The 55,423-nt window shown below is 59.9% G+C and carries 58 protein-coding genes and 6 pseudogenes (1 of these 64 cut by a window edge); 30 read left to right on the top strand and 34 right to left on the bottom strand.

All coding sequences use genetic code 11. The annotated features are described in order from the left end of the window. The 3 genes in view from J6497_RS27670 to J6497_RS41295 are tightly spaced (each overlapping or abutting the next) and all read left to right on the top strand, a layout consistent with a single transcriptional unit that may run on beyond the window. On the top strand, nt 1-514 hold the end of the coding sequence (locus J6497_RS27670; protein ID WP_225707429.1) for an ABC transporter transmembrane domain-containing protein. 1,097 nt of this gene lie to the left of the window's left edge; 514 of the gene's 1,611 nt are visible here — the last part of the coding sequence; its start codon lies beyond the left edge, outside the window; its stop codon occupies nt 512-514. Further along, entirely contained in the window at nt 511-2,748 is a 2,238-nt protein-coding gene (locus J6497_RS27665) for an ATP-binding cassette domain-containing protein (protein WP_225707428.1), read from the top strand. Before J6497_RS27670 ends, J6497_RS27665 begins: the two co-directional genes overlap by 4 nt. Further along, nucleotides 2,745-2,870, top strand: coding sequence for a hypothetical protein (locus J6497_RS41295; RefSeq protein WP_283845148.1), 126 nt, complete (start codon nt 2,745-2,747; stop codon nt 2,868-2,870). The genes J6497_RS27665 and J6497_RS41295 overlap by 4 nt, the downstream gene beginning before the upstream one ends. Here the strand turns inward: J6497_RS41295 and J6497_RS27660 are convergent. Then, nucleotides 2,816-2,950 (bottom strand): helix-turn-helix domain-containing protein, encoded by a 135-nt coding sequence (locus J6497_RS27660; protein WP_312010371.1) that lies wholly within the window; start codon nt 2,948-2,950, stop codon nt 2,816-2,818. The genes J6497_RS41295 and J6497_RS27660 overlap by 55 nt on opposite strands. Nucleotides 2,951-3,375: 425 nt before the next feature. Between J6497_RS27660 and J6497_RS27655 the strand changes: the two genes are divergently transcribed. The 3 genes from J6497_RS27655 to metB all read left to right on the top strand — a co-directional run bounded on the left by J6497_RS27655 (nt 3,376) and on the right by metB (nt 6,988). Then, a complete protein-coding gene (locus J6497_RS27655; RefSeq protein WP_225707427.1) occupies nt 3,376-5,244 on the top strand; it encodes a dihydroxy-acid dehydratase domain-containing protein in 1,869 nt (622 codons plus the stop codon). An 87-nt stretch (nt 5,245-5,331) separates the two neighbouring features. Next, the gene (locus J6497_RS27650; protein WP_225707426.1) at nt 5,332-5,736 is read left to right on the top strand and encodes a PAS domain S-box protein; all 405 of its coding nucleotides are present in this window, start codon (nt 5,332-5,334) and stop codon (nt 5,734-5,736) included. A 73-nt stretch (nt 5,737-5,809) separates the two neighbouring features. After that, nucleotides 5,810-6,988 (top strand): cystathionine gamma-synthase, encoded by a 1,179-nt coding sequence (metB, locus tag J6497_RS27645; RefSeq protein ID WP_225707425.1) that lies wholly within the window; start codon nt 5,810-5,812, stop codon nt 6,986-6,988. Between the two features lie 265 nt (nt 6,989-7,253). Here the strand turns inward: metB and J6497_RS27640 are convergent, their stop codons facing one another. The 4 genes from J6497_RS27640 to J6497_RS27625 form a co-directional block, all read right to left on the bottom strand. After that, nucleotides 7,254-7,622: a DUF488 domain-containing protein gene (locus J6497_RS27640; RefSeq protein ID WP_225707424.1), complete on the bottom strand. Its 369-nt coding sequence runs from the start codon at nt 7,620-7,622 to the stop codon at nt 7,254-7,256. Nucleotides 7,623-8,169: 547 nt separating this feature from the next. Continuing rightward, complete coding sequence (locus J6497_RS27635; protein WP_225707423.1) at nt 8,170-9,354, bottom strand: Shedu immune nuclease family protein; 1,185 nt, start codon at nt 9,352-9,354, stop codon at nt 8,170-8,172. A gap of 85 nt (nt 9,355-9,439) precedes the next feature. Further along, nucleotides 9,440-11,134 (bottom strand): retron Ec67 family RNA-directed DNA polymerase/endonuclease, encoded by a 1,695-nt coding sequence (locus J6497_RS27630; protein ID WP_225707422.1) that lies wholly within the window; start codon nt 11,132-11,134, stop codon nt 9,440-9,442. 310 nt (nt 11,135-11,444) lie between these two features. Continuing rightward, the gene (locus J6497_RS27625) at nt 11,445-11,678 is read right to left on the bottom strand and encodes a helix-turn-helix domain-containing protein (protein WP_225707421.1); all 234 of its coding nucleotides are present in this window, start codon (nt 11,676-11,678) and stop codon (nt 11,445-11,447) included. A gap of 164 nt (nt 11,679-11,842) precedes the next feature. On the opposite strand from J6497_RS27625, the gene J6497_RS42535 reads away from it, so the two are divergent. The 6 genes from J6497_RS42535 to J6497_RS27595 all read left to right on the top strand — a co-directional run bounded on the left by J6497_RS42535 (nt 11,843) and on the right by J6497_RS27595 (nt 14,498). Beyond that, a complete protein-coding gene (locus J6497_RS42535) occupies nt 11,843-12,307 on the top strand; it encodes a hypothetical protein (RefSeq protein WP_249793764.1) in 465 nt (154 codons plus the stop codon). 141 nt (nt 12,308-12,448) lie between these two features. Next, entirely contained in the window at nt 12,449-12,787 is a 339-nt protein-coding gene (locus J6497_RS27615) for a hypothetical protein (RefSeq protein ID WP_225707419.1), read from the top strand. A 160-nt stretch (nt 12,788-12,947) separates the two neighbouring features. Continuing rightward, the gene (locus tag J6497_RS27610; RefSeq protein WP_225707418.1) at nt 12,948-13,121 is read left to right on the top strand and encodes a hypothetical protein; all 174 of its coding nucleotides are present in this window, start codon (nt 12,948-12,950) and stop codon (nt 13,119-13,121) included. A gap of 578 nt (nt 13,122-13,699) precedes the next feature. Next, nucleotides 13,700-13,882 carry a hypothetical protein gene (locus tag J6497_RS27605; RefSeq protein WP_225707417.1) on the top strand — a complete coding sequence of 61 codons (183 nt, stop codon included), beginning with the start codon at nt 13,700-13,702 and terminating at the stop codon, nt 13,880-13,882. A 162-nt stretch (nt 13,883-14,044) separates the two neighbouring features. After that, nucleotides 14,045-14,242, top strand: a complete 198-nt coding sequence (locus J6497_RS27600; protein ID WP_225707416.1) for a hypothetical protein — start codon at nt 14,045-14,047, stop codon at nt 14,240-14,242. Nucleotides 14,243-14,327: 85 nt separating this feature from the next. Continuing rightward, nucleotides 14,328-14,498, top strand: a complete 171-nt coding sequence (locus J6497_RS27595) for a hypothetical protein (RefSeq protein WP_225707415.1) — start codon at nt 14,328-14,330, stop codon at nt 14,496-14,498. Here the strand turns inward: J6497_RS27595 and J6497_RS27590 are convergent. Further along, nucleotides 14,495-14,974 carry an RES family NAD+ phosphorylase gene (locus J6497_RS27590; RefSeq protein ID WP_225707414.1) on the bottom strand — a complete coding sequence of 160 codons (480 nt, stop codon included), beginning with the start codon at nt 14,972-14,974 and terminating at the stop codon, nt 14,495-14,497. The two genes, J6497_RS27595 and J6497_RS27590, sit on opposite strands and share 4 nt — an antisense overlap. Further along, the gene (locus J6497_RS27585; protein ID WP_225707413.1) at nt 14,956-15,630 is read right to left on the bottom strand and encodes an Xre family toxin-antitoxin system antitoxin; all 675 of its coding nucleotides are present in this window, start codon (nt 15,628-15,630) and stop codon (nt 14,956-14,958) included. Before J6497_RS27585 ends, J6497_RS27590 begins: the two co-directional genes overlap by 19 nt. Between J6497_RS27585 and J6497_RS27580 the strand changes: the two genes are divergently transcribed. Continuing rightward, nucleotides 15,624-16,013 carry a transposase gene (locus J6497_RS27580; RefSeq protein WP_312010370.1) on the top strand — a complete coding sequence of 130 codons (390 nt, stop codon included), beginning with the start codon at nt 15,624-15,626 and terminating at the stop codon, nt 16,011-16,013. The two genes, J6497_RS27585 and J6497_RS27580, sit on opposite strands and share 7 nt — an antisense overlap. A 1,094-nt stretch (nt 16,014-17,107) precedes the next feature. Here J6497_RS27580 and J6497_RS27575 read toward each other — a convergent pair. The 4 genes and pseudogenes from J6497_RS27575 to gorA all read right to left on the bottom strand — a co-directional run bounded on the left by J6497_RS27575 (nt 17,108) and on the right by gorA (nt 20,807). Then, the gene (locus J6497_RS27575) at nt 17,108-17,524 is read right to left on the bottom strand and encodes a hypothetical protein (RefSeq protein ID WP_225707412.1); all 417 of its coding nucleotides are present in this window, start codon (nt 17,522-17,524) and stop codon (nt 17,108-17,110) included. 93 nt (nt 17,525-17,617) lie between these two features. Beyond that, the gene (locus tag J6497_RS27570; protein ID WP_225707411.1) at nt 17,618-18,190 is read right to left on the bottom strand and encodes a hypothetical protein; all 573 of its coding nucleotides are present in this window, start codon (nt 18,188-18,190) and stop codon (nt 17,618-17,620) included. 209 nt (nt 18,191-18,399) lie between these two features. Then, nucleotides 18,400-19,105 (bottom strand): annotated as a pseudogene (locus J6497_RS27565) (glutathione S-transferase family protein). Nucleotides 19,106-19,331: 226 nt separating this feature from the next. Then, entirely contained in the window at nt 19,332-20,807 is a 1,476-nt protein-coding gene (gene gorA / locus J6497_RS27560) for a glutathione-disulfide reductase (protein ID WP_225707440.1), read from the bottom strand. A 374-nt stretch (nt 20,808-21,181) separates the two neighbouring features. Between gorA and J6497_RS27555 the strand changes: the two are divergent. Further along, a pseudogene (locus J6497_RS27555) lies at nt 21,182-21,580 on the top strand (integrase core domain-containing protein); the annotation flags it as partial. Here the strand turns inward: J6497_RS27555 and ccoS are convergent. The 9 genes from ccoS to J6497_RS27510 are packed head-to-tail and all read right to left on the bottom strand — an operon-like array spanning nt 21,577 to nt 28,866. Further along, the gene (gene ccoS / locus J6497_RS27550) at nt 21,577-21,771 is read right to left on the bottom strand and encodes a cbb3-type cytochrome oxidase assembly protein CcoS (protein WP_225707410.1); all 195 of its coding nucleotides are present in this window, start codon (nt 21,769-21,771) and stop codon (nt 21,577-21,579) included. The pseudogene J6497_RS27555 and the gene ccoS sit on opposite strands and share 4 nt — an antisense overlap. Next, nucleotides 21,768-24,047 carry a heavy metal translocating P-type ATPase gene (locus J6497_RS27545; RefSeq protein ID WP_225707409.1) on the bottom strand — a complete coding sequence of 760 codons (2,280 nt, stop codon included), beginning with the start codon at nt 24,045-24,047 and terminating at the stop codon, nt 21,768-21,770. The genes ccoS and J6497_RS27545 overlap by 4 nt, the downstream gene beginning before the upstream one ends. A gap of 48 nt (nt 24,048-24,095) precedes the next feature. Further along, on the bottom strand, nt 24,096-24,893 hold the full coding sequence (locus J6497_RS27540; protein ID WP_225707408.1) for a DUF2189 domain-containing protein: 798 nt from the start codon (nt 24,891-24,893) through the stop codon (nt 24,096-24,098). A 5-nt stretch (nt 24,894-24,898) separates the two neighbouring features. Continuing rightward, on the bottom strand, nt 24,899-25,141 hold the full coding sequence (locus tag J6497_RS27535; protein WP_225707407.1) for a hypothetical protein: 243 nt from the start codon (nt 25,139-25,141) through the stop codon (nt 24,899-24,901). Further along, nucleotides 25,138-26,019 (bottom strand): cytochrome-c oxidase, cbb3-type subunit III, encoded by an 882-nt coding sequence (gene ccoP, locus J6497_RS27530; protein ID WP_225707406.1) that lies wholly within the window; start codon nt 26,017-26,019, stop codon nt 25,138-25,140. The genes J6497_RS27535 and ccoP overlap by 4 nt, the downstream gene beginning before the upstream one ends. Next, entirely contained in the window at nt 26,010-26,180 is a 171-nt protein-coding gene (locus J6497_RS27525) for a cbb3-type cytochrome oxidase subunit 3 (RefSeq protein WP_225707405.1), read from the bottom strand. The genes ccoP and J6497_RS27525 overlap by 10 nt, the downstream gene beginning before the upstream one ends. A 2-nt stretch (nt 26,181-26,182) precedes the next feature. After that, entirely contained in the window at nt 26,183-26,914 is a 732-nt protein-coding gene (ccoO, locus tag J6497_RS27520; RefSeq protein WP_225707404.1) for a cytochrome-c oxidase, cbb3-type subunit II, read from the bottom strand. A gap of 3 nt (nt 26,915-26,917) precedes the next feature. Next, on the bottom strand, nt 26,918-28,576 hold the full coding sequence (ccoN, locus tag J6497_RS27515; RefSeq protein WP_225707403.1) for a cytochrome-c oxidase, cbb3-type subunit I: 1,659 nt from the start codon (nt 28,574-28,576) through the stop codon (nt 26,918-26,920). Further along, nucleotides 28,573-28,866: a thiamine pyrophosphate-binding protein gene (locus J6497_RS27510; RefSeq protein WP_225707402.1), complete on the bottom strand. Its 294-nt coding sequence runs from the start codon at nt 28,864-28,866 to the stop codon at nt 28,573-28,575. Before J6497_RS27510 ends, ccoN begins: the two co-directional genes overlap by 4 nt. A gap of 303 nt (nt 28,867-29,169) precedes the next feature. Between J6497_RS27510 and J6497_RS27505 the strand changes: the two are divergent. Further along, a pseudogene (locus tag J6497_RS27505) lies at nt 29,170-29,512 on the top strand (NADPH-dependent FMN reductase); the annotation flags it as partial. A 238-nt stretch (nt 29,513-29,750) separates the two neighbouring features. On the opposite strand, the gene J6497_RS27500 reads toward J6497_RS27505, so the two are convergent. Further along, nucleotides 29,751-30,266: a Dps family protein gene (locus J6497_RS27500; RefSeq protein WP_225707401.1), complete on the bottom strand. Its 516-nt coding sequence runs from the start codon at nt 30,264-30,266 to the stop codon at nt 29,751-29,753. Nucleotides 30,267-30,450: 184 nt separating this feature from the next. Then, on the bottom strand, nt 30,451-32,046 hold the full coding sequence (locus tag J6497_RS27495) for a GMC family oxidoreductase (protein WP_225707400.1): 1,596 nt from the start codon (nt 32,044-32,046) through the stop codon (nt 30,451-30,453). A 791-nt stretch (nt 32,047-32,837) separates the two neighbouring features. Here J6497_RS27495 and J6497_RS27490 point away from each other — a divergent pair. From J6497_RS27490 to J6497_RS42530, 8 genes are all read left to right on the top strand, one after another. After that, entirely contained in the window at nt 32,838-33,719 is an 882-nt protein-coding gene (locus J6497_RS27490) for a LysR family transcriptional regulator (protein WP_225707399.1), read from the top strand. 236 nt (nt 33,720-33,955) lie between these two features. Beyond that, nucleotides 33,956-34,561: a sulfite oxidase-like oxidoreductase gene (locus tag J6497_RS27485; RefSeq protein ID WP_225707398.1), complete on the top strand. Its 606-nt coding sequence runs from the start codon at nt 33,956-33,958 to the stop codon at nt 34,559-34,561. Next, the gene (locus tag J6497_RS27480) at nt 34,521-35,300 is read left to right on the top strand and encodes a ferredoxin reductase (protein ID WP_446479932.1); all 780 of its coding nucleotides are present in this window, start codon (nt 34,521-34,523) and stop codon (nt 35,298-35,300) included. Before J6497_RS27485 ends, J6497_RS27480 begins: the two co-directional genes overlap by 41 nt. 46 nt (nt 35,301-35,346) lie before the next feature. Continuing rightward, the gene (locus J6497_RS27475) at nt 35,347-35,856 is read left to right on the top strand and encodes an OsmC family protein (protein WP_225707397.1); all 510 of its coding nucleotides are present in this window, start codon (nt 35,347-35,349) and stop codon (nt 35,854-35,856) included. Between the two features lie 759 nt (nt 35,857-36,615). Then, on the top strand, nt 36,616-37,278 hold the full coding sequence (locus tag J6497_RS27470; protein ID WP_225707396.1) for a peroxiredoxin-like family protein: 663 nt from the start codon (nt 36,616-36,618) through the stop codon (nt 37,276-37,278). Between the two features lie 152 nt (nt 37,279-37,430). Then, nucleotides 37,431-37,622 (top strand): LysR family transcriptional regulator, encoded by a 192-nt coding sequence (locus tag J6497_RS27465; RefSeq protein WP_312010369.1) that lies wholly within the window; start codon nt 37,431-37,433, stop codon nt 37,620-37,622. A 502-nt stretch (nt 37,623-38,124) separates the two neighbouring features. Then, nucleotides 38,125-38,646 carry a GNAT family N-acetyltransferase gene (locus tag J6497_RS27460; protein WP_225707394.1) on the top strand — a complete coding sequence of 174 codons (522 nt, stop codon included), beginning with the start codon at nt 38,125-38,127 and terminating at the stop codon, nt 38,644-38,646. Then, a complete protein-coding gene (locus tag J6497_RS42530) occupies nt 38,643-38,984 on the top strand; it encodes an SUMF1/EgtB/PvdO family nonheme iron enzyme (protein WP_512699962.1) in 342 nt (113 codons plus the stop codon). Before J6497_RS27460 ends, J6497_RS42530 begins: the two co-directional genes overlap by 4 nt. Before the next feature lie 106 nt (nt 38,985-39,090). Here the strand turns inward: J6497_RS42530 and J6497_RS27455 are convergent, their stop codons facing one another. Then, nucleotides 39,091-40,527 carry an MFS transporter gene (locus tag J6497_RS27455; RefSeq protein WP_225707393.1) on the bottom strand — a complete coding sequence of 479 codons (1,437 nt, stop codon included), beginning with the start codon at nt 40,525-40,527 and terminating at the stop codon, nt 39,091-39,093. Nucleotides 40,528-41,137: 610 nt separating this feature from the next. Here J6497_RS27455 and J6497_RS27450 point away from each other — a divergent pair. After that, nucleotides 41,138-41,542 (top strand): YybH family protein, encoded by a 405-nt coding sequence (locus J6497_RS27450; protein ID WP_225707392.1) that lies wholly within the window; start codon nt 41,138-41,140, stop codon nt 41,540-41,542. On the opposite strand, the gene J6497_RS42070 is transcribed toward J6497_RS27450, so the two are convergent. The 6 genes and pseudogenes from J6497_RS42070 to J6497_RS27420 form a co-directional block, all read right to left on the bottom strand. Next, nucleotides 41,499-41,795: a class II fructose-bisphosphate aldolase gene (locus J6497_RS42070; protein ID WP_225707438.1), complete on the bottom strand. Its 297-nt coding sequence runs from the start codon at nt 41,793-41,795 to the stop codon at nt 41,499-41,501. The genes J6497_RS27450 and J6497_RS42070 overlap by 44 nt on opposite strands. 120 nt (nt 41,796-41,915) lie before the next feature. Next, the gene (locus J6497_RS27440) at nt 41,916-43,091 is read right to left on the bottom strand and encodes an HlyD family secretion protein (protein WP_225707391.1); all 1,176 of its coding nucleotides are present in this window, start codon (nt 43,089-43,091) and stop codon (nt 41,916-41,918) included. 11 nt (nt 43,092-43,102) lie between these two features. Next, a complete protein-coding gene (locus tag J6497_RS27435) occupies nt 43,103-43,309 on the bottom strand; it encodes a DUF1656 domain-containing protein (protein WP_312010368.1) in 207 nt (68 codons plus the stop codon). Next, nucleotides 43,306-45,210 (bottom strand): FUSC family protein, encoded by a 1,905-nt coding sequence (locus J6497_RS27430; protein ID WP_225707390.1) that lies wholly within the window; start codon nt 45,208-45,210, stop codon nt 43,306-43,308. Before J6497_RS27430 ends, J6497_RS27435 begins: the two co-directional genes overlap by 4 nt. A gap of 246 nt (nt 45,211-45,456) precedes the next feature. Further along, on the bottom strand, nt 45,457-45,810 hold the full coding sequence (locus tag J6497_RS27425) for a c-type cytochrome (protein WP_225707389.1): 354 nt from the start codon (nt 45,808-45,810) through the stop codon (nt 45,457-45,459). Between the two features lie 245 nt (nt 45,811-46,055). Then, a pseudogene (locus tag J6497_RS27420) lies at nt 46,056-46,223 on the bottom strand (peptide-methionine (R)-S-oxide reductase); the annotation flags it as partial. A 325-nt stretch (nt 46,224-46,548) separates the two neighbouring features. On the opposite strand from J6497_RS27420, the gene J6497_RS27415 reads away from it, so the two are divergent. Together J6497_RS27415 and J6497_RS27410 are read left to right on the top strand one after the other, a co-directional pair. Next, entirely contained in the window at nt 46,549-47,049 is a 501-nt protein-coding gene (locus J6497_RS27415) for a sensor histidine kinase (protein WP_225707388.1), read from the top strand. 114 nt (nt 47,050-47,163) lie between these two features. Beyond that, the gene (locus tag J6497_RS27410; protein ID WP_225707387.1) at nt 47,164-48,648 is read left to right on the top strand and encodes a class I adenylate-forming enzyme family protein; all 1,485 of its coding nucleotides are present in this window, start codon (nt 47,164-47,166) and stop codon (nt 48,646-48,648) included. Between the two features lie 46 nt (nt 48,649-48,694). Here the strand turns inward: J6497_RS27410 and J6497_RS27405 are convergent, their stop codons facing one another. The 3 genes and pseudogenes from J6497_RS27405 to J6497_RS27395 form a co-directional block, all read right to left on the bottom strand. Beyond that, a complete protein-coding gene (locus J6497_RS27405; RefSeq protein WP_225707386.1) occupies nt 48,695-48,961 on the bottom strand; it encodes a hypothetical protein in 267 nt (88 codons plus the stop codon). A gap of 548 nt (nt 48,962-49,509) precedes the next feature. Then, a complete protein-coding gene (locus J6497_RS27400) occupies nt 49,510-50,271 on the bottom strand; it encodes a response regulator (RefSeq protein WP_225707436.1) in 762 nt (253 codons plus the stop codon). 303 nt (nt 50,272-50,574) lie between these two features. Then, nucleotides 50,575-50,892, bottom strand: a pseudogene (locus J6497_RS27395) (TraB/TrbI/VirB10 family type IV secretion system protein); the annotation flags it as partial. 83 nt (nt 50,893-50,975) lie between these two features. Between J6497_RS27395 and J6497_RS41290 the strand changes: the two are divergent. The 3 genes and pseudogenes from J6497_RS41290 (at nt 50,976) to J6497_RS27385 (ending at nt 53,231) form a co-directional block, all read left to right on the top strand. Then, a complete protein-coding gene (locus J6497_RS41290; protein WP_283845134.1) occupies nt 50,976-51,110 on the top strand; it encodes a hypothetical protein in 135 nt (44 codons plus the stop codon). A 129-nt stretch (nt 51,111-51,239) separates the two neighbouring features. Then, entirely contained in the window at nt 51,240-52,280 is a 1,041-nt protein-coding gene (locus J6497_RS27390; RefSeq protein ID WP_225707385.1) for a hypothetical protein, read from the top strand. A gap of 196 nt (nt 52,281-52,476) precedes the next feature. Further along, nucleotides 52,477-53,231: pseudogene (locus J6497_RS27385) on the top strand (SDR family oxidoreductase). 72 nt (nt 53,232-53,303) lie between these two features. Here the strand turns inward: J6497_RS27385 and J6497_RS27380 are convergent. Next, the gene (locus tag J6497_RS27380) at nt 53,304-53,678 is read right to left on the bottom strand and encodes a DUF488 domain-containing protein (RefSeq protein WP_225707384.1); all 375 of its coding nucleotides are present in this window, start codon (nt 53,676-53,678) and stop codon (nt 53,304-53,306) included. Between the two features lie 595 nt (nt 53,679-54,273). On the opposite strand from J6497_RS27380, the gene J6497_RS27370 reads away from it, so the two are divergent. Next, on the top strand, nt 54,274-54,693 hold the full coding sequence (locus tag J6497_RS27370) for a cupin domain-containing protein (RefSeq protein ID WP_225707383.1): 420 nt from the start codon (nt 54,274-54,276) through the stop codon (nt 54,691-54,693). Between the two features lie 480 nt (nt 54,694-55,173). On the opposite strand, the gene J6497_RS27365 is transcribed toward J6497_RS27370, so the two are convergent. Beyond that, the gene (locus J6497_RS27365; RefSeq protein ID WP_225703238.1) at nt 55,174-55,422 is read right to left on the bottom strand and encodes a LexA family protein; all 249 of its coding nucleotides are present in this window, start codon (nt 55,420-55,422) and stop codon (nt 55,174-55,176) included. Nucleotide 55,423 lies beyond the last annotated feature (1 nt).

Here is a 55,423-nt window from a genome sequence, read left to right as displayed (position 1 = left end):
AACGGTGGTGCGGCTGGAGGATTCGCTCGATCTTTCCATCACCTTTGACGGAGTGCCGAACAGCGCCTATGACCCGCAGAGTTTTCGGCAAGGCGTGACGGAGGCAAGTTCGCGCGGCGAGCTGATCCGCGGCACTCTTCTTGAAAATCTTACCCTGTTCAGCCCGAACTACGAAGCGGCGGCCATCCAGCTTTCGGAGCTGCTCGGCCTGAGTACGTTCGTCGATAGCTTGCGCCAGGGCTTCATGACACCGGTGGGCCCCGGCGAGGCGGAGATCATAAGTCCCGGCATCGCTGCGCGCATCGGCCTGATCCGGGCGCTGGTGCGACAGCCCCTCGTCCTGTGTCTCGACAACGCCGACGGGTCGCTTGATCTGGACGGCGTGGCGAGACTCCGTGAACTTTTGAAGGGACTGAAGGGCCATACGACGGTGTTCCTCGTATCGAGCAGACCCACCCTTACGGAACTCGCTGATATGAAAATACGCGTCGATCGCAGAAGGGCACCGACATGACGAACCCGTCAGTTCCCTCCACCTTGCCGGGTGCGCCGAGCGTACCAAGTACAACGGCCGTGGCGCCGAAGAGGCCGCCGACGTGGACCGAGACGGTGTGGCTGGAGCGTTTGGAAGCAGCGGTCGGAGCCGATCGACGCGCTGCATCACCTGTTGCCGATGCCCTGCCCACGATGCTCGTGGCGCTCGGCTGGCTCGGTACGGCGCGGAGCCTTGCCGCCCTGCTGCCTGCTGCAGAGGTGCCGCTGACACTGGATCATCTCGAGCAGATCCTTCCCACCATGGGATTTCGCACCCATCGCTTGCAGGCGACGGGTACGACATCAGACACGAACAGGCTTCGCGCCGGCAGCCTCGTCCAGACGCGCGCAAGAGATGTGGGAGTCTATCTCGGCCGGCCCGACGGCGAGGATCTCTGGCTCGCCAGGGACAGCTACTGCCGCCTTGCGCTTGGCAAAGGTGACACGATCCTCGCAGTCGAGAGCGACATCGACTTCCACCCGGTCAATGAAGCCCGGCCAAACTGGTTTCGTGGTCTCTTCGAACAGATACGCGATGAGCTTTTCAAGCTCTTCGCGATGAGTTTCGTCATCAACCTGCTGGCACTATCCGTGTCGCTGTACACCATGCTGGTCTACAGCGTCGTGATCCCCTCGGGCGCGACGTCTTCGATTTGGGGCGTGATGCTGGTGGCGATCGTCGCAGTGGTAGGCGGCTGGGCGCTCAGCATCGGCCGTCAGATCGTGAGTTCATGGATGGGAGCATGGGCGGGCACGCGCATCGGTGCCGCGACCATGCGCAAGATGCTGGCGCTTCCGCTCGAGATGACGACGCGGCTCGGCGTCCAGAACAACATGGTTCGCATGCGTGGCTTCGAGAACGCGCGCTCTTTCCTGAGCGGCGCCGGCGGCCTCAATCTGATCGATTACCCGTTCCTCGTGATCTTTCTGTTGGCGATCGGGCTAATGGGCGGTTGGCTGGTCTTTGTACCGATCGTTGCTCTTTTCGCTTACGCCACACTCGCCTTGCCGATGTCCGACTATGTGGCGAGCAAATCGACTGCCGCAGGCGTTGCTTCGGGCCGTCTCGAGGAGCATGCGGTGTCCGCCTTTCACGGCATGAACGCTTTCCATCAGGCTGGCGCGGACAGCCAGTGGCTCAGCCGGTTTGCCCAATTCGCGCGTGAATCGGCGATACGCAACCGTGACTACGCGATCGCTGTCGCCCGCGCTCAGGCGATCGGACAGATGCTGAGCTCGCTGACGGTGCTGGCGACGTTGTGCGTCGGCATTGTCCTGGTCCTCGGCGGCGGGATGCATGCCGGCGGATTGGTGGCGACCATGATGCTGATCTGGCGGATCACGACCCCCGCGCAGCAGGCATTCAGCTCCGTGGTCCGTCTGCGCCAGGTGCAGAGCTCCGTCCAGCAAATCGACCGCCTGATGGCGACAGCGGCGGAAAGCTCGGGCTCCGAATTCACCAGTCCGGTGGGACTCGCTAATGTCATGCTCACCGCCGACCGCATCTACTATCGACCTGACGCCGACTACGATGCCGCGCTGAACGGCGTATCCTTCAACGTACCGGCCGGAGAGCGCACCGCCATTGTCGGCCCCAGCGCTGGCGGGAAGACGGTGCTGCTGGAGTGCCTGGCCGGTCTCCGACGTCCTCACTCCGGCCGCGTCCTGATAGGTGGACGAGACATCCGGCAGTTCGACACCACGGAGTATCGCGCCTGGATAGGTTACGTGCCGCAATTTGTCCCGGCGCTACCCCTGACCGTCCGCGACTATTTTCGCCTGCGCGTGCCGACACTGACCGATCAGGAGGCCTTTGCCGCGTTCGATCGGGTGATCGGCACCGACTGGCGAGAACTTACGCTGTTCGGTCGCAGCGCCGACAAGGTCTTGGACCGGGAGATCAACCCTTTCTCCGACGACGTGGCCGAACTGCAGTTTCGCCACCTGATGGCCTTTGTCGCGGCGACGCTGAACCAGCCGGCAGTTCTGCTGCTCGACGGCGATGGCATCGCCGGCACCCCGGAGTGGGACGCTCGCATCCTGCGTTATCTCGATTCCATTCGCGGCAAGACGACGGTCATTTGGGCTCCTCACATCGCTGCGCATATCCAGGCCTGTCAACAGATCGTCGTTCTGGAGCGAGGCGGTGTGGTGCGTGCCGGCCCGACGGCGCAGCCTCCCGCGCTGGCGGACCGGACACCGGTGGGTGCATGATCAAGCGGCCGCTGAAGGCCGATGGTGGGCGAGCCGCGCTCCTGCGCGAACGCGGCCCAAACGTATCTCAGACCACGATCGCAGCGATCCAGAGGCTCAGCGTGCGGCTGATCGTGAAATAGGTGAGGCCCGCCATCTCGGCGAGATCATCCCGGGTGATGGGAAATTCGATTTGGACACCATCGTTCGCGGTCCGTGACAGGCACCAGGCGGGGAAGGCCCTACGAACCCGAGCCTACCCAACCCAACCAAGACGTAAAGGATGACGCCTGGCCCCTATGAGGATCCCTTTGGCCGAACGGCCGGGACGGAAGGTCGCACTTCCAAGAGCCTGTACGCCTTTTCCAACGCGCCTGACATCACCAACCATTCAAGTCAACCCTAATTCCGCCGTTCGGAGGCTCGATTTCCCCGCGCCCCAGCCAGCCGCTGCCCAAAGGCAGGATGGTTTGACAATCCGATTGTGTCAGCGATCTTCGTGGCTTATGCCCTGAACGAGCCGACCGCGATCAATCCCGTATTCGGCCCGCCATGTTGCCAGAGGGAATTTGGTCGCATCCTCTCGCACGGGGTGCGCCCTGCACTTTGTCGATCAAAACCAGCCGTTCGCTTGGAAGGAATCTCGCCGTGACAGAATCAAAAGCCGTTATCATCGACCGGCATCCAGGCCGCTCCACCCAGACCATCGGAATCGCGCGAGAGCTTGGCACCGATCCGGATCTGATCCACGAGCCGTCGGTTGGCGTGGTCGGCACCAAAGGCGACAGCCAGTGCTACATGGGTGTGATGGCGAAGGTCGATGCCATCCACCGCAGTCTCAAGAGCCGCATTGGAAAGGGCGCGGGCCAGTTGAAGCTGCGCCTGGTCCAGCCAGAATACACGATCGCGACGTCGGATGGCATCCGCAACGGCACTCGCGAAATGCGCTATTCGCTGATCGGGCGTGAAGTCACTCACGATGCGCTCTGCGAGCATTTGAGCGCGACTGGTCTAGCCGGCACCATCGCCGTCGTAGCCTGTGACAAGCCGCCGGTTGGTACGCTGGCCGCGCTGCTCGAGCACAATCAACCCGCCATCATCGTGTCGGATGGGCCGATCCATCCCGGTACCGACCCGAACACCGGCGAGAAGCTCGACATCGTCAGCGCCTATCAGGTCGCCGGCAACCCGGACGCCGCGTACCGCGATCACATCGCCTGTCATGCCTGCCCCGGATACGGCAGCTGCGGCGGCATGTTCACCTACAATACCATGCAGACATTCATTGGTGTCGTCGGCATGCAACCGCTGCACATGGTGGCGCCGCCGTCCGACGATCCCCGCCGCCTCAAGGAATTCCCGGACCAGCTGGTCGACTACCTCGCGCAAATGATCGCGAAGGACCTGAAGCCCCGCGACATCGTGGTTCGCGATTCCATCCGAAACGCCGTCATCGTCGCAATGGCGGTCGGCGGTTCGACCAACGTCACGCTGCATGCGCCGGAGATCGCGCGCGCCGCAGGCTTTGCGGACTTCTGGAAAGAGGTGATGACGCCGGCCGAGTTCAATCATCTGTCGCAGTATGTCGTTCCGGTCCTCACCGATGCCCGCCCGTATGGCAAGTATTCGATGGTCGACATCGATCAGGTTGGCGGCGTGCAGGTGATCGTGCGCGAACTGCTGGAGGCCGGGCTTCTCAACGGCGACGTGATGACCTGCACGGGCGAAACGCTGGCGCAGCAGGTCAAGCGCCTTGGCACTAAGGCCGTCGATGGCACGGTGATCTATCCCGTCGCCAAGCCTTATAAGCCGACGGGAGGCTTGCGGGTTCTCGGTGGCAATTTGTCGCCGGAATTCTCGGCGATCCTGAAGCTTGCTGGTGTCGAAGGCGGGCTCGAAGACAATCTGTTCCGCGGCAAGGCGCGCGTGTTCGAAGGCGAGCAGGGCCTGCTTGACGCGCTCGACAAGACGCCCGAGCGATTCCAGAACAACGACATGATCATCGTGCGCTACGAGGGGCCGAGCGGCGCTCCGGGCATGCCCGAGATGCTTGACCCGACCTCGCGCATCACCACGCTGTGCCGCGAGCGGGGGATCGTGGTGGCGCTGATGACTGACGCGCGGTTCTCCGGCGGATCGGTCGGCCTTGTCATCGGCCATGTCGGCCCTGAAGCGGCCCTTGGCGGACCGATCGCCCTCGTTCTGGACGGTGACGAGATCGTTGCAGACTTGAACAAGAACGAGCTCAACTGCACGGAACTGTCGGATCCGGCGGTTCTCAGGCAGCGCAAAGCCGCATGGGACAAGGTGGTGGCCGATAACGGCGGCATCCACCCGAATTGCGGCGACGCGGATACCCGCCTGTTGCACCGCGCGCGGCTCACCGCCGTTCCTGCCATCCGCGGCGGCGGCCTGCATCCGAATCGCGAGGTCTGGGTGCGCCAGCCACGCGAAGCAAAGCGGTCGGGCTTTGTGCCGGCGAACAAGCACCGGCCGGAGACGAAACAGACATTCTAGAAACTGCAATCGGCACCGATGATCGATCGAAATGCCAGGATCGACCGCAGACAAAGTGCTCGGAGGTCGGAAGTGGTAGTCGTGTTCATGAACGAACAATCCCAATTGACGGAACGAATCCTCGACCAGGCCGCAGACGCGGTCATCTATGCGAATCGCTCAGGTGAGATCGTTCGGTGGAACCGCGCCGCTGCCGCTCTTTTTGGCTATTCCGCGGAAGAAGCGTCCGGGCAAGGTCTCGATCTGATCATTCCCGAACATCTGCGGGCTTCCCATTGGCGGGGCTTTAACGCGGCGATGACAAACGGCGCGATGAAGCTTCAAGGTCGTCCGACGCTGACTCGCGCGTTGCACAAGAGCGGCCGCAAGCTATATGTCGAGATGACTTTCGCAATCGTCAAAGGCGACGGTGAAGTGCTTGGCTCGGTCGCCGTGGCGCGAGACGTTACCGAGCGCGTCGAGCGAGAGCGCGCTGCCGCGCATGCGCCCTAAGAGCCTGAAGGCGGCTTCCACCATCTCAATAGCTCAGACCATTGTTTCGCCATCAGGAGAAGGGTTAACGACGGTGAGAAAGACAAGAGATCCGCGCACCGTGGCGGCATCGAATGGCGTCGCCGCGGACCGAGCGTTTAGGGCCGTGGCGCCGCCGCTCTATCTGACGAGCACCTTTGCATTTGAGGGATTCGAGCGAAACCTGGGCCACGAATACACGCGAACCTCCAACCCGAGCCGCGATCTGTTGGCTGGAACGCTTGCCAAGCTCGAGGGCGGCGCGGGCGCGGTCGTGACATCCTCCGGGATGGCTGCGGCCGATCTCGTACTGTCGCTCTTGCGGCCGGGCGATCTTGTGGTTGCGCCGCACGATTGCTACGGCGGAACCTACCGGCTGCTCGCGGCGCGGCACGATCGCAAGCAGTTCGATCTCGCGTTTGTCGACCAGGGTAACGAGGTGGCGCTTACGACCGCGCTGCGCCGTAAACCCAAGCTCGTGCTGATCGAAACTCCGAGCAATCCGCTGATGCGGGTGGTCGATATTCGCGCGATCGCTGAACGCGCCAAGGAAACAGGCACTAAAGTCGCGGTCGACAACACGTTCCTTTCTTCCGCGCTGCAGCAACCCATCGCGCTTGGTGCAGATTTCGTCATCCATTCGACGACCAAGTATCTCAACGGACATTCCGATGTGGTCGGTGGCGCTGTTATCGCCGCCGCCGCTTCCGACGTGGAGGCACTGTCCGCCTGGGCCAACATCGCCGGCACGACCGGATCGCCGTTCGATGCGCACTTGACGCTGCGCGGCTTACGAACGCTCTTTCCGCGTATCGAGTACCAACAAGCTAACGCCATGGCGGCAGCGGAGTTCTTGGCCCGACATCCGCTTGTTGCTGCCGTCCACTATCCTGGGCTCGCCTCCGATCCGGGGCATGCCATCGCGTCGGCCCAGCAATGCGGCTTTGGCGCCATGTTGAGCTTCGAACTGAGGGACGGCATCGACGCCGTGCGACGCTTCGTCGAGGCCGTCGAGGTCTTTACGCTTGCCGAGTCGCTCGGCGGCGTCGAGAGTCTGGTTGCGCATCCGGCGACGATGACCCATGCCGGCATGGGCGCGGAAGCCCGGCGTGCAGCCGGCATCAGCGACAGCCTGATCCGGCTCTCGATCGGCCTTGAGGCGCAAGCCGATCTGATCGCAGATTTGGAACGTGGTCTTGCCGCAGTCGAGTCTGCGCAGCCGGGAAGCTCCTGAGATAGCCGGCGGCGGATCTCGGGATGATGCTCGGTGCGGGTCAGTCGCATCACGCAGAGCTTTTTTGACGAAGCGAGTTTCCCGCCACCGAATTGCGGCCATGCACCCCCATGCGCGGTCAGGCGAACACCTCGCCATGCGCTAAGAAGGTATCCGGGCCTCGATTTGCGCAAAGCACCTTTTCGAAGAGACGGTCCCTTCCTGGTCAACCCCGCGAGATCATCCTAATTCCGTTGTCCAAATCGTGATCCCGAGGGTCGAAAACTCAGGGGCTGACAAGGACATCGCGAAGCACGACGGCTTCGTTGTGCGCTTTGTCTCGCGCTGCGAAGATTAGGGTGATTGGGCCACGCTCCGCGAGCATCCGCAGCTCGTCGAGCGTGCTGGCGTGTTGTCGTAGTTCGCGCTTGTATCGGCGCTTGAATTCCGACCACCGTTCGGGTTCATGGCCGAACCACTTTCGAAGATCTGAGCTTGGCGCCAGCTCCTTCATCCAACAGTCAATCGCGGCGGCGTCCTTTTTGATTCCGCGGGGCCACAATCTATCGACAAGAATGCGCTTGCCATCTTCGCGCGCGGGAGTTTCGTATGCACGCTTCAATCTCACGTTAGATTCCAATAGTTCTGTGCGCATCACGGATTCTCATCTAGTGCTAGGCCGTGCAGCAAGCAATCGTGCTGGCCGACGCTCCAGCATCCCTCCAATGTGGATTTGGGGACGGCGACACTTGCTGCTGGATGTGAAGCGGTACTCATCAAGAAACCGTGAGGTGCGCGCAGCAGCAACACGCAAGGCATGACCTCGGCTCGAAATTCGAAAACGAGCCTGTGTCTCGCATCGCCGCAAGCCGTCGTATGCCGAAGGCAACATTGCAAATCCGCGCCGGCCAGACCTTTCCTGCGTCACTTCAGCAAGATGTGAAATCGAGTCGTTCTTAAACCGGAAATCGAGTCGTTCTTTTGTGGTCCGCACACGCACTGTAATCACTGGTGGGCTCGGCAGGACTCGAACCTGCAACCAGACCGTTATGAGCGAACGTGCTCGCAGGTTGGTGGAAAATCTGAAAATTCTACAATTTATAGGGGTTTTGTACAACGGCTAGTCGAGCGAAACTCGGCATCAAAATGCAAATCATCGCTGTTCGTTTGCATTCGTGCACATCCATCAACGTCGATTTTTGTCACTCTGCCGCGCTATCGCCTCCATGCTCAACAATGAAACGCGCCCGCTGCAGTAGCTCATCGAAAGTCAGAATTTCTGGGCGCCAAGTGTGTCGTCGATAGAGTTCAAACGACCGGAATTTGGGCACATTGATGCCATTTGGCGTGTTGAACTCCGCGAGCGTGCCGACGACGAGGCAAGAGCGTGGTTCAATGTTAAGAAGTATCTCTCCTGTAGGGTCGCCCAGTTCGTTGTCAGGCATCAGCTTGTGACCGATAGCCTCCACGGCGGAATGAACCGTAGTCTGGATCTGAGCTACTCCCCCTGCCAATTCGGAGGAAGGAGACCAAGCGCTCGGCCTATACGATGCCGAACTAAGCAGAGGCGTATCGTGCCGCTTGATTTCCACAAAACATAGAGAACTCACTATCCCCCGAGTTTTCATCAATGCGTCGGACCGCTTTCCAGCCCCGGTCAGATCTCGTCCCCTTACGATCCGCTCGAGCTTGCCCTCGTCCAGCTTGGACAAGAATTGATAGGATAAGCCATATCCAAATATCCAGGTGTTGGCTTCGAAGAATTTCTGCCAGACGTCCTCAGGCTTGCAGCTCAACCTACTTTGTTCGGCAGCGAAGAACTCTTGATCGCCTAGTAGCTTTTCGAAATGTTGCAGTTGCTTTCGGCGATACCCGACCGCGACCAAGTCGCGCGTGAGGTCTTCATGCTGAGCAAGCTCCAAGAAAAGTTCGGAGTTCTTGGCGAAGAGCCGACGCGCTTGGCTTTGGTCGAGGATGATGTCTCGCAGCACGCTATCCGGCAGATGAACCTTCGCCGATCCGTCGAAGGGCACAGCTTTAACGCCCGCTACGAAGCTCAAAAGGGTGTCGATCTCTGACCCCACGAAAGAAAAATGCTGCTTGTCGAGTGGCCCGGTCTTGCTGCTGAAGCGTTGAATTGTAAGCGTTCGCACTGAGCGGTCGTCTTCGACAAAGGTTGCCTTTATCTCATACCGTCCGGATGGCGTTTGCCGCAGGACCAACTCGTTCTTGACGGTCGCGAACTTCAGGCCCGGCTGTCCTTGGACTATGTGCGATGCAATCCTCAACATCTCCCCAGACGGCCCTCCCGGAAATCGCTTGCTGATGATGGTCTTGTCGGTTCTTCTCTCGAAGAACATTTTCCTTTCGTCGTATTCGTCGGACACAACATGCCACCAGAGGTTAGGATGATCGAGATGCTTTCAGGAAGCGTATAGAACTTTGGCTGTCCCGCGATTGGGCTCAACTAATTCATTCTGCAGCACGAGCTACGGCAGTTGCCACAGGTGGACGAAGCGAAAAATCCTTCCGCACATCCAAAATAGCTTTCAAAAGAGGCTCGAATCCAGAGAAGTCTATGGTTGAGCGTTCAGGCTTCACAATCTGCGTGGCAAAGTCAACTTTGGAATACCACTTGGTGAAATCTTTCGCCTTGCCCGTTCTGTCGAAGCTTCTGCCCTTTATTGTCTTCTTGAGGAGAGCGGAATCGAACAAATCTTCGATTGCGGCCTCTGTGCCTGTCTTGGGAACGGGGACCACGTAGAGATTGTCAAGCACATGATAGAACGGATCAACACCGCCAACCGGTTTGCCGATTATGTGGGCCAGTTGATGGAAGAGGCCAGTTGATCCTTTGTCGTTATCTACAATCATGATCACCGGCTGTGGTGCCGCATGCTTGAACGAGGACAGTCTTGGACGGTAGCTGGTGAGCAGCTTCTTTAGCTCCCCCGTACCGCCAGATAAATCCTGAAAGATAACGGCTGCCTCCGTATAGTTGAAGAAATCAACTGTAAGGCCCTTGCTGGGATCGGAGTGTATGAATTCAGGAAACTTTGCGCCAAGAGCTTTGATCGCGCTCCGTATATAAATATTGTCAGTCTTTCCCTCGCAAATGATGCGCGGACGAAGAAGTCCGTGGAACGCTCTGTAGTCCAAGAATTGACGGTACAGTTTGTAGAAGCTTTGTTGCTCTCGTTGCCAGTCAACGGTCTTGAGGCGACGGATGTGGTAGATGAAGCTCATCGTTCCTTCTAGAGCGTTATCTGAGATCGCCTTCTTGTCTTTGTCGGAGTAGGAGAATCCGTTCAGAAAGAGATGATGGCATTTCGCGCGGGCGATTTTGTAGTACTCGTTTCGAACATTGACCTTCTTATTGACGATCAGTCCTGTGGCATCTTGGCGAGAGCCGCGACGTTGCATGCGGGTCTTGTCGTAGTTTAGCTTAAAGCCAGAACGATAAACGTGTTTGACCAGGCTATCTCCTGGTACCCAAGCGTCCGATCTGCCCGAAACCAAACGTGCCACTGAGGCAGGAAACTCCTTTTCGTTCGTCGAGAACGTGAGATCATCCACGTATCGAGTGTAGGTGCATCTCCCGGCTCGAGCCACTTTGCTGAGGTGAATATCGAGAACGTGTGCGATGAGATTCGAAATGACCGGGGAGCAGGGACTACCTTGTGGGAGCTGATTGTTGTGGCAAGCGATTTGAGCGATGACTGTCGCTACCTTTGGTTCGAGAGAAAAATTGTGATCTTTCGTGAAAAAGCCAAGGACCCGTCCGAAATTGATTGATGGGAAAAAGTCTTTGAGGTCGGCGTTGAAAACGTAGCGCTTGTTTCGGTGGGCGGTAGCGTTCGTGACGATGGAGAAGTCTGGTTTGAAGCCGTGCGCTAGTTGGCACTGAACCCGCGACCGAGCGCTCTCAAGCTCAACGTGAATGTCCAGGAGAAGATCGGCGAGCTTCGTCTGTATCATCTTCAGTCGCGGCTTAGGCGCGGTGATCAGACGGCGTCCTCCTCCCTTTTTGGGAATAGTGAATGTTTCATACTTCTGGTCGTCCGCAAGCCAATAGAGGACAAAGGAGAGCGAGGCAGGTTTGACGCCCAAGACGCGCGCCAACTGAGGTAACGTTCGTGCGCCTCTAAGCTGAGATAGCTTTGTCATGGCAGAATCGGCTTGCGGATACTCGTACGCCAGATTGTTCGCACGATCATAGCGATCTGCAAGGAGCGCGCATTCCCGCGTGCATTCATATCAACTGTCGCGAAGCACAACAGCAAAATCTATCCGCAAGCCGTAGTTGAGTTTTGCCGACCTGCACGGAGGATCGCAAGCAGCGCAGGCACTTATTAACAGAATAGATCGGATGCCAGGCCGATCGTGCAATCGACGGCACCGCTCAGACTACCGTTTGAACTTTCGGCTTAGTCACGACTACGCTTTTTGGAAGAGGCCAAGTCGAAGCTCGCGTTAATTAACCTACCCCGATGTCGGCTTCGAGTTGCTTCATAATCTTGCTGGAGCTCGTATTGAGAGCGATTGCCAGTCGGAAGAGCATCATGATCGTAGGCGATTTCAAACCTCGTTCAATTTGACTGACATATGTCCGGTGGACACCCGCGCGCTCCGCCAGCTCCTCCTGCGAGAGCCGGGCAGTTCGCCTCAGGCCAGCAATGATTTTTCCGAAGGCTGCGTTCGGGTTTTTCACGCCTCCATAGTCTTGGCTCGAACACTAAAGAGCTACAGACTATAGTATTCACGCCGTTTCCGCATAGGATGGACGACGCAATGCTTAACGGTGTCTCATGAGCAAGTATCCACTCGACGCTTCGGCTCGACGTCGCTGTGCGGGAAGCGTTCCTCGCAGGAGGCATGACGGTATCCGGTCTGAGAAAGGAAATCGCGAAGGGTCGCCTTGAAGTTGAACTTATTGCAGGGAAGCAATTCACGACGTTACTCGCGATCGCCCGAATGAGAGAGTTGTGTCGCGTGCCCAAGAAAAAGGAGGCGCCAAGCCAGCCCGAGATCGCCGGCGCGTCCGCGCTCTTGATCAAATGGATTGTCGAGAATTGCTCGGTTCATGTCGCGCATGAGGTGAATAAGGCATCGCTGATGCAAACAAGGGAGGCCGTCGTATGCCGAATAGAAATCAGAGACCAGCACGCCTCCTTGCTCACCATGCAGTTGAAAATATGCCTTCAACCGGCAGTGCTGCAGAGCATCGATAACTTCGCCAGTGATCTTGGAGGACATCGCGAACCTCCTTTCCCACCGAATGGGAAAGGCTTTATTGCGCGCGACTATTGCCAAAATCAGACAACTCAACTTCTGAAGTGAACGAGGGCCATCGATGGAGGGAGTCTGGAGCGTGGGTTGGCCAATTCGTGCGATAAAGCCGCCGAATCTACGATTGAACAGCGGAAGGCCTGGTGTCGGATCGAAGTTCTAGCAATTGTCTACCGTCGCCGAGGTTAACAGGTGCAGACAGTCGATCGCGGGCTGATGATGTTTTTTGCCGCTGATTTGCCCGACGTGTCAATGTCCTCGGTATCTCGTGGCGGCAACGGTCGCGCTACTTTGCATGGGGTTGTTTTCGATATTTTGGTTGGGCGCGGGCCCGATCCGCCTTCACCCTGCGGGCTTCGGCGCGACGGCCTTCGCTCGCTTCGCGCTTGCGGTACTGCCCAGACGAAGCTCGCTTCGCGAGAAGGCTGGTGGGCCCGGCAGGACTCGAACGTGCAACCAGACCGTTATGAGCGACGGGATATCGATTTGCTGCATTTTTGTTTGCTTTCGATCGCGTTCGTTGCGTTTTGATCAGCTTGTTTCTGGTGCGAAGCTGGTGCAGTTCCGCCACAGGGTTGAAAGCTCAGGTCCTGTTCGCAATGTCGGCTTCCCGACCGAAGCGGAGAATCGCTGATTTATTGAGGTCGGCTTTGGGGCCACTAACCGACGTTCGCTCTATCCGGATGTCAACATGCCTGTGGTGCTGCTGACCACATCAGGGACTACTGGGCAGCCGAAATTTGTTGCCCACACCGCGGCAACGCTATCGGCGATTGGTGAATCGTTTGCTCATCTCGGCCTCGACGAAGAGCACATTGCGATCAACGCCGTGCCGATGATGCGTAGTGGGTTTGGTTCAGGTTAGGAGCCAACTCGGACAGATCGGTCCTCCATGACATTCTTGCCCACACAAAAGCACGGCTTGCGGACTACAAGGTCCCGGAATGGCTGGAGGTCGTGGACGAGATTCCCAGAAACGCGCTAGGCAAAATCGATCGCAAGTCGCTGCTGCTTAAGACTTCGCATCGTAAAATTAGCCGCGATTGTTAATCCGAAAGAACCCAGTTGAATAGCAGCACTTGGGAGTCCTCGTTCCGACAGAGATCCTTTCAGTAACGTACATGTCCCGTCGAGGTCTAGTGTCGGTGACCGCGAGACCGAACGATAGCGACGATAATCGGCGCTGCGCTGGGATGCGTACCCGGGGTCCTCGTCGTCATGTACTATCGGCGAATTCGCGGTCTCCGGTCCATCGAGGACTACCCGCCCCTGAAGCGGCTTCGGGAGTGTGGATGGGAAGATCCGAATTGATCACGGGGTCGCTTTCAGGCGCGCGGGCTGCGCGGAGCAATCAAACGCACTTCCGATGGATCGGATCGACCCCTGCGGAAGTTGACATCGAGCGATGGGTCGGCGGCGCCGCGGGCACCCGAGGAGCAACACATGACCCCACTCTTTCCCGACGAATTTTCGGCCAGGCTGATCGACTGCAGTCCGTTCGTGGTCATGGGCGACATGACGCCGCCTCGAGATCCCGATGAGGACGACGACGAGGACGAAGAGGAACGCGGCGAGGACGAAGGTGCCGACGAACCGCCGGTCGTGCGCGAGCCGGACGAAGGGTAGACCGGAGCGCGGGATGGAACGAACCGGCTCGCCGGGCGTCGTATCCCAATGCCTCCGGGCACCCACACCCAAAAGTCCAGCCCGAAGGAACCTACTCACTAGGGTGGCGGTCCTGATGCGCAACCATGGCGCAAGGGCCGTTCGTGCCCGCAGGAGGGAGCAATGAGCAATCGCATATCGGAGCGGAAGACGCCGACCGCGGCCGAACGGGAAGCTCGAAAGGTCTTTAGAGACGCGGACGCCAAGGTGGCGGTGTCGGAGTACGAACGCGCCCAGCAGGCGTTCCATGCAAACCGGGAGCGGCTGAAGGCGGAGCGGCTGGCGCGCGAGGCGGCGGCGAAACGGAAGACCAAAACCTGACCGCAGGAGACATCGGACCGAGACCGGATTCCTACGGAACGGTTGCCACCTGTCGTTTACGTTGTCGCGCTACGATATCCGGCGCATGGACAGCGACTACGATCCCGAGCGCGAAGCCGAGGCGGCGATGAAGCTGGCCGCGGCGACCGATGGCCTGGAGCGGCAACGCTGGATCAGCTTGGCGATGGCGTGGCAGGAGCTCGCCCGCGTGCGGCCGCCCTCGATGTCCGGCGCCGGCACCGAAGAGGCGGCCTAGAACAGGCGCGGGTCGAGAACAAACGGTTCTACCGAGACGAGGGAGATGCGCGGCGCCGCGTTGTGATTGTGGTTGATCAGAATATTCACGTCAGGGGACTGATCGACGGGAACGATGGCGGAAGGAACGCGCAGCAAGGGCGTCGACAATGTCTGATGCCACTGATCGCCCCGCTGCTGCGTCCAGCCTTCCTGCTGCCGCCAATCAGCCGGCACGTCATTCAGGGTAAAAGCCTCAACGGCAAGATCGTCGGGTACGTCGTAACGCACCATCATCAGAGCCGGCAGAAGCGTTGGATCCTCGATGTGGACCAGCTTCTCCAAAACGCAAAGAGCAGGGGACGTGCTGCAGTACGTAACTGGATGTCCCACCGTATTCCAGCGCCCATCGAAAAGAAGGCCGTAGCCACCATCGAATGCCCTTGCATGTGCCACTCCTGACAAGCGCCAAAGCAGCATCAGGCGGCGGCGCCCCATGCGATCTTGCCCAGAATGGTCTCGACGACGCGCGCGCCGGCCTCGGTCTGAGCCACCGCCAGCGGCGGCTCGCCGTGAAGCTCCGCCAGTGGCCGGCGAAGCCACACATTTGCCTTAGCGACATCTCCGAAGGTGTCTTCGGCAAGTGTCTGCACGCGCAGAAGTCGGACAGCCCGGTCAGATTCTTCGATGGTGAGCGGTTGCTTTTTCTCGGCGCGATGACGGCGTGTGCGCTGGGGAATGACGAACTGTTCGATTTCTTGGTCGCTAAGTCCGGCCTTCGACAGCCCTTGTAGTGCGGTCAAGGGCAGTCGTTTTCGAACCGCCAGCGCGAGGTCTGCCTGGGAGCGAACGAACCCACCAAGGACCGAGCGTCCACCAAGCTTTCTCGCGACAATTTCGACTATCGACACAGGGGCCTCCGTGAGCTGCGGCAATGTGCCGTATAAATAGCGGCAAACTGCCGGATTGCAAGAGCTACTGTCGCCCCTGTCGGACGCAGGGGTGTCGAGCGACTGCTGGAAGTCGTCGCCAATACAGCCGATGGCCGGCTCCCGGAGGGGGCCCCCCGTGCGTGTCTTGCGGCTCTCGGCAGCGAGTTGCGGGCCCTGAAGGCTCAAATCCTTGAGTTCGACCGACGCATCATCGCCTGGCATCGATCAAGCACGACGAGCAAACGGCTGGACGCGATCCCTGGCGTCGGGCCGGCGCTGGCGACGGCGCTGGTCGCGAGCGTTGCCGATGCCAACGCCTTTGGGCTCTGCCGAAGCAGAACTCAAGCGGGGGCAAGGACAAGCTTGGCAGTATCAGCAAGCAAGGCGATCGCTATTTGCGCAGCCTGTTCACGGCTGGCGCGCTCGCAGTGATCCGCTATGCCAAGATCCATGGCACCGATCATCGGCTCTGGCTCACTCGATTGTTGGTCCGGCGCCGCACCAAGGTCGCCGCGATCGCACTCGCCAACAAACTCGCCCGGATGGCTTGGGCGATGATGGCCAGGAACGAGCGTCACAAGGAACCCGCCGCTCTCGCGGCGTGAATGAGATCACACGGGAAGACCCGGCGTGACGTAACGGTTGGGAAGGCGAACAGCACGTAATGCAGTGCTGGTCGATCCGGCGATCAGGACAACCCACATGGGCCACAGCATCATCGAATGCGAGGTATTGACCGGGACCTGATCCGCGGAGGGCATTATGGCCAGCGGTCATGAGTACCGCACAAACAGGCCGAACACATGGCTGCTCCGACCGCTACAAAGTGAAGATTCATCTTGCCAACCCGGAGCCGTCCACACATGGCCCATAGCTGACGATCCCTTCGACCATCCGGGATGTCGGCTCGTCGGCGTAGAGCGGACATAGCCTAGATCGATCGTGATCGTCCCCGACCCACGACAACGAAATGAAAAGCCCCGCCATCGCTGGCGGGGCTTTATGTGTTTCAGGCTAGGGGACCTACTTTGCCCCGATGCAGCGCCGACCAAAGTACGTCCGCTATGGCTCCTGCAAGTGATTGAAATCGCAGATACGGATTTTGCAAACCATCGTTCGACTGGGGCCAGGCGAAGCCGGCCTGATCATATCTTGCAAGTTTCTGGCCCGGTTCTCGCCGGGCCGGCGATGTCCCGCTGGGACGGTGGTTGTGGCGACCTCGGTCAATCGGCTGGTGGCGGCTCGTCTGCACTCCGCTGGACACGTTGAGGCGCCCGACCCGGACATCATCATGAGGCGCTACGCGACCTCGGAAAGGACCATGACGCCAGCGATGGCATCAGCAGGTCAACTAAAGGTCGAGGCTAACAATCATATGCCAGCCGCGCTCGCGCCGTCTCCGCAACCCCGACTAGCTCCGACGGCACGAGCGCTACCGCCGGTGGAGAGTTTAAGGGGGGAGCTTGATAATAAACCGCAATTAAAGGGACGATTGACTTTCCCAGTCGGGAGGGCCGAGGAACTCAGTCACCCGCGGTGTGAGCTCAGCGGTCCCGCCGTGCCAAAAAACAGCCGCGCAGGAAATTGGTTTTCGCCTCCGCATAAACAACACGTCCGGCCGATAGCCGGCGACGCGACCGCGGAGGCTATCGGCGGCAAGCGGACGCGCCCGCTCGATTTACGCCCGGCGTCGTGGCTATCAGGCCACGTCCTCGATCACGAGCTCTCTTCCCTCGAACGAGATCGTGTCACCGGTCCGCTTGCCCGCCAACTCCGCGTAGATCGGGGCCTGGGTGGATATGCCCATGACCTCCCTGCCGTCACACACAAACTTGCCTGTCGACACGGCGATAACGAAAAACCGTCCGCCTAGTTTCACGACGGCGCCTTCCTCGACCTTGCTCTTCGGCCCGAAGTCCATCGCCGCGAGTTTCTCGATCTTGTCGGAGTGCGAGTGCACTGTGTCGTCGAACGCTTCGGACAGGTCGCTCGCGAGCTCCGCTTGCGCTTGCTCGTCGTCCTCGATCGGCTCGCTTCTATCGAGCCGGGCACTCCCGACATACTCCAGGTATTTCTCTCTCGCGCTTTCGAGGTCGCGCGCCTCGAGCGACAGCATTGTTTGCTTCACTATCTGTTTGTTCATCTCACGTCCTTTGTAAGAGGCGCCGCACGGTCCGAGACACCACGAGCAAGCCCGACAATCGTCCGCTCATTCGTTGTCGGGCACGTCGGCCCCCTGGTACGGGACTCTCTCAAGCCTTGAGTCTCGCAAGATGCTGGTGACCAGCCAAACATAGGATTGCTCCGCAGTGTCGAATCCGAGCATCGAAAACGACTGTCCGAACGGGCACGGGGGGAAGTCGGGAAACCCGATGCGCAGCACAAATCGTTCCGGGTCCCCGTCGAATTCTACCTTGAAGACTTTCCGCAGACCATATCGGTTCGCCATTTCGTCGCCATTGTCGTGACGTGTGGGGCGATTCGCGTTTAGCTGTTCGTAGAGTTCTCGCGAGCACTCCTGGTCCAAGGCATCAAAGGCGTCGATCAAAAGGCCCTTGCTGCCGGCCTTCCGGTCCGCGATCGCATAGATGTTTGAACCGTCCCCCGCATCGGGCGCGCTCTCGAACCTCATCGCGCCATCCACGCGCGCGTCGCCGGCGGCTACGGGCTTGTCGGCAGTCAGGTCGTAGAGCTGGCCTTCCCTTATCCGGTATTCGTGGTCGTAGCCGCGTCTTAGGAGATCTGAAACGGCCTCGACCATGTCCTTCGCGTCGAGGTTCATCTGCACTCTCCTTGATTTCGCTGCGCTCAGGCCGCCACGGCAAGTGTACTAGTTGACACAGGAATAAACTTGCGAACGCGAACGTCGCACGACCGGTGGTCCCCGTAGACACGCCACACCGAACGCTAGGTTTCGTGCCAGGCGTTGGGAAATGCCATGCTGTTATCGTTTCCATTCCCCCAATTGCGACAGGATGAGACCTGGCTGCCCTAGCCCTCGGTCGCGGGGTAGTTCGACCGGAAGAGCGCACGCCTCGTTTCCTCGTCGTTCACCTTCTTGAACTCGTGATCCTTTCCGACCGCGCCCGCCCTCGTGACCGCAGGGCGCCCGTCGATCGCGGTGAACCACCGCTTGACGTTCGGGAACGACGCCAGGGGATCGTCTGCGCCCTTCATCACACTGGAGGCGCGATCGATCCAACCCCAGGCGGACATGTCGACGATCGTGTAGTCGAAACCGACGATATAGTCACGGCCGGCGAGTTGACTGTCGAGTACGCGATAGTGGCGCTCCGCTTCGCGGCGATATCTGTTGACGGCGTAGTCGAGGCCATGGGGGCTGCAAACTGGAAATGCACGGCCTGTCCCGAGAAAGGCCCGAGGCCTGTCCCGAGGAAGAAAAGCCACGACAAAAGCTCAGCCCGGTCGGCAGGCTGTCCGAGGAAGCGGCCCGTTTTCTCGGCGAGATACAGCAGAATGGCGCTCGAGTCGAAAACCCGCGCCTCTTTGCCGCCCGGCCTTCGGTGTCGACGATGACGGGCACCTTGCCGTTGGGATTGACAGCGCGAAATGACGGCTGGTGTTGCTCGCCCTTGCTCGTGTCGACCGGCACCAGCTCATACGTGAGCCCGGACTCCTCCAAGAACAGGGCGACCTTGGCTGGATTAGGCGTCGGGTGGAAATAGAAGCGGATCATCGCGCTCACCTTCACGATTTCAGACTGACTGCGCACAAGAGCCGCGCAGGGCCGACGGGACCGCGGTCAGGCGGCCGGCGCGACATTTGCCAGCGCTTTCGCCGCTACGGAAATGGCGCAGCGTTATCGATTCCATTCCCAGCCACTTGAGGCCGGCAACCTATATTGAGGGGCTCGGCGACCCGCAATGTTCCGAGTGGGCCCTTTCGGGTGCGAGCCGGTGGCCTCAGGGGGCGGCGCTTGGGACGATCGGGATCGAAGCGTCGCGCCGATCGTACCGCACCGTCGGAGTCTGCATTGCGACGATCTCCTCGCTGATCGTCGGGTGCACGGCCATGACCGACACGAAGTCTTTCATGGTGGCTCTGCTGCCAACGGCGATCGCCAGCACCTGGATCATCTCGCTGGCCTCCTCAGCGAAGATGTGGATTCCGAGGATCCGGTCCGTCTCGCAATCCACAATGACCTTCAGAAGCGAGGCCTCGCAATCGCCCGTCACGGCGGCCTTAAGCGGCCGGAAGCGGACCTTGTAGACGTCGACAGCAGGGTATTGCGCCCTCGCTTCCAGCTCGGTCAGGCCAACGGTGCCGATCTCCGGGCTGGAGAAGACCGCGGTTGGCACATTGGAGTAGTCGACCTGCCAAGCTTTCTCGCCGAACACGCTGTCGGCGAACGCGTGGCCTTCGCGGATCGCGACGGGCGTCAGGTTAAACCGGTTCGACACGTCACCCACGGCGAAGATGCTTGGGATATTCGTGCGGGAGCTCGCGTCGACAACGATTGCGCCGTCTGCCCCAGTCTTGACCCCAGCGCGGTCCAGTCCGAGCGATGTCGTGTTCGGGGCGCGCCCGAAGGCTAGTAGCACCTGGTCGGCCACCAGCCTCCCGCCCTGTTCGGTGATAACGTCGATTCTTCTCGGGCGGTCGCCGCCGCCGACGTGCCCGTCCCGCCGCTCCAGGCGGCGGATACTGTCGCAAAGTATCAGCTTGATGCCACGATTCGTGTAGGATGCGGCGACCGCCTGGCGCACGTCCTCGTCAAAGCCGCGCAGAACATTGCTTCCGCGGCAGACGACGGTGACGTCGCTTCCCAACGCAGCAAACAGGCCAGCGAACTCCATCGCGATGTATCCGGCGCCGCCGATGACAAGCTTCCTCGGGAATGTCTTCAAGTCGAAGATGTCATCCGAGGTGATGCCGAGCTCGATGCCGTCGAAGGGAGGCAGTTCGGGCCGTGCGCCTGTCGCAATCAGGATCGTGCGCGCCCGTACGCGACGGCCGTCTTTGAGGAGGCGCACCGAATGCGCGTCCTCGAGCACAGCGCGAGATCTCACGACCTCCACGCCCGAACTTTCTTGACCGGCGCCGTAGAGTCCCTCCAGGCGCGTGATCTCGCGGTCCTTCGCGGCGACCAATGACGGCCAGTCGAAATGCGGGACCGACAAGCGCCAGCCGAATTCCGCAGCCTCGTCGAACGTGTCGCTGAAACGACTCGCGTAGACAAACAGCTTCTTCGGCACGCAGCCGCGGATGACACACGTCCCTCCCAGCCGGTACTCCTCGGCGAGCATCACTTTCGCGCCATGTCCCGACGCCACGCGCGCAGCGCGGACACCTCCTGACCCGCCCCCGATCACGAACAGGTCGACGTCGAATTCCGCTGCGGGGGAAGTCGCTGAAGCCTCGGCCGCCGGTCTTGACACGCCTGGGGGGCCCTGCAATGCGTTTGTGTCGCTCAAGTCAGGCATCCAATCCATTCTGTGAGGGCGGTCGAAATGCGTGCGCTGATCGCATTGTCCGTGCGCGCGTTGGCAAACGTCCGCCTAGACCAGCACTCACTCTGGATTCGAACGGCCGTGAGTCCTAGCGCACACCATGCCACTTCGGACTCAGGGCATCGTGTTTTGGACTTTCGGCTCAGCGCATCCGTCGACGATCGGCGCGGCCGTGCGGCCTCGCTCAGGAACCACGCCCGCTTCTCGGCCGCGTCTATGTACCATTCCAAGAGGCTTGTGGTGGCAACGTTGTCCGGCTCGTCGCAGAGCTTGTGCGGCAGCCGCATCGAGGCTGCCAAGGCTACGCCGTGCTCACCGACAACGGCATTCGGTTCGCCGACCTGCCGCCCAAAAACCGCGAGGGACCTACCGCCAGATGGCGTGGCCATCCATTTGATCGCGCCTGCCGGAGCCATAGCATCGAACATCGCCTGACGCAGCCTAATCACCCCTGGACCAATGGTCAGGTCGAGCGAATGAACCGCACACTCAAGGAGGCGACCGTCCGGCGCTATCACTACGAGGATCACCAACAGCTTCACGATCACCTCGCTGCGTTCCTCGATGCCTACAAGTTCGCCTAGCGATTGAAGGCTGTACAAGGCCTCACACCATATGAGGCCATCTGCAAAGCCTGGACGGACAACCCCGAGCGATTCAGACACAATCCAATCTACCTCACATCGAGACTGAACAACTAGTTGCGGTGACTCGGCTTGTCCTCGTGCGCTCGGGCTATGTCGTCGGGCCCATCGCGGTTTTCGAACAGGATTCGTTCGGCGGCGCCCGCAAGATCGTCATATTGGCCACTTCGCAGCGACCACATGAACGCGCCAAGCGCTATGGCGCCGAGCGCGAGCGCAACGGGAATCAGGAAGAAGTAGTCCGTCATCGGGCTTTCTCCATCGCAAGCAGCTGGCTTGAGATATCGCCAGCGGGCGCACCCGCGCGCGGCTCCTTGCGCGAGCGCCAGCCATGCAGCCGCAGGGCATTGGCGATCACGAGCAGTGACGAGGCCGACATCGCCACCGCCGCCACCAGCGGTGTCACATGGCCGAGGATCGCGATGGGCACCGCAATGGCATTGTAGCCGATGGCGAGGATGAGATTCTGGCGCACGAGCTGCCGCGCATTGCGCGCGACCGCAATGGCCTGCGGCACCGCGAGAAGACTGTCGTGTAGGAAGACGAGGTCGGCAGCATTGCGTCCGACATCGGCGGCGGTGGCTGGAGCCATGGACGCATGGGCGGCGGCGAGGGCAGGCGTGTCGTTGAGACCGTCGCCGACCATCAGCACGCGCTGTCCTGCTTCCGTCAGATCAACGATGTGTTTCGTTTTGTCCGCAGGGGAGACGCTGGCGCGGTAGGCAAGTCCGAGATCCGATGCGAGATGGCGCACCGGTTCGTCGCGGTCGCCGGACATGATCTCGACGCGGCACCCTTGATCAGATATGGCAAGCACGGCCTCACGGACGTCCGGGCGAACATCGCTGTCGAAATGGAAGGCCGCGCGCTGCCGCCCGTTTTCGGAGAGGACAACGTCGGTGGTGGCCGACTGTTCGGCTGCAGCCGTCAGCGCCCAGTCCGCCCGGCCGAGCCTGTAGGTCGTTGTGCCGATGGTGGCCTGCATTCCAGCGCCCGGCTGCTCTGAAAGATCGTTCAGCGCCACGGGCGTGACGGCATTGTCGCGTCCCGCGGCGGCCAGCGCGCGCGAGCAGGGATGGCGTGAATGGGCCGCGATCGAAGCGGCGATCGCCAGCGCCGCAGGATCGATGTCATTGCGGTTCATGAGCCGCAGCCGATCCATGGTCAGCGTTCCGGTCTTGTCAAAGATTGCGGTGTCGACTTCGGCGATGCGCTCCAACGCGCCACCGTCCTTGACCATGACGCCGCTCTCGAACAGACGCCGCGCGGCAACGACCTGCACCATGGGCACGGCAAGGCCGAGCGCGCAGGGGCAGGTGATGATCAGCACAGCGATGGCGATGCTTGCCGCGCGATGCAGGTCGCCTTCCACGATCATCCAGCCGATGAATGTCAGGAGCGCGGTGAGATGCACGACCGGCGCATAGAGACGCGAGGCGCGATCCGCGATGCGCCGGTAGACCGGGCGCCCGGCTTCGGCTGCTTCCATCATCCGTACCATTTCGGCGAGGAATGAATTTTTCGCGACAGCCGTCGCGACGATGGTGAGCGGGCCGGTTAGGTTCAGCGTACCCGCGGACAGCACCGCGCCCGGTGCAACCGGCTGCGGCAGGCTCTCGCCGGACACCAGCGCGCAGTCGATCTCCGATTGTCCTGTTTCGACGCGGGCATCGACCGGCACGCGCTCGCCCGTCGCCAGCAGGATGTGCATATCCGGCTGGATCTCGTTCACCGGCAGATAGGCGTGTGTGCCGTCGTCCTGCACCACCAGCGCGCCGCGCGAGGACAGGCGGGCCAAGCCTTGGACAGCAGTTCGTGTGCGCGCGCGCATCATGTGATCGAGCGTGCGGCCGATCAGCAGGAAGAACAACAGTGAGATTGCGGCGTCGAAGTAGGCGTGCGCTTCGTGATGGAACGTCTCGTAAAGGCTCATGCCGAAGGCAAGCAGCACGCCGATGGAAATCGGAACGTCCATGTTGGTCTGGCCATGACGTAACGCGCGCCAAGCCGAGGAAAAGAATACGGGGCCCGAATAAATCAGCGCAGGGAAGGCGATCAGTGCGGAGATCCAGTGAAACATGTTGCGGATCGACGCTTCCGCGCCGGACCATACCGACACTGACAGCAGCATGATGTTGCTGGCGGCGAAACCTGCCACCGCGAGCGCGCGGATCAATTCTTTCAGTGTCTCGTCGGTCTCGTCCGCGCCCGCATCGTGAAGGTATGCATCGTAACCGATGTTGTTGAGTGTCTCGATGAACGGTGCGGGCGGTTTGTCCGCCTGCCAGCGGATTGCGACCCGCTTGGTGGAGAGATTGACCCGCGCTTTTTCCACGCCGGGAAGCGCGCCGAGCGCCGCTTCGACCTTCTGGATGCAGCCGCCGCAGTGAATGCCCGGCACCGAGAGGTCAGTCTGGCGGACGCCGTCGCCGATGATGCGGCTTGCGAGCAGCACTTCCTCATTCGCGGTGTGGGGATCGACCATCGCGAGAGCGAGTTCAGCGCCGGGCGCACAACAACTCATCGGCACTCCGTTTCTGCACGTCGCCGGCATTCCGCCGGCGGCGTGTCGTTATATTGCGGCTTCAACCGCCACCGCGCGATAGGCGTGCCAGGTGCCGTGCCCGAGCAGGGGAAACACGATGATCAGGCCCAGCATTCCGGTGGCGAGGGAGAGCAGGAACAGTGCAAGCACAATGGCGCCCCAAGTCAGCATCACGGGCAGGTTGTTCCAGACCAGCGCCATACTCGAGCCCATGGCGGTGAGGGCGTCAACGCGCCTGTCGAACATCATGGGAATTGAAAACGCGCTGATGGCAAACGAGAAGGCCGCGAACAGTGCGCCGATAGCGCTGCCGACAATGAGCATCGCCCAGCCGACCGGCGTGGTGAACAGCATCGGTGCGATATGCTCGAGACCGGGAAACGGCACCAGGCCGAAAAACAACGCGTAGATGATCACCGCCGCGCGCATCCATGCGATCATCAAAAGGCACAACAGGACGCCCACGAACAGGATCTGTCCGCCGCATCGCGGCCTGACGAAGATCATGTTCGCGAGATTGACAGGCAGGCCGGCGGCGAGGCGGCGGCTTTTTTCATACAGGCCGATTGCGAGGATCGGGCCCACCACCATAAAGCCGGCGAACGCGGGAAATAGGATGTAATCCCACTCTAGGCGAAACAGGCCGTCGACAATCGCAACGGACGCGAGAAAGATCAGCAGACCGTAGCTCAGGCTCGTCATCGGCTGCACGGTCAGGTCGTGCCAGCCTTTCGTAAGCCATGTGAAGGCATCGGCGGGGACAAGAAAGCGATGCCAGCGGTTTTTTGTGGGAAGCGGAGGCAAGACGGTCGGGATCATGGTCATGTCGATCATTCCACCTGCGCTTTGGTTGTCATGGACGGTTTAGATGAACATGACGAGGTCGCCGCGCTGAAGCTATTGGTGCCGTTGCCTTCGCCGTGCCGGAGATGAGCGACGCAATCCGGCTGTGAGGATACAGCCACGTAAAGCAGATGCGCATTGGCGGCGGCGAACACGATCAGTCCGAGGCCGATCGACAGCCAGACGATGGACTTCGCCTTCCCAGCATGGGATGCCGCCGCGCTGCTCATGGGGTGGGCATCCTCTGATCGAAAAGGTAGAGCGCCAGGATCTTGCGATCGAGCGGTGTCAGGCGGCCCTCCCATGACGGCATGTGGCCCTGCCGCCCGTTCCACAGCGTGTTCGTGATCGTCTGCACGTCGCCGCCGTAGATCCAGAACTTATCAGTCAGGTTCGGTGCGCCCATGTCACTGTTGCCCTTGGCGTCCTCGCCATGACATGCGGCGCAATTGGCGGCGAAGATCTCCTTGCCGGCGTCCACATCGCTGGGCTTCGCGGTCTTCGCGGTGGATGGATCGGAGAGCGAGCGCACGAACGCCACCACCTTGTCGACGTCGGCACGCTGGAGTATCTGGTCATGGCCGAAAGCCGGCATCTGCGAGGTATGGCTGTCGGGATGTGGCGAGTTGATGCCGACGCGGATGGTCTCGGCAATGGCTTTCGGATCGCCGCCCCACAGCCATGAGGTGGTGGTCAGGTTCGGAAAGCCGTGGCCACCCTTTGCGTTGAGCCCGTGGCACACGGCGCAATTGTCGCCGAACAGGGTGCGACCAGTGTGGCGCACGGCGGTCATCAGCACAGCGTCGGACTGAATCTCCTGATAGCTTTTGGCCTCGATCTGCTTGGCCCATGCACTGCGGCTGATTGCGGCTTGCTTCAGCGAATCCCGCACGATGTTGCGCTGATCGACGCCGAGCAGGCCTTTGGTGTAGCTGACGCCGATTGGCCAAGCGGGCATCAACAGCCAGTAGCCGACCGAAAAGAGAAAAGCGATCAACAGGAAAAAGTACACCGCACGCGGAACGGGCGTGTTCAATTCCTTGATGCCGTTCCATTCGTGCCCGGTGGTGAGATAACCGGTGTAGTTGTCGCGTTCTTCTACCGCCATGGGCCATCCTCATTGTGCAGGACCGACTTCGCGGCGTGATCGAACGCCTTTTGGTTCGACGGCCAATAGGCATAGACAACAGTGGTGATCGAGAGCGCGATAAGATAGAACAATCCGAACGACTTCGAGAACCACACTAACGTATCGTGTCCGGGATCCATAATCACCTCGCAACGTCTGCGACGGTTTTGTGAGCTGCGTCGGTCAGGTGGCCGAGCACCTGGAGATAGGCGACGAGAGCATCCATCTCGGTGAGTTCGCCGGGCTTGCCGTCGAACACGCGGACATTGGTGGCTTTGCCGTAGCGTTGGGTCACGCCATCGGCATAGGGCGAATCCGGTGCGGCCTGGCCGTAGGCGTCCTTGTTCGCGTTCGCAATCATGTCGTCGGTGTAGGGCACGCCGACGGCGCGTTGGGCTTTCAAGTGCGCGTTGAGATCATCGGTGCGCAGCGTCGTGCGCAGCAGCCACGAGTAGGCGGGCATGACGGAGACGGGAAGCACATCGCGCGGGTTGTTGAGGTGGGCGACGTGCCATTCGTCGGAATACTTGCCGCCAATGCGCGCGAGATCCGGTCCCGTGCGCTTTGACCCCCACAGCATCGGATGATCGTATTTCGATTCAACCGCGAGCGAGTAAGGGCCGTAGCGTTCGACCTCGTCGCGCAGCGTGCGGATCATCTGCGAGTGACAGGCGTAGCACCCTTCGCGGATGTAGATGTTTCGGCCCGCCAGTTCGAGCGGCGTGTAGACACGCATGTCGGGCGCATCTTCCACCGTCTGGTGGATGGTGAAGAGCGGCGCGATTTCCACGAGGCCGCCGATGCTGGCCACAAGGATGATGCCCAGGGTGAGGCCGATGGCTTTGCGTTCCAGCCGATAGTGCAATCCGAACACGGCTTACTCTCCCGGTTGAAGGACGGCCTCGCCGCCGAGTGCAGGCTCCGGGGCATCGACTGCGGATTGAGGCAGGATCTTGCTCTCGGTCTTGATCGTCATCCAGATGTTGTAGGCGCCGACGATACCGCCGATCAGGAACAGCAGGCCGCCGATGGCGCGCGCGATGTAGTAGGGATGCATCGCAATCAGTGAGTCGACGAAGGAATAGGCGAGCGTGCCGCTCTCATTGTACGTCCGCCACATCAGCCCCTGGATGATGCCGGAATTCCACATGGCGAAGACGTAAACGACGGCGCCGGCCAGGGCGAACCAGAAATGCACTTCGACAAGCCGCGGCGAATACATGCGGTCGCGTTTCCAGAGCCACGGCACGATGGTATAAATCGATCCGAATGTGATCATCGCCACCCATCCGAGCGCGCCGGCATGGACGTGGCCTACGGTCCAGTCGGTGTAATGGGAGAGCGAGTTGACGGAGCGGATGGCGAGGAATGATCCTTCGAACGTGGTGATACCGTAGAACACCGCCGCCACCATCATGAAGCGCAGCGTCGCATCGTCCCGCACCTTGTCCCACGCGCCGTTCAGCGTCAGCAGCGCGTTGGCGGCGGACGCCCATGAGGGAATCAGCAGCATCAGCGAGAACGTCATGCCCAGCGTCTGCACCCATTGGGGCAACGCCGTGTAGTGCAGGTGATGCGAGCCCGCCCACATGTAGAAGAAGGTGATGCCCCAGAAGCTGATTATCGACATCCGGTAGGAATAGATCGGCCGTCCGGCGCGTACCGGCACGAAGTAGTACATCATGCCGAGGAAGCCGGCGGTGAGGAAGAAGGCGACGGCGTTGTGACCGTACCACCACTCGGTCATGGCATCCTGCACGCCGGAGAACAGCGAGTAGCTCTTGGCGCTGCCGAAGGAGACGGGCACGGCGAGGTTGTTGACGATGTGCAGGATCGCGATCACCAGGATGAAGGCCATGTAGTACCAGTTGGCCACATAGATGTGCGGTTCCTTGCGTCGAGCGAGCGTGCGCAGATAGATGGCGAAGTATACGACCCACACCACCAACAGCCAGATATCCGCGTACCACTCCGGCTCCGCGTATTCCTTGGACTGGGTGATGCCCATCATGTAGCCGGTGACGGCGAGCACGCAGAACAGATTGTAGCCGAGCAGCACGAACCACGGGCTGAGCTGATCGGGCAGGCGTGCGCGCGAGGTCCGCTGCAGCACATAGTAGGATGTAGCGATCAGTGCGTTGCCGCCGAAGCCGAAGAGCACGCTGGTGGTGTGAACGGGACGCAGCCGTCCGAAGCTGGCCCAGCCGGCATTAAAAGTGAAGTCGGGCTTCACCAGGAGCCACGCCACCCAATCGCCGATGAAGAGACCGAACACAGCCCAGATCATGGCGAGAACGATGCCGAATTTCGTCGGATCGTCGTAATAGCGGGTGAGGCGTTCGTCGCCGGGTTCAGGATCGTAGTAGACCGAAATGACTTTGAATATCCCGGCAAGCGCCGCGACTCCGATGAGCGCGCCGTGAATGCCGAGCGGATCGTCCTTGCCTGCTATGCCAAATATCAATCCGCACAGTGCGAGCCCGAGCAGGATCAATAGCGCGTACTGACGTTCAGCCTTGGTCAGTTGTCCGATCATTGTCTTGCTGCCCTCCAAAACCGGAATCGCGCTTCGGTCTGCATTGAAAGATCAAAGGTCAGGTCAAATCGCCTGGTGGGTCCGGGCGCCTGCGCCGGCCACAGCCGGCCGATCAGCTTGGCTTGGCCGGCCGCCGCCAACGCGGCGCCCTCTTCGTGCCGGACGCCGACCCAGTCTATCTTGCTCTGCCGGACGGCATCGCCCAATGGGTTCAGGGAGTCGCCGATCAAGCCGAGGACCTGCTTTACGCCGAGCTCCTCGAAGACGTCCACGAGGTCAGTACGCGACATGGATCACCTCCGCGGTTGGCCTGCTTTCGTCGAAATGGCCGCCGGGTCCGGGCCAATGCCGCGGCGTCACTGCGAAAGCCTCGCGCTCTTGCACAAAGCGGCTCATTGTACAGCAGGATTCGCTCGCGCGGTGATAACCCCGCGTTATGAATAGCATGCCCCTGGTGTATTCCGGGCCAACGCGCCCAGCAGGTACACCGCGACGTCGGGTGCGGTACGCAGCTGGAGACGTGGGTGACAACGTGCACCGCAAGCCGAACCGCTTCGTCGCCCGCAACGGCGGCGATCGTCGGAGTCGACACCGTGCCGTTCCAAATACTCGTGCTCTACGGATTGTACCGGTCGGACAGGAAGGGTATCCGCCTGGCGCAGCGCATATGGGAGGAGCTCCGATCACGTGGTGACGCGGCCGAGCTCATCGAGCCCAGGACTGTCGGCCTGCCGATCATGGATCGCATGTACAAGGAATACGCGCTAGGCGAAGCGCCCGCGCAAATGGAGGCATTAGCGACGAAGATCCGTCAGGCGGACGCGTTCGCATTCGTTGCCGGCGAATACAACTTGGGGAGTCCAGCCAGGCCTCAAAAATCTCACCGATCATTTCCTCGAGGAGTGGTTTTGGCGGCCCGCCGTCATCACAAGCTACTGAGCCGGTTGCGGACCGCCAACGCCAGCGAATCGAACATAGAGTCTGCAAACATGGCAGACCCAAATCGCGCGAGCTGCGCATCGTGCTGGACGGCCGCGTATCGATGGAGAGAACGCTCTGTAACCGTCAACAAAATGCTAATCCAAGCGAACGAGCCTAATGTCAAAGCCCAAGAGGGATTTTTGCGGGAGCATAGGCGCTCACCCGCGCTTAGCGGGTGGGCGTGCGCTCGGAGTTAAGCTCTCCCGGTCGCCTCGAACAGGAACCATGTGCGACGTTCCGCCTCGTCGATCCAGTTTTCGATTAGGCTGGCCGTGGCGACATCGCCATGCTCGTCGCAGACATTGCGGGTCTGCCGCATGCGCTTGGTGAGCGCCAGGTTGTCTTCCTTCAGCTCGGCCAGCATGTCTTCGGGTGTGACGAAATCCGCATCATTGTCCTCGATATGCTTCACCCTGGCGATGTGGCCAATCGAGCGGATCGTTGTGCCGCCGATCTTGCGGGCTCTTTCCGCGATGTCGTCCGTCATCGCGAAAATCTGCGCGGCCTGCTCGTCAAGAAGGAGGTGATAATCCCGGAAATGCGGGCCTGATATGTGCCAATGGAAGTTCTTGGTCTTGATGTAGAGCGCGAACACGTCTGCCAAGAGCGCAGAGAGGGCGGTCGAAATATCCTTGGTGGCATTGGAGCCGAGATTGCTCGGCGTGTCGAGTGGCGCCTCGCGGCGCTTTCTCGCGTCCTCGATACTCATTTTGATCTCTCCTTCAGAGTTGATGCAGTCTTGCTGTTCGCCGGGGATGGCTCTGAACAAGCAGTTTTGCGAAATAGAGTCTGCATGTTTGCAAGGACTCGGCCCTTTGACGTGAACGCGACATGGTCGGTTCCACCTTCGATGACTATCCACGTCCGGCCACGTCGGCTTGCGCCAGAGCTCCCTAGGTCCGCTTCAGATCCTCGACCAGCATCGCCGTGGCGTGGCGCGCGAGCGCCTGGGTCGGGGCGTTGGTATTGCCACTGGTGATGTTCGGCATGATCGACGCGTCGATTACCCGGAGACCATCGACCCCGCGGACCCTGAGCCTTGCGTCGACAACCGCTCGCGCATCCTGGCCCATCCGGCACGTGCCGACCGGGTGCCACATCGTCGTCACGACACGCTTCACCCATTCGCCGATCTCCGCGTCCGACTGGATGTGCGGGCCGGGATCCATCTCTTCCTCGATCACCGGCGCCAACGACTCCTGGGCCATGACCTTGCGGATCGCGCGTACTGATTCCACCGCGGCCCTCAAGTCTTCCTCCTCGCCGACGAAGTTCGGGTTGATGAGGGGCATCGACGTCGGATCGCTGTCGGCCAACCGCACCCAGCCACGGCTCTTGGGCTGAAGCACCACGAGTTCGAAGGTGACGCCCGAACGGTCGCCGGCCGGGCCGAGTTGCTCGTTCAAGACCACGGGAGAGTGATAGCATTGGATCGTCGGTTCGGCGGTGAAGTCGGATGGATTCCAGTGAGTCACCGTCTCGATGCCGTTGCCCGCCGCCGGGCCATCCTTGGTGATGAGATAACGCAGGCCCGCCTTTATGGTGCCGAGGCCATGCGCCGCTGCCTGATAGCCAAGGTCACCCTTTACGTAGGCACGCACCGGCACCATCGGGTGGTCGTGGAGATTTTCGCCCACCCCTGGCGAATCGACGATCACCGCGATGCCGTGCTGGCGCAGCTGCTCGGCTGGCCCGATGCCCGAGTGCATGAGGATCGTCGGGCTATGGACGGTGCCGGCCGACAGCACGACCTCGCCGGCAATGATCCTCTCGAGGCCATTGTCCCTCAGCTCGATGCCGACGGCCCGCTTGTTTTCGATAAGAATCCGAATGACGGTCTTGCCGGTGAGAAGGGTGACGCGGCCTGAGGCGAGGTGCGGACGCAGATAAGCGTCGACCGCGCTGCACCGGCGCTGATTACCGACCGTTGACTGTACCGGCGAGACGCCGATCTGGCTCTTGCCGTTATAGTCGGGATTATAGGGAATCCCATATTCCTGGAAGGCCTTGAGGCAATATTGGTTCAGCTCGTTGATGCCCTTGGGCAACTGCACCGCCAGACCACCATTGATGCCGTGATATTCGTCGTGGAAGGTGTCGTTGTCTTCCTGCGCCATGAAGACGGGAAGCAGGTCATTATACGACCATTTGCCGGTGTCGCCGACCGCGTCCTGCCACGCGGCGTAGTCGCGTATCTGACCACGGACGTAGCACATCGCATTGATCGAGGAGCCGCCGCCTAGCACCTTGCCTGAGCGATATGCTCGCTTGGTGCCGTGCTGGGGAACCGTCTCGTATTTCCAGACATGCCGGTCGTGGGCGAGTACATTGGCGAAGCCGGCCGGAATGTGGATGAACGGATCGCGATCCATGTCGCCCGCTTCGATCAGTGCGATCGACGCATCGGTGTGTTCGGCAAGATAACTCGCAACGACGCAGCCGGCCGCGCCCGCGCCAACAATGACAATGTCGTAGGCCCCCTGGGACATGAGTGTCTTTCTCTTTCGCACCATTTTTATCGTTCAATCAACGCTCCCAGCAGGCGCCGCGCCATCGCGGTGCCTGCTTCTGAGATTGATTGGACGATGCTTTCGCAGAATGACCTTGCAATGCCAGCGAGGGAAATCACCTCTGGCCATAGAGTCGATAGACGATCGTTATTGCCGCTCGCCGCCCGGCGTGATGTCGTAGCGAGGAATGCCATGAGCCAATTGGCACTTTCGAAACCCACGTTGTTATCCTGCAGAGCGACGCCTAAGCTGCGTTCAGTTGCTGAATCGGCGATCAATGCCGTCGCGGCCTACGCGACTGGTGCTGTGAGATTCGGGACGTGAGCCCGAGAAAAGCTCTTAGATGGTGTACGCGAACGGCAAAAGTGCGCAGGGCGCGGTGGGTCACTCATGATCCCCATGAATAACTCAAACGCATTTTCACGATCTAGCGCTCTTCGACGAATTGGTCATTTTGCGCGCCGACGTACTCGAAGATCATTCAGGAGATGATGGACCCTTCGCGGAAGCTTCGGTTGAAGCGACCCTTGCCCATTGCTTTGACATCGATCGGAACACTCACGGCTCGACGACGACAGTGACCGCTAAGAAAGAGACAGCGGACGCGCCCGGCTCTACGCTCTGAAAAACGATTGGAAAACTCGCGGGATTTCCATCGCTCGAAGGACCGTGCAGCCGCGCCAACGGTATCCTCTCAAAAATTGAGAGTCTCAGAGGTGCCATTTTGGCGCCGGAACACGGCTGGGAAATTGGACAAAAATAGAGTAGCGATGAACGACCGACTTACAGCGCTGAAACTGTTTGCCCGCGCGGCGCGCGTGGGTAGCTTTTCGAGCGCCGGTCGTGAACTCGGTCTCTCTCAGCCCTCGGCCTCACGTCTTATCGCCGCGTTGGAAGCCGACGTCGGCGCGGCACTCTTCAGCCGGACAACCCGCGCAGTCACGCTGACGGACGCTGGAGCAACCTACTTGATGCGTGTGGAGGCGATCCTGGCCGCTCTTGACGAGGCCGACCACGAGGCTCGCGGCACCGGAGAGTTGCGAGGGGTGCTTCGCGTCGGCACCTCGTCGAGCTTCGTACTCCGGGAGATCGTTCCCAGGCTGCCGAAATTTTTGTCAACCCATCCGGCGCTTCGTGTCGAATTGCTGTCTAACGATCGGTATCAGGATCTCGTCACCGAGGGCATCGACGTCGCCTTCCGGTTCGGAAGCCTGCCTGACTCAAGCGCCACCGCGAGGAAGGTGATCGACGCTCCGCGCATTCTTGCAGCTGCCCCTTTCTACCTCGAAGAGCACGGCACACCGGTGATGCCGTCGGATCTCGCGCACCACGCCGTCATCATCGGCCCTGCCCATCTCTTACCGACATTCTCATTCCGCAAGGACGGGCGTGTTGCGTCCGTCCGTGTGCAAAGTCAGTTGGCAGTGACAATCACTGAAGGCGCGATCGCCGCGGCGAAGGCCGGGCTGGGTATCGTCGCCTCAAGCCTCATTAGTGCGAAGGCTGAGTTGGAAAGCGGTGCGCTTGTTCGCATTCTGTCCGAATGGGACTTCGGCTCGATGGAAGTCAATGCATTGTTTGTGAGCGGGAAGACCATCAAGCCCGCCGCGCGCGCGTTCACGGATTTCCTGGTCGCGGAGCTTCGACGCTGACTTCACGAAGCATTCCCGCCGGTTATGGATATGATAGCTTTACCCGAATGGTCGCCGAATTTAACTACTGAACGGACCTGCTGGGGCGGATGCGGCGCCGAGATCTCCCACGAATTCCAAGACTTACTTTGCGCTGCTACCGACCTGTGCACTCGTCCGAGCCGGCGGATCAATCGTTCGAGCGATCGGGACCCGATCGTGGCCAAGGCACCCAAAACGCTTCAAAGGAGTCCGCCATGATCACCAGGGGCTTTACCGGCCGAAATTCGGGAGGAGACCATTCCGATCGAATTCCGCCAGGCCAGCACCTTGTCGAGCACTTCCCTGTTCTCACAGCGGGGCCGACCCCGCGCGTTGAGACAGCGGAGTGGAAATTTACCCTCAAGATCGGGCCGAGGGCTGTTAGGGTTTGGTCCTGGAGCGAGTTCAACGCGCTGCCTAAGACCAAGATGACGAGAGACATTCATTGCGTCACAACCTGGTCGAAACTTAACACCACCTGGGAGGGCGTTACCGTCGACGACATCCTTGCCGATGCTGGGGTGGAGTGTCCCACCGATTTCGTGCTCGCGCACTGCTACGATGGCTACTCTTCAAATGTCCCCCTTGCGGACCTTGCCTCCGGAAGGGCCATGGTCGCTCTGAACTACGATGGGCAGCCGCTTCCACGCGACCATGGTGGCCCAGCTCGACTCCTCGTCCCACACCTCTACTTCTGGAAGTCCGCCAAATGGGTGAACGGGCTCCAATTCACCGAACGCGACGAAGCGGGTTTCTGGGAGGCGCGCGGATATCACATTTATGGCGATCCGTGGCGCGAGCAGCGCTACACCAATGACTGAGGGTAACGCGCGATCCGCGGTTTGGCAGACATGCGCCATCGCCAAGATCATTCAGCAAACACCAAGCATCAAGAGCTTCTTCCTGCGGCTCAGTGAACCGTTTGCGCATATCGCCGGTCAACACGTCGATGTGCGACTGACTGCTCCGGACGGCTACGTCGCGATGCGCAGTTATTCGATCGCCTCGTCACCGAGTGCCTCGAACGTCATTGAACTTGCCATCGAACGCCTCCCGGACGGTGAAGTCTCTCCGTTCTTCCATGACATTGCGGCTGTGGACGATGAAATCGAACTGCGAGGTCCACTCGGCGGCCACTTCTTGTGGCCTGAACGTGCAACCGCACCGATACTGCTGATCGGGGCGGGGTCTGGCGCCGTGCCGCTGATGGCGATGATCCGACAACGCCACGCCCTGGCGCAGGCTGTGCCGACAGCGCTGCTCCTGTCATCTCAGACGCAGCGTGACGTGTTGTTCGCCGATGAGCTGCTCTCATTGGAGATGGCTGACCCGACGTTCAAGTTGGCGTTGGCGATTACTCGAGAGACTCCGAAGCGCGCTACTGACCTTGCGCGACGCATCGATAGCGTGATGGTCGCCGAGGTAATTGCCTGGCTCCCTCGCATGCCTGCGCATGTATTTGTCTGCGGATCGAACCCCTTCGTCAATATCGCAGCCGATGGCGCGCTCATGGCAGGGTTGGACGCCGCGGTGATCAAGACCGAACGATATGGCGGCTAACGATGCCGCATTCCGTGACACGCTCAACACAGTGGAAGGACGCTCTATGACACCACAGGACAAGGCACGCAAGATCCGCGAAGTTGTCGTCGCGAGCGACCCGACTCATCATGGCGCACTGGTCGGTCATGTCGGCGAATCCGAGTTTCCTGTCGGCGGCCCGGATGGTGTCGGCCAGATATCTCCCGGTCCCAATCCTTACGACCTTCTCAGCGCATCTCTCGCTGCATGCACCGCTATGACTGTTCGTTTTCAGGCCCGGCGCCAGAAACTTCCGCTCGAGAGGGTGGAAGTGGGCGTTAGCTTCCACCACGGCGCCCACGCCGAAAGAGATTCGTTCGAGCGCACTCTCGTGCTCGAGGGAGAACTCGACGCGAAACAGCGCGCATTCTTGGTGGAGGCCGCAAACCTCTGCCCCGTTGGCGCGATTCTCGGCATTAGTGCGGATATTCATACACGCCCGGACGCCACTACTTCCGGCCACAGCGCACGCGCTCAAGCCAGCTATGAGGATGATCTGGCTGAACTCCCCATCCCATATATCAATGCGGATTGAGCCTCTCTCGTGTCGTCGATCACAGCATTTGGGATCCTGAGGCCTATCATGCCGCCTCGGCGGCGCCCAAATCGCTGTTCCCGAAACCGGGATGGTTACGACAGCCGCCGCTTAGGGGCACCCGTCCCTACCGTGGCGCCAATAACGGGTTTGGAAGCAACTGAATATTTCGTCGCCGCGGTTGAGGCTGAGCTTCTCCGCGGCTGGGCGCCAGTTGAACGTTCCTCTTCCCACGGTCAGCCGCAAGGTTGCTCATCTCAATACCCAGCTCCTGGTCCGTTCGACCCGAAAGCTGGCGGGGGTCTCCTATCTAGCCGCGCGCAAACGCATTCTCGATCAGATTGACGAAGTGCCGCCGAAGCGGCGATAGACGCTGCCATTGCGGGTATCGGCGTTACGAACGTCAACTCAGATCAAATCGTCAAGCCAGTCTCCGAGGGGAAGCTGTCCATCATCCTCCAAGATTTTGAGCCCGAACCGACCTCGGTCCATCTTATTCATGCTTGGCAGGCGCTCTTGCCATTGAAATGCGCCTCTTCGTCGATTTCGCCGTTTCGCGTCTGCACAAGTCCTTGGAGGACGACCTCGCAAAACTGAGATAAGGTCGCAGAAGTGGCACGAGGGTAAGATTGGCCCTGTGCGTCGGAGCCTCGCTCATGTCGTGCGAGAATATGCTAAACTCACTTTTGGCACTACCGCCAGACTGCCGCCAGCACGATGTAAATGGGGGGCCTGCCGATCAGGGTGAGAATAACCGCGATGCGACTCCAGGATGAACTCGATGCGGTTAGGGACGAGTGTTATGAAAACACCCCTCCGGATATTTGGCGTGTCCGCCAGGAAGCTATCGACGACCTGCTCTCATCGGGCATCGCCGAAAGAGCTATTCATGCTGGAGACCATGCTCCCGAATTCCGGCTTCGCGATCCCGATGGCAAAGCGATTTCATCCTACGACCTATTAAACAGTGGCCCAGTTCTCATTGTCTTCTACAGGGGGCGGTGGTGTCCCTATTGCACCCTCGATTTGCGGGCGATCCAGGCTGTCGCGCGGCAGCTCCGCTCATCGGGTGCATCGATCATCGCGGTTTCTCAGCAGTCTGCGCACGAGAGCCGCTCCACTGAGCGAATGAATGGCTTATCGTTCCCCAGCCTCGTTGACCGTGGCGGGAAGGTTGCTCGCGCGTTCGGCCTGCGTTGGAAGCTATCCCGAGAGTTGCGCGCCGCTGAAATAGAATGCGGTCTCGACCTTGCCGCCGTGAATGGCGAATCGAGCTGGACACTGACGATGCCAGCTCGGTACGTAATAAGTCCAGAAGGGGTCGTCGAGTACGCAGATATCAGCGGCGACCACACTCGACGCTGCGACCCCTCCGAGCTCTTTCCGATCCTTAACCATATTCGCGCACGCCTGGCGCACTGATCCTCGGCCCGGCACAAAGCGTGTCCGCCCGCCAGGGATGCCCGACGCGGGTTTCATCGCGCCAGCACCAGTGGGAACATGGCCTTAGGATATGGTGTCTCTGCGCGCTGCGTGAGCCTCATTGCCATCGCACGGGCTCATTAGTGGGGAGAATGGTTGATGGTGAACATCCAATGGAGCTCCACCAGGTTCGGTACTTTCTAGCTCTCGCAAGCACGCTGAACTTCACGCGTGCTGCGGAGATGTGTAACGTCACGCAGCCGGCACTGACCAAAGGCATGCAAAAGCTGGAGCAGAACTTGGGGGCGAGCTCATATACCGAGAACGTCAACTCACTCATCTGACTGACTTGGGGTACGCGGTGGCGCCCATGCTTGAGCGCGCACTTGCATCGACGGAGGCTGTTCGACGCCGCGCTCGTGAGTTTCAGCAAAAGGAAGTGGCTCCACTAGCTATCGGCCTCACCCCATCCATTTCTGCTTCGCTCGTTCTGGAGCCTATCGCTGAAATTCGTAAATTCCCTGGCCTCCATGTCCAACCTCGAGAAGAGCCGCCAAGCCGGCTTGTCGATATGCTGCTGGAGGGGCGATCACGGCGCGCCCTTTACGCTCTTGACGAGGTTACGAGCGATTATGGCGTCCATGTGAGCTGACTGCCTTAGCTTTTTGCAGCTATTTTTGCAAAAATGAGAGAGCTGCTAGGTCCTCTGCACAGCGAGAGCGCGGCGAGCGGCGCAACATGACGCCGGCTCGGACGAGAAGATATATGCCGCGTTGCGAGGCCTACTCTTCCCGCTTGAGGAAAGGCGAGCGAGCGATCGACAGGTTAAGGGATTGCGTGACAGGCATGACGGAATTGCGTACCGAGCGGCTCACGCTCACAGGAGTCGTTCCCGAGGATGCGGCTTTCATCCTCGAGTTGCTGAAAGATCCAGGCTGGCTCGCGAACATCAGTGACCCAGGCGTTCGCAACTTGGAAGATGCGCGCGCCTACATTGAGGACCGTCTCTCGAAATCACTCTGGCTTGTGGCTCGGGACAGATCGAGCGATCCGGTCGGAATCTATGGCTTGGTCGATCGCAAGGGCCTGCCGCATCCTGATATCGGCTACGCAAATCTTTCGCGCCATGCAGGTCTAGGCTATGCGACTGAAGGGGCGACCGTGTTGCTCCATCACGCTATGCATGTCTTGGGCCACAAAGTCATCCTGGCGATCACAAAACCTCACAACGTCGCGTCGCGGCGAGTGCTGGAGAAGATCGGCCTCCGATTCCTGCGCACCGTCCAGTTGCCCGGGCACGACAGACATTGGGTGCTTTACACGACGCAGATCGAAGAGGCGGCGGGCGCAAACGGCGTTGGGACATGATGCGGCCCTCGCCGAATCATGCCGGTTACGATCCGGATCCGCATGTCCTATGCGGTGTCACCCGCGCTCGCCTACGGGATCATGCTGCTGTTCTGACTGCTTGGGGCTCAGGGGACCGCCATGACAATTTACTCGACACGCATCGTCTTCGTCGCAAACTGGCATCACCTCACCTTGGTGGTCTTCAGCAGATGTTGGGGGATGTCTGGGAGTGGACCCGAAGCGCGTTCTCGCCATATCCGCGGTGCTGCAAAAAGGACGCCAAGAAAGGCGACAGCAGCGACTATGCCGCCACGCTGGCCATCGAGAAGGCGAGGGCGGCGCAGTGGCGGCGATGATGGCTCGGATCTTGATGGGCTTTCTCCTTCTGCATATAGGTTGGTCTTCGTTCTTCATTGTTTCCTCCCGGCCTTGCCGGCCTGCTGATTACGGACACCGAGCGGGTTAGTCTCGCGGGATGAAGTCGACGTGGGGCCCCGGCTCGATAATGAACACCGCGAGCGTGGCGAGAACGCACGCGACCGCGGCGGCAGCCATCGCCATGTGGAATCCTGAGAACAGGTGAGGACCGCCCTGCCGCAGGACGCCGCCGAGCAGGGCGATGGCGAAGAGCGACCCGGCGCGTGAGACCGCGCTGTTGACACCAGACGCGGTTCCGGCGCGATCGGGCTCGACGGAGGTGAGGACGAGGGTCGTCAACGGCGCGATCGCCAGGCTCATGCCCAGCGCCAGCAACAGGATGGAGGGAAAGATGTCCGCCCAATAGGTCGCGTTCGAACCGACACGGAGCGACATGGCGCATCCCGAGGCGGCGACGGCGCCGCCGGCGAACAATGGCAAGCGCCGGCCGAATCGGCGGCAGAGCATGCCAGCGAGCGGCGAGACGACCGTAATCAGCACTTGCAGGGGAATGAAGGCCAGGCCCGCCACCAGCGTCGGCAGGTGCGCGCCCCGGATCATCACGAACGGGATCAAGGTTAGCATGACCGTGAACGGCCCGTAGAGGAGCGCGGTGAACAGGTTTGCGCCGACGACCGACCGCGAGGCGAAGAGGGACGGGGGCAGCATGGCGTTGTCGCCTAATCGCCGTTCGGTCACGATGAGGCAGGCTAAGCCGCCCAGACCGACGATTAGCGTGACGAGCACCCAAAGGTTCAGACCGGAACCGTTGGTCAGGCTGGTCAGCCCCACGCCCAGCCCGCCGAGCCCGACTGTCGAAAAGACCGCGCCACCGACGTCGACCCGGGCGTGGCCGCTCGGGGAGTCCTTGGGTATCCACACGGCGCTGACGGCCAGCGCGCCGGCGACTACGGGCAGGAGCATCAGAAAGGTCGTCCGCCAGGACCCGTGATCGAGGATCGCGCCGGCTATCGCGGGCGCAACGCCGCTGGCGACGGCCGCGGCGGCGGACCAGATGCCGACCGCACGGGCTTTCTTGTCGGCACGAAAGGCCTGCCCGAGCACCGAAAGTCCGTTGGGCAGGATCACGGCTTCGCCCAAGCCTTGCAGGAACCGCCCGACGATGAGCGGCGCGAAACTCGGCGCGAAACCAATCGCGGCCGCGCCCACGCCATAGAGAGCTATCTCCGCGAGGAAGATCCACTTCTGTCCGAACCGGTCACCCAGAGCGCCGGTGACCAAGGTCAGGGCCGCGAGCGGCAGGAGCTCGGCGTTCATCACCCACTGCAGGTCGAGCGGCGATAGGCGCATGTCTCGGCCAATTGCCGCGAGCGCGACCGTGACGACGGCGCTGCTGACGAACACGAGGCAGCTGCCCAGGCTCGACGCGGCGAGCACCTTGGTGCTGCCCTGCGCGCCGACGGCCTTGGACTCGGAGAGCGCCAGGCCGCGGTCGGTCAGGATCAGGGACGCGCTGCTCACGACCTAATCCCTCAGGTTAGGTCGAGCGATTCGCGGCGCGTGAGCCCATTGGCCAGCAGTTTGAAGCATCGCGATGCCGGCGTTGGTGAACCCGTCCTCCGCCCGGTAGATGTTGAACAGGCGGATCGGCGCGGCCGCCGCCGCAAACGAGACTACCTGGGAGATCACCGCAGATAAGAATGCCAGCCGGAGCGTTCTGCCCCGGCGAGCCTGTTTGATCATTGGGTGCCACGTTTTGCATCGAGCCGCGCCTTTCTTCCACGCAATTGAGTAATATTCGTCCCACGTTGCGCTGCGCGTTACTCGATAAAATCTGCGACAGTGATAGCCATTGATCGCAGCGCGGGACGAAATTTTCCAATAGCCGGTACGTATAGCTTCCATAGCGGCGGGGAATAGCGCTGCGACGGTGCTCGCTGCCATTCGTAAATAAGGCAAGTTGCGCAGGCCGCTACTGCGTCATGCCGCGCGGCGAGCGGCAATAACGATCGTCTATCGATTCTATGGCGAGAGGTGATTTCCCTCGCCGGGGGTTCGACCGCCACGATGTGTAACCGTACCGCGTCCCGGGCCGTTAGGCAGTTCAACCAACACGAACAGGAGACCACTGATGTCCGAGTCCTTTCCACTCCCTACTGAACCCGAAGGCGTTATCCCGTCGCTGATTGAGCGATTTAACTCCGGCAAGGTCAGCGCGATGATGGCCTTGCACGCCCCGGAGTCCGTGTTCATCGCGAATGACGGGCGAACCATCACTGATCACGCTGAGATCGCCGCCCTACTCGAGCGCGATCTCAGGCTCGGCCTGCCGTTGGTGGCTAAAGTGCGCCATGTGTTCGTTGCTGACGATATCGCCCAGATCGTGGTGGACTGGTCAATTGATGGCACGGGTCCCGACGGCAAACACGTGCACCTCGGAGGCTCGGCATGCGATATCGTGCGCCGCGGAGCGGATGGACGCTGGCGGTACATTATCGACAATAATCAAGGGACGGCGGTGCGACAGCCCGCCTGACGCTCTTGGGTGAATGGACATGATCGGCGTTCAGAAACAATCTAAAGCCGAATTCCTTACGCAGGCTTCGCACCATTGCGGCAATCGAACGGTCACCGATGAATTGGCGCTCACCCTCAGACACCCCGACGATGGCGGGAACGTTCAATTCCAGTGCGCTGGTGAAGACGGCCTTCAGAGTGACGAAGTCGCCAACATTGAAGTGGCCGACCGCCACATGGTGTTTCTGGACCTCGTCAAGCACATCACGCATCGGAACATAACAGCTTCCTTCCATCACAATACGCCTGCACGCCACGGTGCGGATAACTTTCATCTCAGGATCGGAGAACTGGATCTTGCCCCAAAATGGGTCAGTGACTTGCGTTCTCACTCAAGTCTTGGACGGGATGCAGCGAGGTTGCGGTGATACCCCGCTTATTATGTGGGAGAGACTCGCACTGAGCACAGCCGTCGCGCGATGAAGCCATGTTTTCTCCTCAGCATGAGAATCGTCGCGCAACGTTACGGTCCCCGTCATACCGGAGACGAGCGGCATGCCAGGCGGTACCCTGTCGATGGCGATTCTGACCGGGACACGTTGCGCCAGCCGTACCCACGTGTAGACGGGGTCTACATTGGGGAGACCCTGAGCGCCGGCCGCCGCGTTGGACACGCTGACACCTCGGGTGATCGTCGTCACGTGGCCGATGATCGGGGTAGAATAACCCATCAACTTGACCTCGGCACGATCCCCAATGCACACTTGCGCCAACTTTGTCTCCTCGAAATAGCCATCCACCCAGAAGCTATCGGTATCGACGATCGAAATGTTGCTGACCCCCTCGTGCGCGTAGTCGCCCACTCGTAGCAGAAGATTCGTGACGTAGCCGTTCACCGGGCTACGAACCTCCGTTCGCTTCAGATTAATATCTGCCTGGGCGACCTGTTCACGCGCCGCGTCGACCGCAGCTTTCGCCTGTCGGGCACTGCCTTCGAATACCTGTTGCTGTTCCCGCGAGGTGGACAGTTCCGACAGCCGCTTCCGCCGTTCGGACTGCAGCTCCTTGACGTAACTGTCGGCTTCCCTTTGCTCCAACAGCGCTTTGCTCAACCGCAACGCAACGTCGAAATCAAAGGGCTCAATCTGATAAAGTACGTCTCCCTCGTGGACGAATTGATTGTCGGCGACCCGCAGCTGCGTAATCTGGCCGGACACTCGAGGTGCGACACTTGCAACCTGAACACGCACGCGGCCGTCGCGGGTCCACGGCGCAATTACATACTGGTTCCACACCATAAGTGAGACCAGCACCGCGACAAGAAAGATCGCCAACGTCGCAAGCTTCCGCGAGATCGACCACAGAAACTGCCCGATGGCTCTTCGCCAGGCGACCGGTGGCTTGGTGGCTATTACGGAGGGCTTCTGCTTGTATAGTGGAGGCCACTCGGATTTCGCACGCGCAACCGCACGGAGCTCGAACGACGCTTCATCTTCGGTCGACCCCGATAAGAACTCCGACCGCTGCTCCTCTCGATTGATTGCCTGATCTTGACTGGCACCATGCATTAAATATTTCCTCAGAAGAACAAGACAAGCAGACCAAGAATGGTCACGTAGAGGCTGAGTTCGGCAATCGCAGCGTTGCTGAAGATCTTCAAAAATCCAACAAAACGCAGCAACGGCCTGATGAGAAGCACGACAAATAGAGCCGCAACCGCATAGCTGATGAACGGCGCAACCAAAACGCCGCCGATGACTAGTTCGCGGAAGGTATGCGCCATCATGCGGCCTCGCCAAGATGAACGCGTAGTCCAAGCGCCGCCTCGATGTGGTAGCTCGCGACCATGAGCGCAGCACAGAGATCGGCCACAACATGGTCTGACGGTGACGCCTTGCATAAGAGCTGGGACGCGGCGCGAAGTGCCTGCGGCTCGCGCTTGTCGAGCGAAGCGCGCAGCTCTTCAGCCAACGCCGTTAACGGTCCGCCGGCGAGCCTCTTCAGCTTGTCGTCGCACAAGCGGATAATCGAAGATTGGTCGAAATGGGAAAGAACCTCCTCGATCGTCTCCACATTACTCAGAGTATTCCCCCCAGCGGACAGGATCTGACCAATCCTGACGGCGTCGCGAAACATCTCTTCCTCGGGCTCATGTGGCCGATCGCGGGTTAGCCCCTGAGCGAACTCTTCGCGAGCAGACGACAACATCCAGCGTCTCACCTGATCTTGCGAAACTGGCGGCACAAGAAATTGCGTCGCCAACAACAAGCCGGCGGCAACACAAGTCAAGACGAAGAGGATAACGTACGACTGCCCGTTGTAGGTTTGCGGACTGGCCGGCGAGAATATTGTCACAGCGAATATGAGGATGAATCGACCGAGAGCCGACACTGTGCGGTTAGGCAACGATATCAGGAGTGCGGCGCCGATCACGAGAGGAGCAAGTCCGATTGCGAGCAACGGGAAGGCGTCAACGCCATCGAGGACGACGAACTCAAGAAGCCCAGCCAGAAAACCCGCAATGGGTGCCGCAACCAGCGCCAGGGCGGTCGTCGCGCGGGAATTGGGCGTCATTGCCCCAAGCCCGACCAAGGCTCCAATGACTGCAAGGGAAGTGTTTGCTGCAGGCCAGCCCGCATACGCAAGGAACATTCCCGCCAACGCAACCCAGATCGCTGCTCGAATGCCGCTTCCAACAGCAGCTCGGTGGGATCGATAGATCAGCGGACGCCAATGCCATGGAGGACGTCCATCAGTGCATAGGGCGGCAAGATTCTGTCGAACCTGCTCATCTCTTCTGAGTAATTCCTTGAGTGTCCAGGCCAGCGATCCGGTCGTGCCTGCGTCGCCTTGCGGGTCGGCACGCCACACGACCGTCGGCGGCGAGAGTTCGCTTTCGTTGCGCTCAAGCGCGCGCGCTATCCTCTCGGATGTTGCCCCATCAGCGACCACCGGGAGCACATTGAGGCTCCGCGCAGCATGAAGCTCCGCCACAAGCGCGGCGGCCGCGTTATGGCCTGCTGCGATCCTAACTGGGCCGCTGCTCGACTCAAACGCCAGGGTCGCCATCTCCGGCCGAAGCGCCGCTATTTCAGCGAGCAGGGACGCAGACGCTATTGGCTTCGTAGCCTCACCAAGGATCGCTGCTTTCGCGTGGTTGCCAATCCGGCGGCGGATATCAGCCAATTGCGCTGCTAGCTTCGTGTGACGGTCGGGTGCCAATAGCAGATCGTTAATGATCGTAAGAGATACAACTCCGATGAAGATTCCTGCACCGCGCATCATGCCCGCCTCGAACACGTGCCCCGGATTGTCGATTTCGCGGATCGCAACCAACGCCACCGTGTAGCCCGAGAGGACCGCTGCGTAAGCACGATTGCCGTCGAGCAATCCTGCTACGTACACGCATAGGCCCATCCAGCCGGCATACGCAATCAACAAAAGATCGCGCGTCTGGGAGAAAAGCGCCGTTATTGCAATCGAAACTGCAACGCCGATGATGGTCGCAATTACACGAAAGACTGCTTTCTCCAAGGCCTGGCCGCGAGTTGGTTCAGCTATGATCGCAACCGTTATTACCGCCGTCGACGGCATTTCGAGCGGAAGCCAGAAGCTCACATACAATGCCAGTATTACCGCCACCCAGACCCGGATCGCGAAAGCCCAGGAAGTAAGGGGAAAACCCAACGGAAGGAATCTCACTTGTTTAGGCAGCGTCGAACAAATCTACTCCGTGATTTCGACTGTCCGCCTCGACGGAAGAAGCGGTGTCGTCTGCACCTGTCATGCGCGTTCTTCGGTACTTTCCGATGACGTCTTTGGTTGCAATCGTTGGAGCACCTGCAAGAACTCTTACTGGAACTAATGATTGCCAGCGTAACGACGTAACGTCCGAATGGATGACGTCTTGCTGGTGCCTCGCTCAACGAGCCGCTACTTCAACGTAGCAAGATAAGTAACGAGGTCCGTCCGGTCCGTCGGGTTCTTCAGCCCTGTGTAGGCCATCTTGTTTCCGGGAACCACCTTCTGTGGTGATTCCAGATACCCATCGAGGGTCTTCGCATCCCAGACAATGCCGGACTGCTTCATCGCGCTACTGTAGCTGAAGCCGGGAGCCGTACCCGACTTCCTGCCGATGATTCCTACCAGGCCCGGCCCGACGCGATTGGCTTGATCCGTCGCATGGCATCCTGCACAAGCTTTGAAGATGGTTTTTCCGTGCTCGGCGTCCTGTGCGTAGCCGGGATTCGCGGTTGCTCCCGTAAATGCGAGCACCGCGATAAACATTCCAGTCTTTCCTGCGCCTTTCATTGGGAACATCCTTTTTTCAGATCCGGATCAGAGGTGGCGTGGCCGCGCAACGTAATTGTTGAGGTCGTCGGCGAGTCGAAGCGCGCATGCCGCTAAACGCGTATCGGTTGTAGCCCGCATTGAAGGGATAGACGGATGCACCGACAACAAAGAGGTTCTCTACATTCCTCCCTCGAAATCGGTGAAGGAGAGCGCAGGCGGGACTGCGGTCTCGACCGACAACCGGTACCGCTGTCGAATTTATCGACGGACGCGAATAGTGGCTCGCCCGACACCGCATCGACGTAGAGTTCCGGATTCTTGTTGTCACAGTATTCGTTCTGAAACGGTCGCTCCGTGCCGTCTCGCTGCGTGACCCGGCACTGCGTTACCTGCGACATTGTCGTCATCCTTCGACCTTTTTGCCAACAACGAAAAAATAGGACGGCGAAACTCGACGGTCCAATGACCTGTGGTTATGGAATCGATGTCATCGACGTTGCGCGCAAAAATAGACAGACGGTGCAATACAAACATATGCTTCTCACTGAACGAGCTTAGAGGTCTCTGCAGAATAAAGACGTCGGGCTCCACTTGACTGGAGATTTTCAACGCGAGGTGATCCGCAAATAGGAATTGAACTCGCCGCTGGTGCTACAGGGTTGTTTTTGGAAATGTCGTTGTTTTTTGACTGCCGAGCCTAGGTGGATAAAGCCGCCGACGAGCTCGACGGCGATGAATTTATATGAAACGTTTCGGCGAGATAACGGCATGCAGATGATCTGGCTACTCGCAAGCGGAGTCGCTCACTACTTCAATAATCGATTGCAGAGCATTGCCAGCGTTCTCAGCCTGATACGCATGCGCATTGCCGCGGGTCGTACGTCTGATCTCGGTTCTCTCACCGAAGTTGCGGAACAGTCATTGGTGAGCGCCGGCAAGCTCGCCCATCGTCTCATGACCATTGCGCGTAAAACGCATCATCAATCAGATAATCCATTTCAACTTAATAATACCCTCCTTTCGAGGAGTGATCTGCTGCGCTGTGTTGTCGGGGAAGGAATCGTGCTGCGCTTTGCTCTGTCGGATTCAGAAATTCAGATCCGATGCGATTCTCACCTGCTTGAATGCGCGGTCATAAACCTTGGCTCGCGATCGCGATCTCCGCCCCAAATCAAGTCGCCGCACCCTCCCTGTCGTGGTGCGTTGGCGCGTCGTCCACGGGGCAAATTGTAACTGTCGTAACTATTTGCTGAAGTCTTGAAATCAGACGGTGACGCGACTTGACCAATGCAGCTCCCATTGCGGAATGGGAGAAGCTCGATGATATCAACGCCACTCGAAACCTTGATGCAGAAGGCACAAGCACGGCCCAAGAGCACAGCCTTCATCTTTCACGGAGAAGCGTGGACCTACGAGAGAATTTCAACCGAATCTGGCGCTCTTGCGCGTGGGATGGCAGCACGCGGTGTAAAGCCGGGCGACCGCGTGGCCCTCCACATGATGAATAGACCCGAGTTCATCATTGCCTATTATGCCTGCTTTCGCCTTGGTGCGATTGCATCGCCCCTGCGAACCGCGTTCACGTTCACTGAACTCGGAGCCCTACTACACCGATTGAAGCCTGCGCTCTATATCGGCGAGACGAAACTCTATGACAACGTCGTGGCAGTCGACGGCGCAATCCTGCCGCGGGACAAGCGCTTTATCGTCGACCCGTTCCTGGGTTGCGACGCATTGCCGTGGGAAAAACTGCTCGAGAGTACCGACAACAACAGTTTGTCGGAGCCTGATGCCGCCACAGTACTGATCAACACATCGGGCACGACAGGCGAGCCCAAATTCGTCATCCATACGCCGATCACGCTAGGTGAATCCGTCAACGTCTCGATTAAGAATGCGGGACTTTCAAGCGAAGACGTCGTCGCCATACCCCTGGCTCTAGCGCATATGGCCGGGCTGACCTTCCTACTCTGTCTCATGCAGCTCGGCGCGGTGTTCGTGTTGCTGGAGAGTTTCGACGCCGACGAGGTTCTCGATACCATTGAACGCCACCGTTGCACATGGCATTTCGGTTTTCCTGCCCAGTATGCGGTACTGCTCGACCGTCAGCGCGTTCGGCCGCGCAACCTGGAAACATTGCGATTGTGCCTGACCGCCGGCGATGTTTCCCCAATCGACCTCCAGCAGCGCATCACCGCCGAATTTGACGCGCCCCTCTACAACGTCTGGGCGTCAACGGAAACCGCGGTCCATCTGGCCTACGGTCTCAGGGTAGGCCCCGTGGCGCGGATAGTTAAGGAAACAGAGGTCCGCCTGGTCGATCACAATGACGCGGATGTCGCCAATGGCGAAATCGGGGAACTCTTGCTGCGTGGGGCAAACCTGTTCGTCGGTTATTGGAACGATCCGCAGGCAACATCGGAGAGCCTGAAGGGCGGCTGGTTTCACACCGGCGATCTGATGCAACGCGGCGAGGGCGACGAGCTCTTGTTCGTCGGGCGTAAGAAGGACATCATCATTCGCGGCGGCACCAACATCTCGCCCGTCGAAGTCGAGCAGGCGCTCGTTGCCGCCCATCCTGCCGTCGTGGAAGCCGCCGTCGTAGGCATGCCGGATGCCACGCACGGCCAGCGCGTGATCGGATTTGTCAAGCTGGCACAGGGGGTGGAGGAGGCGTCGGTGAACCTCGAAATCTTCAACAACGTCGCGACGCGGCTCGCAGCCTATAAGGTCCCCGAACATCTCTTCGTGGTCGACAAGTTGCCGCGCAATACGATGGGAAAGGTCGATCGAAAGTTGTTGCAGACCATGGCGGCGCATCAATCCGAATAGATAGCGTGACTCATTTCGCTGCCAGCGGGGCTGTGGCACCTAGGCACTAAAGGCCTTCGTCCGCGGTTTTTTCCATTTCTGCCATGACATGGCGCGCGCAGCTGGCGGACACCGCATCGAGGGTGATCCCGTCGGCTTTCAGCAGCTCGGAGGTGCGTTTAAAGTCTGGCTTGGCAAAAGACGTCCAGCGGGTAGCCCTTCTACTGCACGATGCTCTGCGGCGCGCCGCCATGCGATCGCCGGCGGTATCCAGACGGATCCATCGGCGCTTCCGGCCGAGCTGCCGGACCAGGGCTGTATCGATGCCGGTCACGCGGGTCTCAACTCGCCGCGCTCTTGTCGGCCGGCAGTAGCTGCGTGCGAGATTGTGCAACGCTTTTTTGGCCTCCAACGCGCGCTACCGCCACATCCATTTCATTAAGGCTCTGCACGTCGCCTGCGTGTAATTGCGGCTTTTGGCGTAGCCCCCTTCCGAGTCGCTCCGGCGGGGTGCCGAGGTGCAGCTGACTTATGAGGATTGTACCTGTTTGTCCGAAGAGGCGGTCAAGGATCGCGTCCGATCACCTCGCAGGCAATCCTAACCTCAGCGATACACCAAGCGACTTCGGCCTGGCTCCTCGTCATCCTAATTGGCGCCTACATCACAACCGTAATTGGAATCTCATGTTGAGAAGCTTCTATTACCAAAAGTCGGGCGCTCTCGTTAGCCGTTCGCTTGATTAGGGACGCTGGGGCGTGACGGCCAGTGCGGTTAGGAAAATGGTCTCCGCAGATCACGACATCGACCTTGCCGACTTTGCTCTTAAATTCGACGCGCTTTTTCAAGACCGCGTCTCCACGATCTCCGGATGAGCCACGGTGTTATGAGGTTTTCACGGGAAGCGTGAAGACGTAGCCAACGTCGCGTTCGGTGCGTATGATCGAGGAAGCGCCCGAGCCGTCCTCGAGTTTGCGGCGCAAGCGCACGACGTGCATGTCGATGCTGCGGTGGAATACGTCTTCGTGGACGCGCGTCGCTTGCAGCAGGTATTCGCGTGACAGCGGCCGCTGCGGTGCATCGAGGAATGCCATCAAGAGCGCATATTGGCCTTTGGTGAGGGCAACCGGTTCACCTCGCGGATTGGTGAGGCGGCGTGTCCGCCGCTCCAGCCGCCATCCCCCGAAGCAAAAGCAGCCTCTTTCGCTCCCACGCTGCCGTTTGGTCAATCTAGTCGCCCGGCCTCTCAAGATAGCGCGGATGCGGGCCAACAATTCCCTTAAGCTAAACGGCTTGGTGATGTAGTCGTCAGCTCCAAGCTCCAGCCCGACGACTCGATCGATCTCGTCCCGGAGACGTCCAGTAGTGATGATGACGGGTATGCTGGATCGCGCACGGAGTTCACGAAGCAGATCGAGGCCACATTCTTGTCCGAGCTCCAAATCGAGCACGATCAGATTGGGTTGGTTGTACGCAAGCAACAGTGTCACTTCGCGCAGCCGGGATGCGCAGATCACGCGAACGCCATAATCCTCCAGATAATTCTTCACCAAGCTGCGGAGATGATAGTCGTCCTCGACGAGGAGGCATGTGACATCGTCCGCCACTCGATGTAACGTGCGGCGTTCTTTGCTGGTTGATATCATTGCACCGGTCTCAGAACTGGAAAACCACGCGTGTGGACACAACGAATGAGGTCCGTCGATCTTCGCCAAAAGTCCGTCGATTCGGTTCAACGTGCGCATTCTCCGGCAGGCGGGCGTGCGTTTTCGCCCGCTGTGTTCCGTCCCCGTTTGCCCTCGGCGTTACTCGATGAGATCTGCGACAAAGGTAGGCAGTTATCGTGGCGCGACGAAATTTTCCAATACACTACGAGTATAGTTTCCATAGCGGCGAGGAATACTGCCGCGACGGTCGTCACTGCCATTCGTGCATCGAGGCGAGTTGTGCGCGAGGTCCCACCAGTGATAATCGACCCCACCCCCTAGGCCGGAATAGCTCTCGGCGTCAGCACCCGGCCGGCGTTCGCGCACGATCGAGCGGCCGTTGGGGAAAATTAGGCAGTTCCAGACCAAAAGCACGCGGCTGTGGCCTAACTGACGTTGTTGTAGTGCTGACCGATCACGCGTCCCCTGCGGCAGAAGGAGAGTTCGGCACGTTGGGCTGTCGTAGATATTTTCGGCGACCTGCGCGGTGATCTGGCTCGACAGGTCCGAGCGGATGCCAGCAATCAGCGCGGCCGAGATTACGGCCCCCGCCAGAAGGATATCCGCCCGAGGCCAATCCAGGTCTTCGATCACTCGACGTCCTCATCACCGCCGGCCGCCGCGATCCGATCGGCTCGCTTGCCATGACCGAAGCGCTGGCCGCCTATCTTGAGAAGCAGGGTGCCAGCGTCGAGTTGAACTTGCACGATGGCGGGCATGAAGTGAGGCAGCAGGAGATCAACGCGATCTCTGCCTTCTTTTTCGTGAACGGGCTTTGACCAAGTATGATTCTATGCGGGCATCGAAACAACAAAGAATCTGCGGACGGTCTCAAGCCAATAAGCGAAATCAAGGTTTCCAACCTGTCTTGTACGCCGTTGTCTTTGTTCTGACTTTATAGGTTTATGATGGAAGCATTCGTTCACCAGCGGAATCCGAGCAGCATTCTTGAGAAGCGCTTCGATTATTTGGTGCTGGTTCCCGCAGCGGCGGCTGTTGCGTATCCTTTTCTTCTTATGGCTTTCCATGCCATCGTCGGTACGCAGGCCGTAACGCCGTCGCCCCTGGCGATTGTAGGCGCGACCTTCATCCTGGCTACCGCGTTCGTCGTGCCGTTTCTTGGGATTGCGCTCGCTTGTCGTCCCGCGGCCAACCCGGGTTCGCGGCGGCTGGCCTACGCCAGTGTGGTATCGCCGACGATCTATGTCTTTCTAGGCGTCGTCCAGGCCCTGGTTCGCAGTCCCATTCCCGACGAGATCGTCTGGTGCGTAATGTGGGTCGCAATCGTGATCTGGTCGCAGTCCGCCCGAGATACCGTCGCGTTACCGGCACCCGCAGTCGGGCGCTGGCGCGTTGTTCACGGGGTAACGGCAGTAGTTCTTTGCCTTTATGTGTTGTTTCATCTCACTAATCACCTGTTCGGCTTGATCGGCGGCCCGGATGCGCATGCGGCCGTCATGAAGATCGGACGCGTGGTTTATCGCTCTGGCATAGGTGAACCGCTGTTGGTGACGACCATGCTTTTCCAGATAGGCACCGGTCTCTATCTCGCGTGGCGCTGGAGTGCTGCGGCGCAAGACTTCCAGCGGACATATCAGGTCGCTTCGGGCGCCTATCTCTCCTTGTTTATTCTCGGTCACATGAATTCGGTCTTCATCTACGCCCGAAGCTTTCTCGGCATACGGACGGATTGGAATTTCGCGATCGGAGCCCCAACCGGGCTCATTCATGACGCATGGAACATCCGTCTGCTTCCTCACTACGCGCTCGGCGTCTTCTTTGTTCTAAGTCACCTTGCCTCGGGGTTGAGAGTGGTGCTGATCGCGCACGGCGTCGATCGGCGCGGTGCCGACCGCCTTTGGGCTGCCGGCGTTGCGATGAGTATCATTGTGTCGACCGCGATCATCTCTGGGATGTGCGGCGTCAGGATCGGAGCGTTGGCTTCGTGACTTGCGAGCGGGAATGAGCGGTCGTACACGCAGTTCTACGTAAGGTGCGCGCGACTCTCCATCTCGGGTGCCGCGCGCGGTCTGAGGAATTTCTTTCCTGGCTTCCCCGCCGGACGCTCTGGGAAAGATCCATGCGTCTCGTCTTGCGGCGCCGCGAGACGATGGCCGGCGCCCGGCGACTGACCGAGAGTAAACTATGAAAATCGTCGTGATCGGCGGCACAGGCCTGATTGGCTCGAAGACCATCGCCATTCTGCGCCAGAGCGGATACGAGGTCGTCGCCGCCTCGCCCAAAGGCGGCGTCAACACCGTCACCAAAGAAGGGCTCAAAGAGGCCATGGCCGGCGCACAGGTGGTGATCGACCTCTCCAATCCGCCTTCATTTGACCCCCAGGTAGTGTTGGAATTCTTTGAGACCTCCGGCCGCAACCTTTTCGCAGGAGAGGCCGCTGCGGGCGTTCGTCACCACGTCGCGCTATCCATAGTCGGCGCCGACCTGTCACCCGACAACGGCTATTTCCGCGCCAAAGTTGCTCAGGAGAAACTGATCGAGGCTTCGGGTATCCCCTACACCATCATCCGCTCCACCCAGTTTCTGGAATTCCTCGGCGGCATTGCCGATGCGAGTACGGGTGGAGACGTCGTCAGGCTTGCGCCTGGCCTGTTTCAACCGATCGCGGCGGACGACGTTGCGGCCGTCGTTGCTGAAGTTGCCGTCGCGGATCCGCAAAACGGCATCGTCGAGATCGCAGGCCCGGAACGAGCACCGTTCAACGAGATCGTCGCTCGCTATTTGAAGGCTGTCGGCGACCCGCGGAAGGTCGTGAAAGATCCCGAAGCCCGATATTTCGGCGGGCGAGTCGAGGAAAGTCGCTCGTGCCATTGGGCGAGGCGCGTCTCGGCCACTTCAATCTCGAGGAGTGGTTACGCCGCTCGCAGAAAGGAGCCTGATCAGGCCGTCGCGGGCCGCGTCGACACTGTGTGATGCGGCCGCCGGCGATGAAAAGCCCAGGCGATGACCGCTTACGTTTCGCTCAGAAGCACGTATTTCAAGACGACCGCGTCATTATGGTCCTCATCGTGCGCACTGTAGACCAGGGTGATCGTCTTCTTCTTGGCGAGTTCACGAATGCGGTCCAGGATGTCGCAATGTTGGTGAAGCTCAGCGCGATATCGATGCTGAAATTTCGGCCAACGGCTGGGATCGTGACCGAACCATTTTCGCAGCTCCGTACTGGGCGCGATGTCCTTCATCCAGTCGTCGAGCGCTGCGTTCTCTTTCCGCAAGCCACGCGGCCACAGGCGATCAATAAGAATACACGTACCGTCACTGGCTTCTGCAGGCTCATAGACGCGTTTCAGGCGAAGATGAGATGGTGGAATGTACGATGTAGCCATCCATGTACAATAGCACATTTTTCTGCCGTCCGGTCATCTGAGAAGACACCAGCGCAACGGACATAATACGAACGTGTAACCTTTAGGTTCGAAGGCCCTCATTTTGCATTAACAGCCGTCGCATTCGCGCCGATCAGATCGCCATATGAAATTGTCTTGCTGCTGTCGCTTTTCAATGTCGGCGAGCTCGCCCCTCAGCATCGCCAGATTTGAAGATGAGGTGGGGGTGGCAGAAATTCTATCTAAGCGTCGGCTCTCTGAAAACTGGCGCGTCGAAGACAGCCATCACATTGCGGGGAGTCGTCAGCTTCAGCGAGGCATCCGCCGAGTTGGGTGGCGAGGTCCTGCCAAGAGGGCAGGCGGGCGCCCGGGTTCGAGCACGCCGCTTTCGATCGCCGTCGCAATTACGTGTCGAATCTGCTCGGCGAGCGGCCTCTTGGCGGAGCGGTCGACGTTCAGGTTCAGGGGCTTCGTCACGCCACCGCGTAGTACGCTAATCTTTCGCGTTCTTGATGCTTTTTTTCTAGCCTAAATGGGAGCATCTTCTTTTCATGCAGCACAAGGACAGCTTCAGCGTGGAAGAAGGAGAAAGCCCATGAAGATCCGAACCATCATCGCCGCCACCTGCGCGGCCCTCGCCATCTCGATGGCCGGCCCCGTCTCGGCCCGTGATGGCGAAACGGAAACCGTCACGAAGAACTTCGAGGCGGCCGTTCCCAATATCTCTGGCAAGTCGCTGATCGCCGTGGAGGTCGATTACGCGCCGGGCGCGGCCTCTCGGTCCCATACCCACGCGAAGTCGGCCTTCATCTACGCCTATGTGATCTCGGGCGCGATCGAGTCAAAGGTGAATGATGGCGAGACGCGCATCTATCGGGCAGGCGAGAGCTGGTCCGAACCGCCGGGCGCGATCCATTCGATCAGCCGCAACGCGAGCAAGACCGAGCCGGCAAAGCTGCTCGCTGTCTTCGTCCTCGACACCAATGATAAAGCGCTGACCACGCCTGTCAAATAACCGTCAAGGAAGAGAACGATGACCAAACGACTGGAGATGACCATCTTGATACGATACTCACGATCGCAGCCCTTGCTAACGAGCCGCGAAACCGCCTCCACGACAGCAACTACTTCCAATCTCATATGAAACTCCTAAGGCCTCCTAGGCAACGCCACGCCGGCAACATCTCACTGGGAAATATCCGACTGTTATCGTTTCCATTCCCACGCGTTCGCAGCGACGATGGCTGTCGACGACGGACTTTGAGACGACTACTCCTCTGGTCTCCAACCAGCGAAAGGCGAGCCGCCTCTCCGCAACGGACCTAGAAAATCGGGCGGGCCTCGCGTCAAGCGTACTGCTGTCGGGCAAACACCAGTGACAGATCATCGACGCGATGCCCGCTTATCGGTTTGGGGGGTGGATAGCTGCGCGTTACGAGATGAGATCCGCTAGTGGCTCTGCACAGTGATTTTGACGGGTTGCGTGCAGCGGCAGTTAGATTAGCTCCGGCAGGGTTTTGGGATCAACGAGGACCTCGATGCTGCGAGGGGTCCTTGGCTGCCTTCTGATGAGGCCAGCTCGTTCCAGCGTTAGCACCATCTGGTGAACCGACGGCGGGCTGACGCGGAAATATTCCTGCATGTCGGTTTCGGCCGGGGGCCTGCGATGCAGGCGGGTATAGAGGTGGATAAAAGCCAGATACTGCCCCTGCTTGGGCGTGAAGGTTTTTGCCGTAAGACTCACG

The sequence above is a fragment of the Bradyrhizobium cenepequi genome (genome assembly GCF_020329485.1).
Lineage (GTDB): Bacteria > Pseudomonadota > Alphaproteobacteria > Rhizobiales > Xanthobacteraceae > Bradyrhizobium > Bradyrhizobium cenepequi.
This window is presented reverse-complemented; position numbering and strand designations above follow the sequence as displayed.

Excerpts from the sequence above, each read along its gene's own strand:
- J6497_RS27665 (WP_225707428.1), top strand. The coding sequence starts at position 511 with ATGACGAACCCGTCAGTTCCCTCCACCTTGCCGGGTGCGCCGAGCGTA.
- J6497_RS41295 (WP_283845148.1), top strand. The coding sequence starts at position 2,745 with ATGATCAAGCGGCCGCTGAAGGCCGATGGTGGGCGAGCCGCGCTCCTG.
- J6497_RS27650 (WP_225707426.1), top strand. The coding sequence starts at position 5,332 with ATGAACGAACAATCCCAATTGACGGAACGAATCCTCGACCAGGCCGCA.
- J6497_RS27640 (WP_225707424.1), bottom strand. The coding sequence starts at position 7,622 with ATGCGCACAGAACTATTGGAATCTAACGTGAGATTGAAGCGTGCATAC.
- J6497_RS27630 (WP_225707422.1), bottom strand. The coding sequence starts at position 11,134 with ATGACAAAGCTATCTCAGCTTAGAGGCGCACGAACGTTACCTCAGTTG.
- J6497_RS42535 (WP_249793764.1), top strand. The coding sequence starts at position 11,843 with ATGACGGTATCCGGTCTGAGAAAGGAAATCGCGAAGGGTCGCCTTGAA.
- J6497_RS27610 (WP_225707418.1), top strand. The coding sequence starts at position 12,948 with ATGCCTGTGGTGCTGCTGACCACATCAGGGACTACTGGGCAGCCGAAA.
- J6497_RS27605 (WP_225707417.1), top strand. The coding sequence starts at position 13,700 with ATGACCCCACTCTTTCCCGACGAATTTTCGGCCAGGCTGATCGACTGC.
- J6497_RS27600 (WP_225707416.1), top strand. The coding sequence starts at position 14,045 with ATGAGCAATCGCATATCGGAGCGGAAGACGCCGACCGCGGCCGAACGG.
- J6497_RS27595 (WP_225707415.1), top strand. The coding sequence starts at position 14,328 with ATGGACAGCGACTACGATCCCGAGCGCGAAGCCGAGGCGGCGATGAAG.
- J6497_RS27590 (WP_225707414.1), bottom strand. The coding sequence starts at position 14,974 with ATGGGGCGCCGCCGCCTGATGCTGCTTTGGCGCTTGTCAGGAGTGGCA.
- J6497_RS27585 (WP_225707413.1), bottom strand. The coding sequence starts at position 15,630 with ATGCCAGGCGATGATGCGTCGGTCGAACTCAAGGATTTGAGCCTTCAG.
- J6497_RS27575 (WP_225707412.1), bottom strand. The coding sequence starts at position 17,524 with ATGCTGTCGCTCGAGGCGCGCGACCTCGAAAGCGCGAGAGAGAAATAC.
- J6497_RS27570 (WP_225707411.1), bottom strand. The coding sequence starts at position 18,190 with ATGAACCTCGACGCGAAGGACATGGTCGAGGCCGTTTCAGATCTCCTA.
- ccoS (WP_225707410.1), bottom strand. The coding sequence starts at position 21,771 with ATGACGGACTACTTCTTCCTGATTCCCGTTGCGCTCGCGCTCGGCGCC.
- J6497_RS27545 (WP_225707409.1), bottom strand. The coding sequence starts at position 24,047 with ATGAGTTGTTGTGCGCCCGGCGCTGAACTCGCTCTCGCGATGGTCGAT.
- J6497_RS27540 (WP_225707408.1), bottom strand. The coding sequence starts at position 24,893 with ATGACCATGATCCCGACCGTCTTGCCTCCGCTTCCCACAAAAAACCGC.
- J6497_RS27535 (WP_225707407.1), bottom strand. The coding sequence starts at position 25,141 with ATGAGCAGCGCGGCGGCATCCCATGCTGGGAAGGCGAAGTCCATCGTC.
- ccoP (WP_225707406.1), bottom strand. The coding sequence starts at position 26,019 with ATGGCGGTAGAAGAACGCGACAACTACACCGGTTATCTCACCACCGGG.
- J6497_RS27525 (WP_225707405.1), bottom strand. The coding sequence starts at position 26,180 with ATGGATCCCGGACACGATACGTTAGTGTGGTTCTCGAAGTCGTTCGGA.
- ccoN (WP_225707403.1), bottom strand. The coding sequence starts at position 28,576 with ATGATCGGACAACTGACCAAGGCTGAACGTCAGTACGCGCTATTGATC.
- J6497_RS27510 (WP_225707402.1), bottom strand. The coding sequence starts at position 28,866 with ATGTCGCGTACTGACCTCGTGGACGTCTTCGAGGAGCTCGGCGTAAAG.
- J6497_RS27500 (WP_225707401.1), bottom strand. The coding sequence starts at position 30,266 with ATGAGTATCGAGGACGCGAGAAAGCGCCGCGAGGCGCCACTCGACACG.
- J6497_RS27495 (WP_225707400.1), bottom strand. The coding sequence starts at position 32,046 with ATGTCCCAGGGGGCCTACGACATTGTCATTGTTGGCGCGGGCGCGGCC.
- J6497_RS27490 (WP_225707399.1), top strand. The coding sequence starts at position 32,838 with ATGAACGACCGACTTACAGCGCTGAAACTGTTTGCCCGCGCGGCGCGC.
- J6497_RS27485 (WP_225707398.1), top strand. The coding sequence starts at position 33,956 with ATGATCACCAGGGGCTTTACCGGCCGAAATTCGGGAGGAGACCATTCC.
- J6497_RS27480 (WP_446479932.1), top strand. The coding sequence starts at position 34,521 with ATGGCGATCCGTGGCGCGAGCAGCGCTACACCAATGACTGAGGGTAAC.
- J6497_RS27475 (WP_225707397.1), top strand. The coding sequence starts at position 35,347 with ATGACACCACAGGACAAGGCACGCAAGATCCGCGAAGTTGTCGTCGCG.
- J6497_RS27470 (WP_225707396.1), top strand. The coding sequence starts at position 36,616 with ATGCGACTCCAGGATGAACTCGATGCGGTTAGGGACGAGTGTTATGAA.
- J6497_RS27465 (WP_312010369.1), top strand. The coding sequence starts at position 37,431 with ATGGTTGATGGTGAACATCCAATGGAGCTCCACCAGGTTCGGTACTTT.
- J6497_RS27460 (WP_225707394.1), top strand. The coding sequence starts at position 38,125 with ATGACGGAATTGCGTACCGAGCGGCTCACGCTCACAGGAGTCGTTCCC.
- J6497_RS42530 (WP_512699962.1), top strand. The coding sequence starts at position 38,643 with ATGATGCGGCCCTCGCCGAATCATGCCGGTTACGATCCGGATCCGCAT.
- J6497_RS27450 (WP_225707392.1), top strand. The coding sequence starts at position 41,138 with ATGTCCGAGTCCTTTCCACTCCCTACTGAACCCGAAGGCGTTATCCCG.
- J6497_RS42070 (WP_225707438.1), bottom strand. The coding sequence starts at position 41,795 with ATGCGTGATGTGCTTGACGAGGTCCAGAAACACCATGTGGCGGTCGGC.
- J6497_RS27440 (WP_225707391.1), bottom strand. The coding sequence starts at position 43,091 with ATGCATGGTGCCAGTCAAGATCAGGCAATCAATCGAGAGGAGCAGCGG.
- J6497_RS27435 (WP_312010368.1), bottom strand. The coding sequence starts at position 43,309 with ATGATGGCGCATACCTTCCGCGAACTAGTCATCGGCGGCGTTTTGGTT.
- J6497_RS27425 (WP_225707389.1), bottom strand. The coding sequence starts at position 45,810 with ATGTTTATCGCGGTGCTCGCATTTACGGGAGCAACCGCGAATCCCGGC.
- J6497_RS27415 (WP_225707388.1), top strand. The coding sequence starts at position 46,549 with ATGAATTTATATGAAACGTTTCGGCGAGATAACGGCATGCAGATGATC.
- J6497_RS27410 (WP_225707387.1), top strand. The coding sequence starts at position 47,164 with ATGCAGAAGGCACAAGCACGGCCCAAGAGCACAGCCTTCATCTTTCAC.
- J6497_RS27400 (WP_225707436.1), bottom strand. The coding sequence starts at position 50,271 with ATGATATCAACCAGCAAAGAACGCCGCACGTTACATCGAGTGGCGGAC.
- J6497_RS41290 (WP_283845134.1), top strand. The coding sequence starts at position 50,976 with ATGACCGAAGCGCTGGCCGCCTATCTTGAGAAGCAGGGTGCCAGCGTC.
- J6497_RS27390 (WP_225707385.1), top strand. The coding sequence starts at position 51,240 with ATGGAAGCATTCGTTCACCAGCGGAATCCGAGCAGCATTCTTGAGAAG.
- J6497_RS27380 (WP_225707384.1), bottom strand. The coding sequence starts at position 53,678 with ATGGCTACATCGTACATTCCACCATCTCATCTTCGCCTGAAACGCGTC.
- J6497_RS27370 (WP_225707383.1), top strand. The coding sequence starts at position 54,274 with ATGAAGATCCGAACCATCATCGCCGCCACCTGCGCGGCCCTCGCCATC.